The organism is Variovorax sp. Soil_C_17 (assembly GCF_057657265.1).
The window spans coordinates 445,467-498,381 of the sequence record NZ_JBDGIT010000003.1; the positions used below are offsets into that span (position 1 = coordinate 445,467).

A 52,915-nucleotide genomic window follows, 5' to 3' on the forward strand; every position below is an offset into this window, starting at 1 on the left:
GGAAGCGACCGCCGGCGCCATCGAGCGCGTGGCCGCGGCAATCCGGCAGCCCGGCGGCGAGCAGGCCGTGCAGCTCAAGGTGGCGGAGCGCGCGGTCGACGCCTACGGCAAGGTCGCGGCGGACGCCACCACCACCCTGATCGTGCCGAGCAACATGAACGAAACCGCGGCGCTCATCGCCTCGGCGATGCGCATGGTGCAGGCCGGAAAGACATCGGGCACCGCCTGAGAACGCCCCATGCCCGCTGCTACAATCGCGGGCTTCGGAGCGGTGGATGAGTGGTTTAAGTCGCACGCCTGGAAAGCGTGTGAGGGTTAATAGCCCTCCGCGGGTTCGAATCCCGCCTGCTCCGCCACTCAAGTTCAAAAGCCCGCGCAAGCGGGCTTTTTTGCTGGTCGGGGGTCCGATCCCCTTCAATCGCCGCGGCCGCCGCTTACGCGTGCGTTTTTTCCTACGTCACGGCGGGCGGCTTCGGCGCGACCGCGCATGCTGCATCGCAGTAGGCTTTGCTCTTCACAGGCACGAAGCCGTATGGCGCTTTTCACCTTCCTTGTCGAAGACAACAAGACGATCCGCGACAACCTGATCCCCGCCCTCGAGGACCTGGTCGGCGCCCAGGTCGTCGGTTGTGCCGAGAGCGAGAACGAGGCCGCGACCTGGCTGGCCTCTCACGCCGACGACTGGCAGCTCATGGTGGTGGACATTTTCCTCAAGCAGGGCTCGGGGCTCGGCGTGCTGAGAACCTGCAGGCAGCGCAGCGCGAGCCAGCGCGCGGTGGTTCTCAGCAATTACGTCAATGCCGACATCCGGGCGCGCTGCACGGCGCTGGGCGCCGATGCCGTGTTCGACAAGTCGAGGGAGCTCGAGGCCTTTTTCGACTACTGCAACGACGCCAGCAGCAGCGCCGCGATGAAGGAATAAAAAAAGGGCCCCTCAGGGCCCTTTCTTCGGTTGAAGCGGCTTGCTTCAGCTCGCGCCGCGCACCACGGCAATCTGCGTACGGGCACCACCCTTGTAGGTGTAGATGGTCAGCGCGCCGTTCTTGATGTCGCCCTTCTCGTCGAAGGCGATCGGGCCGGTCACGCCCTTGTACTGGATCTTGCCCAGCTCGGGCAGGTACTTCGCGGGATCGGACGAGCCGGCCTTCACCATGGCCTCGGCCAGCACGTTGACCGCGTCGTACACGTAGGGCGCATAGATCTGCACGTCCACGCCGTTCTTGGTCTTGAACTTGGTCTTGAAGTCTTCCAGCGGCTGCTTGAAGTCGCCTTCGACGCCGCCGGCCTCCGCGCACACGACCATCTCTTCGCCGATCGCATCGCCGGCCAGCTTGGCCAGCTCGCCGGTGCACAGGCCGTCGCCGCCCATGAACTTGACGTTCATGCCGAGCTGCTTGACCTGCTTGAGCATCGGGCCGCCCACGGCGTCCATGCCGCCGAAGAACAGCACGTCGGGCTTGGCGCCCTTGAGCTTGGTCAGGATGGCGTTGAAGTCGGTGGACTTGTCGGTGGTGAACTCGTGGCCGACGATCGTGCCCCCGGCGGCCTTGACGGCCTTCTCGAACTCTTCGGCGACGCCCTGGCCATAGGCGGTGCGGTCGTCGATCACGGCGATGTTCTTGCCCTTGAGCGTGTCGACCGCGTACTTGCCCAGCGTACCGCCGAGCTGCGTGTCGTCAGCCACCACGCGGAAGGTGGTCTTGAAGCCCTGGCGGGTGTACTTGGGGTTGGTCGCCGAAGGCGAGACCTGCGGAATGCCGGCGTCGCTGTAGAGCTTGGAGGCGGGGATGGTGGTGCCCGAGTTCAGGTGACCGACGATGCCGTTGACCTTGCTGTCGACCAGCTTCTGGGCGACCGCGGTGCCTTGCTTGGGATCGGCGGCGTCGTCCTCCGCGAGCAGCTCGAACTTGGCAACCTTGTCGCCGATCTTGAGGCCCTTGGCATTCAGGTCCTCGACGGCCATGCGCGCGCCGAGTTCGTTGTCCTTGCCGAGGTGGGCGATGGCCCCGCTGGTGGGACCCACGTGGCCGATCTTGACCACCAATGCATCGGCCGGAGGAGCCGCGGGTGCAGGTGCTGCTGCGGTGGGTGCCGGCGCGGGCGCCGGAGCCGCTGCTTCTTCCTTCTTGCCACAAGCCACGAGCGTGAGCGCCGCCAGCGTGACTGCAGTCCATTTCAATTGCATGAGGAACCTCCAGGTATTGGTGGATAAGTACAGAAATACGGCCTTTTGATCCGTGTGCGAACCCTCAGCAAGTTCCGCGCCGCAGACCCGCAGCGCCTTCGCGCTTTCGACCTGGCGCGCAGTGTAGCCCAAGGATCAAGGGCCAAAAGCTGGCATTGACCCTGTGTTGTCGGACAGTTCCTGGGCCAGCGCTTCGCTCACCAGCTCGCGCAGCACCGTCTCGATTTCACCGCGCAAGCGCGGGATCAGGTTGTCGAGCTGCTGCTGAACGGCGGCGGAGACGGTGTCGCTCAAACGCTCCTCCAGCGAGAGGTCGATGCGCTGCAGCACGCGGTGAACCAGTTGCTCCTCGAGCTGGAAGGCGTCGGCCTCGGAGAGCATCGCCTGCGGGGTGAGCGCGACGGCCTGCGTCGGGTCCGCCACGGCGGCTTGGGGAGCCGCAGCGGCAGGTTCGCGTGCCTGCCCGGGGGTGGACTCGCTCGACGGCACCGGCTCGCCCGGCAGCTCGAGCACGGTCGTGAGGGTGGGCACGAAACGAGGCGGCGTACGCGCGGACATCAGGCAGCACTCCCGGCAAAGTCGTGGCGCTGGATCGCGTAGCCGCGGTCGGCGTAGTGCCGCCAGCGCGAGCGGCCCGCCTGCCGGTCGGCATCGTCGGCGCTCACGATGTCGATCAGCCGATCGAAGCGCTCGAAGCCGCCGGGCACCGCGTGGCCGAGGTTCACCAGCACCTGGCGGTGTGGCAGCGGCGCGTCGCCGCTCTCGGCCAGCACCACCGGCGAGCGCGCGACCGTGTGCGGCTCGCCGTCGCTGCGGCAGTGCGCGATGAACTCCGCGGGCGCGAAGGTCCAGAGCGCGAGGTCGATGGCTTCCAGCATCTGTGGATCGGCCACCACGACCACGCGGGCGCCACGCGCACCGACGGCCTTGCGCAGCAGTCGGCAGGCGTAGTTCAGCTTGTCCGGCGTGTTGAAGTGGAAGTCGATCTCGGTCATGGAAAAAACCTCAGCGCGCCTTGGCCGCCTTCCGCGGCTTGCGCGGCTTGTGCGGGGCCGGGCCGGCAGCATCCTGGCGGGCCCGGGTCAACAGATAAGACAGCAGCAGCCCGACGGGCCGTCCGGTCGCGCCCTTGGCCGTCCCGCCCTTCCACGCGGTGCCGGCGATGTCCAGGTGCGCCCAAGGGAAATCGCCCGTGAAGCGCTGCAAGAACTTGGCCGCCGTGACCGCGCCGCCGGCCCGGCCCGCGACGTTGGCCACGTCGGCGAAGTTGGTTTTGAGACCCTCGGCGTAATCGTCGTCGAGCGGCATGCGCCAGCAGCGGTCCTGCGATTCCTCGCCGGCCGCCAGCAGCGCGTCGGCCAGTGCGTCGTCGCTGGCAAACAGGCCGCTGCGCACGCCGCCCAGCGCCACCACGCAGGCGCCGGTCAGCGTGGCGATGTCGACCACCACCGCCGGATCGAAACGCTTGGCATAGCTCAGCGCATCGCAGAGGATCAGGCGGCCCTCGGCGTCGGTGTTGAGGATCTCGATGGTCTGCCCGCTCATGCTGGTGATGACGTCGCCGGGCTTGATCGCACGGCCGTCGTTCATGTTCTCGCAGGTGGGGATCAGGCCCACGACGTTGAGCGCGGGACGGATGTCGCCGAGCGCGCGAAACACGCCCAGCACGCTCGCGGCGCCGCACATGTCGAACTTCATTTCGTCCATCTCGGCCGCCGGCTTGAGCGAGACGCCGCCGGTGTCGAAGGTGATGCCCTTGCCCACCAGCACCACCGGCGCCTGCTCCTTGGGGGCGCCGTGGTAGCGCAGCACGATGAAGCGCAGCGGCTCGGCCGAGCCCTGCGCGACGGCGCCGAAGGCGCCCATGCCGAGCTTCTGGACCTCCTTGGGACCGAGCACCTCGCACTTCACCTGCGGCAGCGCGGCGAGCTTCTGCGCGGCCTCGGCGAGCATCGTGGGAGTGCAGTGGTTGCCGGGCCGGTTGGCCCATTCCTTGGCGAGCTCGATGCCCGCGACCGTGGCGGCGGCCTCGTCGAAGGCCTCGCGCAGGTCGGCCGAATCGGCCACGCCGAACACCAGCTGGTGGATCGAACGCGGTTCGGGCTTGGACTTGGTGGCGGTGTAGACATAGCTCGCATCGGCCGCCGCGATCACCGCGCTGCGCAGGCCCTCGGCGTCGGCGGGCTGGGCAAAGACGATCGCCACCCGCTTCGGGTCCGTCGTCTTGGCCGCCGCGACCGCGGCCAGCACGGCAGCACGCAGCGACGAAGGCTTGCCGTCGCCCACCGAAGCCAGCAGCACACGCGGCGCCGCCACGCGCGGCGGCCGGTACAGGGCCAGCAGCTTGCCGGCCTTGTCGGCCAGGTCGCCGGCCTTGCGGGCTTCGGCGACAAGCGTCGCGATCGGGTCCTTGGAGGGAGAGTTGCCGGCTGCGGCGAGCACGATCAGCGCGTCGCATTTTTCGGTGGCAGCCTGGGCGGTGGAGAGGGTCTTGAGTTGAAAGTCCATAATCCTTTTTTTCCCTCGACGATGTTATTCCATTCCTCCATACGCAAGGAGCTGTCGCGCAGCTTCGGGGCCACGCTGGTGGTGCTGATCACCATCGTGATGACCATGATGCTGATCCGCACCCTCGGGCTGGCCTCCCGTGGCGCCGTGAATCCCTCCGAGGTCTTCCTGGTGATGACCTACACGGTGCTCGGCTACATGCCGACGATCCTGAGCCTCAGCCTGTTCGTGTCGATCGTGGGCACCCTGTCGCGCATGTACCGCGACAGCGAGATGGTGATCTGGTTTTCAAGCGGCCGCGGCCTCGCCAACTTCGCGCCGCCGCTGTTCCGCTTCGCCTGGCCGATCCTGCTGCTGATCGCGGTCTTCGCCCTGGTCGGCTGGCCCTGGGCCAACTCGCAGACCCAGGGCATGCGCGACCAGTACCAGCGGCGCAGCGACATCGAGCGCGTGTCGCCCGGCGAGTTCCGCGAGTCGGCCGGGCGCCTGCGGGTGTTCTTCATCGACAAGGACGCGCCCGACAGTGCCACGGCCAGCAACGTGTTCATCTCCTCCATCGAGCGCAACCTGCAGATCATCACCTCGGCGCAGAGCGGCCGCATCGAGGATATCGGCGAAGCGCGCTACCTGATGCTCAGCAACGGCCAGCGGCTCGAACGCCCGCTGACACCCGGGGAGCTCAAGATCAGCGAGTTCCGCAGCTATGGCGCCAAGGTCGGCAGTGACATCGACACCTCCAACGGGGCCGCGCCGGTGCGCGCCAAGACCACCCTGACGCTGCTGCGCGAGCCCAGCGCGACCAATCGCGGCGAGCTGGCCTGGCGCATCGGCATGGTGCTCGCCGCCATCAACTTCGTGGTGCTGGCGCTGACCGTGTCGAGCGCGAACCCGCGCGTGGGCCGCAGCGGCAACCTGCTGTTCGCGCTGTGCGCCTTCGTCCTCTACTACAACCTGCTCAACCTCGGCCAGAACTGGGTCGGCATGGGCCGCTACGGCATGGCCGGGTTCATGGTGGCGCTGCATGGCGGCGCCATGGTGCTCGGCCTGGTCTGGCTGGCCAAGCGCCACTTCAACTGGAGCTGGCGCCTGCTGCCCGCCCGCCGCCGGTCGCCGGAAAGCTCCCCGACGTGAAAACCATTCGACGACTGATCTATGTCGAGGTGCTGAAGGCCGTGGCCTTCGTGACCCTGGGCTTCCTGAGCCTGTTCTTCTTCTTCGACTTCGTCGACGAGCTGCAGTCCATCGGCCAGCCCGGCACGCTGGGCTATGGCGCCGCGCAGGCCTTGATGTACGTCGCCCTGCTGATTCCGAGCCACCTTTACGAGCTGCTGCCGATCGCGGTGCTGATCGGCACCATCTTCGTGATGGCGCGGCTGGCGCAGAGCTCCGAGTACACGATCCTGCGCACCAGCGGACTCGGGCCCTGGCGCGCGCTGCGCACCCTGCTCGTGCTGGGCGTGGGCTTCGTCATCCTGACCTTCGCGGTGGGCGACTATGTCTCGCCGGCTTCCGGCCGCGTCGCCCAGCTGCTGAAGTCGCGCTACCAGGGCACCTACTCGATGGTGGGCTACACCGGCGCCTGGCTGCGCGAAAAGCAGGGAGACAAGTCCTACGCGGTGAACGTGGCGTCGATCTCGCGCAATGCCATGCTGAAGGACCTGCGCATCTTCGAGTTCGGCGCCAAGGGCCTGCTGGTCTCGCATACGTCCGCCGCACAGGCGCACATCGCGAACGGCGTGTGGACGCTGATCGGCGTCGAGCAGCAGCACTACGACACGGGCAATGCCGACAAGGTCCGCGTCACCACCACGCACATTCCGGTGGTGAACTGGCCGAGCTCGCTCACCAACGAGATGGTGTCGGTCGCGCTGCTGCGGCCGGACCGCATGCGCACCATCGACCTGTTCGAATACATCCAGCACCTCGATGCCAACGGCCAGACCGCCCAGCGCTACGAGATCGAGTTCTGGCGCAAGGTGTTCTACCCGTTGTCCTGCCTGGTGATGGTGGTGCTCGCCCTGCCCTTCGCGTACCTGCATTTCCGCCAGGCGGGGATCACGGCCTACGTGTTCGGCGGCGTGATGATCGGCATCAGCTTCTTCCTGCTGAACAACGTCTTCGGCTACCTGGGCAACCTGAGCAACTGGCTGCCCTGGATCACGGCCGCGGCCCCCGGCCTCATCTATTCGGTGATGTCGCTGGCGGCCTTCACGTGGCTGGTGCTGCGGCGCTAGCGGTCCGCATGCAGGAACGCGCTCCCGGCATCGTCCTGCTCGCGCATGGGTCGCGCGATGCGCGCTGGCGCGAGCCCGTGGAAGCCGTGGCGCGGCGGGTGGCCGAACGCGCCCCGGCCGCGCTGGTGCGCTGCGCCTACCTGGAGCTGTCGCAGCCCGACCTGCGCAGCGCCATGGCGGAGCTGGTGGCAGGCGGAGTGGGCAGTGTCCGCGTGGTCCCGCTCTTTCTCGGCATGGGCAAGCATCTGCGCGAGGACCTGCCCGGGTTGCTCGATGAACTTCGCGCCCTGCATCCGCAGGTGCCGGTGGAACTGGCACGAGCCGTCGGCGAGGAACCCGAGGTGCTCGATCTGCTGGCCCGGATCGCACTGAAGACCTGAACCTTCGGTGTTTTCGATAGACATCGAAGGCATAATGAAATCCGAAATAAGACGGAATTTGTTATGAATCTTCACCAGTTCAAGTTCGTGCAGGAGGCGGTGCGTCGCAACCTCAACCTGACCGAGGCAGCCAAGGCTTTGCACACCTCGCAGCCCGGCGTGTCGAAGGCGATCATCGAGCTCGAGGAAGAACTGGGGGTGGAAATCTTCGCACGGCACGGCAAGCGCCTCAAGCGCGTCACCGAGCCGGGCCAGCATGTGCTGGCGAGCATCGAGCTCATCATGCGCGAGGTGGGCAACCTCAAGCGCATCGGCGAGCAGTTCAGCGCCCAGGACAGCGGCACGCTCTCGATCGCCACCACCCACACGCAGGCCCGCTACGTGCTGCCCGTGCCCGTCGCCAAGCTGCGCGAAGCCTACCCCAAGGTCAACGTCAGCCTGCACCAGGGCTCGCCCGACCAGGTGGCCCGGATGGTGATGGACGAGATCGCCGAGATCGGCATCGCCACCGAGTCGCTGTCGGACTACACCGAGCTCGTGACCCTGCCCTGCTACGAGTGGCAGCACGTGCTGGTGCTGCCCAACACGCACCCGCTGGCCCAGAAGGAACGCATCCATCTCGAGGACATCGCGGCCGAGCCGATCATCACCTACCACCCCTCCTTCACCGGCCGCACGCGCATCGACCACGCCTTCGCGCAGAAGAAGCTCACGCCCCGCATCGCGCTGGAGGCGATCGACTCCGACGTGATCAAGACCTACGTGCGCCTGGGCCTGGGCGTCGGCATCGTGGCCGAGATGGCGGTACGCGACGACTCCAACGCCGACCTGGTGGTGCGGCCGATGGGCCACGTGTTCGGCACCAACATCGCCCGCGTCGCCTTCAAGCGCAGCGCCTACCTGCGCAACTTCGTCTTCAAATTCGCCGAGCTGCTGTCCGACCGGCTCGACCGCAACCTGATCGCCAAGGCCTTGGCCGGGCACCACGAGGACTACGAACTATGAGCCCCTCCACGGCTGCTCCGAAGGGAGCTCTTACCGCAGCCGAAGGCGAAGGTACTTCGATCAGCGCCCCCGTCGCGCGCACGCCCGACGTGCAGACCAAGCTGCCGAGCGTCGGCACCACCATCTTCACCGTGATGTCGGCGCTGGCCGTCGAGAAGAACGCGGTGAACCTCGGCCAGGGCTTCCCGGATTTCGGCTGTGACCCGAAGCTGCTCGACGCCGTGACGGCCGCCATGGCAGCGGGCCACAACCAGTACCCGCCGATGCCCGGCATCCTGCCGCTGCGCGAGGCGATCGCCGCGAAGGTCGAGACGCTGTACGGCCACCGCTACGACCCGGCGAGCGAGATCACCATCACCGCCGGCGCCACCCAGGCCATCATCACCGCGATTCTTGCCGTGGTGCACGCCGGCGACGAGGTGATCGTGCTCGAGCCTTGCTACGACAGCTACGCACCCAACATCGAGCTGGCCGGCGGCACCGTGGTGCGGGTGCCGCTCACGCCCGGAAGCTTCAGGCCCGACTTCGACAAGATCGCGGCCGCGATCACGCCGCGCACGCGCGCCATCGTCGTCAACACGCCGCACAACCCCAGCGCCACCGTCTGGACGGAGGCCGAGATGCGGCGCCTCGAGGCGCTGCTGGCACCCACCGACGTGCTGGTGATCAGCGACGAGGTCTACGAGCACATGGTCTACGACGGAGCGCGCCATGAGAGCGCGGCGCGCTTCCCGGGACTGGCCGCGCGCAGCTTCATCGTCAGCAGCTTCGGCAAGACCTATCACGTGACGGGCTGGAAAGTCGGCTACGTCGCGGCGCCGGCGCCGCTCACGGCCGAGTTCCGCAAGGTGCACCAGTTCAACGTGTTCACCGTCAATACGCCGATGCAGCACGCGCTCGCCAGCTACATGGCCGATCCGGCGCCCTACCTCGAACTGCCCGCCTTCTACCAGCACAAGCGCGATCTGTTCGCCGAGGGCCTGGCGAAGACGCGGCTGAAGCTGCTGCCGAGTGCCGGCACCTACTTCCAGTGCGTGGACATCCGCGAGGTCAGCGACCTCGGCGAGGCGGATTTCTGCCAGTGGCTCACCCGCGAGATCGGCGTCGCCGCCATTCCGCTGTCGGCCTTCTACGCCGGGGGCTTCGACCAGCGGGTCGTGCGCTTCTGCTTCGCCAAGAAAGACGAGACGCTGCGCACGGCGCTGCAGCGGCTGGCCCGGCTCTGAGCCCGATTCATCTGCACCTTCTGACACAAACGGTAGGAGAGTCCTGACTGCCGGAGGGCGCGCCTTCCGGCGGTGGGCAAGCCGGCCAGCCTCGACCATGAAGGCCTAGGTTTACAACACCAAGGAGTCTTCCATGTCGCTCTCGCTGATCCTGCTGATCGTCCTGATCCTGCTGCTGATAGGCGCACTGCCGAGCTGGGGCTACAGCCGCAGTTGGGGCTACGGGCCGAGCGGCGGCCTGGGCCTGGTGGTGCTGGTCGTCATCGTGCTGCTCCTCATGGGGCGCATATAGGCCCGGCGGCGCCACGGCGCCACGAAGGCAAAGCCCACCGCCGGTGGGCTTTTTTTCGTCCGCGCTTCAGCCTTGCAGCTGCGCCCAGAGCTTGTCCAGCCGCTTGACGCTGACCGGCTGAGGCGTGCGCAACTCCTGCGCGAAGAAGCTCACGCGCAGTTCCTCGAGCAGCCAACGGAACTCGTCCATGCGCTCGTCCACCGCGCCCTTGCGCTCGGCCACCAGGCGCCAGTAGCGCTGTTCCTGCGGCCGCAGCTCCGCCAATCGTTGGGCGTCGCGGACCGGATCGGCGCGCAGCTTGTCCAGCCGCAGGCTGATGGCCTTGAGGTAGCGCGCAAAGTGCGCCAGCCGCGGCCAGGGAGTCTGCGCGACAAAGCGCTTGCCCACCAGGCGCTGCAGCTGCTGCGCGGCATCGGCGGTCGCCTCGGGCTGGACTTTGGTGTCCTTGATCTTGCGCGCGGCGAGGGCGTACTCCCCGAGGATGGCGCCCGCGAGACGGGCGATCTCGTTGGCGATCAGCGTGAGCCGCCCGCGCCCCTCCTCCACGCGGCGCTCGAAGGCCGCCTGGTCGGCCGGCAGCGGCTCCTGCAGGAAGGCACGCTCGAGCGCCACCTCGACGATCTGTTCGCGCAGTTCCTCGGCCGTGCCCAGCGGCATGTAGGCCACCGCCATCTTCTGCAGGTCGGGAATGTTCTTCTCGAGGTACTTGAGTGCGTCCTTGAGCTGCAGCGCGAACAGCCGGCGCAGGCCGGCGCGATGCTTGGCGGCGGCCACCGCCGGTTCGTCGAAGACTTCGATCGTGACTGCATCGCCCGCATCGATCAGGGCCGGGAAGCCGATCAGCGACTGCGCACCGCGGCGCACCTCCATCAGCTCCGGCAGCTCGCCGAAGCTCCAACGGGTGTAGCGCTGCCCGGCGGGCAATGCCGGTGTAGCACCGGCTTTCTCCGCCGCGCGAGCCGCCGGCTGCGCGGCCGGGCCGGCGTCCGCAGCCGGCGCATCGGGCGCGGCCCGGACCTGCAGCCCGGCCAGCGCCTGGAAGGCGCCACGCGCCTTCGCGCCCAGCTCCGCCTTGAGCGCGCCGAGGTTGCGGCCCATGCCGAGCTGGCGCCCGTGCTCGTCGATCACGCGCAGGTTCATGAACAGGTGCGGCGGCAGCATGTCGAGCTTGAAGTCGGTGCGCTTCACGTCCAGGCTGGTCTCGTCGCGCACGCGCTTCAGCAGCGCATCGGTCAGCGAGCCATGGCCGAAGACCTCCGGCGCGCTCAGCACCTGCGCCAGCCGCGTTGCGGATTCCGGCAGCGGAACCAGCCGCGCGCGCGGCTTCTGCGGCAGGCTCTTGAGCAGCGCCTGCACCTTGTCCTTGAGCATGCCGCCGACCAGCCACTCGCAGCGCTCCTCGCTCACCTGGTTCAGCACGAAGAGCGGCACGCTCACGGTCAGCCCGTCGCGGGGGTCGCCGGGCTCGTGCAGGTAGCTGGCCGCGCAGTCGACGCCGCCCAGGCGCAGCGTGGGGGGGAAGGACTGCGTCGTGATGCCGGCCGCCTGGTGGCGCATCAGCTCCTCGCGCGTCAGGTAGAGCAGCTTCGGCGCCTCTTTCGAGGCCTGGCGATACCAGTTCTCGAAGCCGAATCCGCTGGCTGCGTCGGGCGGCAGCTGGGCGTCGTAGAAGGCGTAGATCAGCTCGTCGTCGACCAGCACGTCCTGCCGGCGTGCCTTGTGCTCCAGGCCCTCGATCTCGCGCACCAGCTTGCGGTTGGCCGCCAGGAAGGGCAGCTTGCTTTCCCATTGCCCGCCGACCAGCGCCTCGCGGATGAAGATCTCGCGGGCCGCGACCGGATCGACACGCCCGAACTCCACGCGCCGCCCGCTGTAGACCACCAGGCCATAGAGCGTGGCGCGCTCCAGCGCCACGACCTGCGCGCTTTTCTTCTCCCAATGCGGATCGAGCAGTTGTTTCTTGAGCAGGTGGCCCGCCACTTGTTCCAGCCATTGCGGCTCGATGTTGGCGATGCCGCGGCCGAAGAGGCGCGTGGTCTCCACCAGTTCGGCGCAGACGATCCAGCGGCCCGGCTTCTTCTTGAGGTGCGCGCCCGGATGGCGGTGGAACTTGATGCCCCGCGCGCCGAGGTATTCCGAACCCTGTCCCGAGCCTGTCGAAGGGTCCTCTTCCATCTTCCAGCCGACGTTGCCGAGCAGGCCGGAGAGCATCGACACATGCAGCGCTTCATAGCTCGCAGGCGTGGCGTTGATGCGCCACTTGTGCTCGGTGACCACCGTGAGCAGCTGCGAATGGATGTCGCGCCACTCGCGCACGCGGCGGACATTGACGAAGTTCTGGCGCAGCAGCTGTTCGTACTGGCGGTTGCTGAGCTTGTGGGTGGGCGTACCCACCCCGCCGCGCGCATCATGAATCCATTGCCACAAGCGCAGATATCCGCTGAACTCGCTCTTCTCGTCGTCGAACTTGGCATGCGCCTGGTCGGCCTGCTGCTGCGCATCGAGCGGCCGGTCCCGCACGTCCTGCACCGACAGCGCGCTGGCGATCACCAGCACCTCCTCGAGCGCGCCGCGGCTGCGCGCCTCCAGGATCATCCGCCCGACCCGCGGGTCCAGCGGCAGCTTCGCCAGCTCCGCGCCCATCGGCGTGAGCTCGTTCGCATCGTCGACCGCGCCGAGCTCGTTGAGCAGCTGGTAGCCGTCGGCGATCGCGCGCCGCTGCGGCGCCTCGAGGAACGGAAAGCGCTCCACGTCGCCCAGGTGCAGCGACTTCATCCGCAAGATCACGCCGGCCAGCGAGGAACGCAGGATTTCGGGGTCGGTGAAGCGCGGCCGCGACTCGAAGTCCTTCTCGTCGTAGAGCCGGATGCAGATGCCGTTCGCGACCCGCCCGCAGCGCCCGGCGCGCTGGTTGGCCGCGGCCTGGCTGATGGGCTCGACCAGCAGCTGCTCCACCTTGCTGCGGAAGCTGTAGCGCTTGACGCGCGCCGTGCCGGCGTCGATCACGTAGCGGATGCCCGGCACCGTCAGCGAGGTCTCGGCCACGTTGGTGGCCAGCACGATGCGCCGGCCGCTGTGGCTGTCGAAGATGCGGTCCTGCTCGGCCTGCGACAGCCGCGCGAACAGCGGCAGCACCTCGGCGTTGCGCAACAGCGGCTGGTGGCTCAGGTGCTTGCGCAGGTGGTCGGCCGCCTCGCGGATCTCGCGTTCGCCGGGCAGGAAGACCAGGATGTCGCCCGCATCGCGCGGGTCGCGCCAGAGCTCGTCGACGCCGTCGGCGATGGCATCGTTGAGGTCGTAGTCGCGCGACTCCTCGAAGGGTCGGTAGCGCTGCTCGACCGGGTACATGCGGCCCGACACCATGATGGTCGGCGCCGGCGTCATCGGCCCCGTCGCTCCGCGCTGCGCGTCGTCGCTGCCCCCCGAGGCGGCCGCGCCCGGCCTGGGGCGGCCCGACGCCGGGCTCGCCGACGCGAAATGCCGCGCAAAGCGTTCGGCATCGATGGTCGCCGAAGTCACGATCACCTTGAGATCCGGCCGCCGCGGCAGGATCTCGCGCAGATAGCCCAGCAGGAAGTCGATGTTGAGCGAGCGTTCGTGCGCCTCGTCGATGATCAGCGTGTCGTAGGCCTTGAGCAGCGGGTCGGTCTGCGTCTCGGCCAGCAGGATGCCGTCGGTCATCAGCTTCACGGAGGCGTCGCGCGACAGCCGGTCCTGGAAGCGCACCTTGTAGCCCACCACCTCGCCCAGCGGCGTCTTGAGCTCTTCGGCAATGCGCTTGGCCACGGACGAAGCCGCGATGCGCCGCGGCTGCGTATGGCCGATCAGCCGCCCCCGGCCGGGCGGCGCGTTGAGCTTGCCGCGGCCCATCGCCAGCGCGATCTTGGGCAACTGGGTGGTCTTGCCGGAGCCGGTCTCGCCGCAGACGATCACCACCTGGTGCGCGGCGATGGCGGCCATGATTTCGTCGCGCCGGGCCGACACCGGCAGGGACTCTGGAAATTCGATTCGAAGCGCAGTCGAGGACAAGGGCGGCAGTTCGGGGAAAATCGTCGATTATCTTGCGACCTGCCTTCCTGCCTGTCCGATCCCGCCCATGTCCACCGTTTTCAACTTCACCTTCGTCCCCTGGTTCCGCTCGGTGGCGCCCTACATCCACATGCACCGCGGCAAGACCTTCGTGGTCGCCATGGCGGGCGAGGCCATCGCAGCCGGCAAGCTGCCCAACATCGCGCAGGACCTGGCGCTGATCCAGAGCATGGGCGTCAAGGTGGTGCTGGTGCACGGCTTCCGGCCGCAGGTCAACGAACAGCTGCGCGCCAAGGGCCACGAGGCGAAGTACTCGCACGGCATCCGCATCACCGACGAGGTGGCGCTCGACTGCGCGCAAGAGGCCGCCGGCCAGTTGCGCTACGAGATCGAAGCCGCCTTCAGCCAGGGCCTGCCGAACACGCCCATGGCCGGCTCGACGGTGCGCATGATTTCCGGCAACTTCATCACGGCCCGGCCGGTCGGCGTAGTCGACGGCGTCGACTTCCAGCATTCGGGCCTGGTGCGCAAGGTCGATGCCGCGGGCATCCGCCGCGGGCTGGACTTCGGGGCCATGGTGCTGATGTCGCCCTTCGGCTTCTCGCCCACCGGCGAGGCCTTCAACCTGACGATGGAGGAGGTCGCGACCAGCGTGGCCATCTCGATCCAGGCCGACAAGCTGATCTTCCTGACCGAAGTGCCCGGCATTGCGCAGGACCCCACCCAGCCGATCAGCGAGGACAACCCCATCGACACCGAGCTGCCCCTGGACAGCGCGAAGAAGCTGCTGGCCTCGCTCTCGTCCCCGCAGAAGCCGACCGACACGGCCTTCTACCTGCAGCACTGCGTCAAGGCCTGCGAAGCGGGCGTGGAGCGCAACCATATCATTCCGTTCGCGGTCGACGGCTCGCTGCTGCTCGAGGTCTACGTGCACGACGGCATCGGCACCATGGTGATCGACGAAAAGCTCGAATCGCTGCGCGAGGCGACGGCGGACGACATCGGCGGCATCCTGCAACTGATCGAGCCCTTCGAGCGCGACGGCACCCTGGTCAAGCGCAGCCGCACCGAGATCGAGCGCGACATCGGCCAGTACACGGTGATCGAGCACGACGGCGTGATCTTCGGCTGCGCCGCCCTCTACCCCTATCCGGAAGCCAAGACCGCCGAGATGGCGGCGCTCACCGTGTCGCCCCAATCGCAGTCGCAGGGCGACGGCGAACGCATCCTCAAGCGCGTCGAGCAGCGCGCCAAGGCCAGCGGGCTCGAAAGCATCTTCGTGCTCACCACCCGCACCATGCACTGGTTCCTGAAGCGCGGCTTCCAGCAGGTCAACCCCGACTGGCTGCCCGAGGCGCGCAAGCGCAAGTACAACTGGGACCGCAAGAGCCAGGTGCTGGTCAAGAAGCTCTGAACGGCAACGACATGAATCCCCTGCTCTCCAAGCTGCAACCCTATCCCTTCGAGCGGCTGCGCCGGCTCTTCGCCGATGTCACGCCCAATCCGGATTTCGCGCCCATCAGCCTGGGCATCGGCGAGCCCAAGCATCCGACGCCGGAATTCATCAAGCAGGCACTGTCGGCCGGCCTGGGCGCGCTGGCGGTCTATCCGGCGACCGCCGGCGACCTGAAGCTGCGCCAGTCCTTCACCGCCTGGCTGCAGCGCCGCTACGCGCTCGAACTGGACCCGGCGACACAGGTGTTGCCGGTCAACGGATCGCGCGAGGCGCTGTTCGCGCTCGCGCAGACGGTGGTCGATGCGTCGAAGAAGCCGGGCCCGGTGGTGCTCTCGCCCAATCCCTTCTATCAGATCTACGAAGGCGCTGCCCTGCTGGCCGGCGCCGAGCCGTACTACGTGCCGAGCGTGCCGGCGCGCAACTTCGCGGTCGACTGGGACAGCGTGCCGGCCGCGGTGTGGGAACGCACCCAACTGGTCTTCGTGTGCTCGCCCGGCAACCCCACGGGCGCAGTGATGCCGATGGAGGAGTGGCAGAAGCTCTTCGCCCTGTCCGACCGCCACGGCTTCGTGATCGCGTCCGACGAGTGCTACAGCGAGATCTACTTCCGCGACGAGCCGCCGCTCGGCGGCCTGGAGGCCGCGGCCAAGCTGGGCCGCAGCGACTTCCGCAACCTCGTCGCCCTCACCTCGCTGTCCAAGCGCAGCAACGTGCCGGGCCTGCGCAGCGGCTTCGTGGCGGGCGATGCCGCGATCATCAAGTCCTTCCTGCTCTACCGCACCTACCACGGCAGCGCCATGAGCGGGGCCGTGGCAGCGGCCAGCATGGCGGCCTGGGGCGACGAGGCGCACGTGGTGGACAACCGCGCCCAGTACCGCGCCAAGTTCGCCGCCGTGACGCCTCTGCTCGAGAAAGTCCTGGACGTCCGGCTGCCTGACGCGAGCTTCTATTTGTGGGCCGGCATCCCCGCCGCGTGGCAGGGCGACGACGCCGCCTTCGCCCGGGCGCTCCACGCTCAATACAATGTCACGGTGCTGCCAGGCAGCTACCTCGCGCGCGAGGCCAACGGTGCCAACCCGGGCCGCGGCCGCATCCGCATGGCACTGGTGGCCGACACCGCCGAATGCACCGAGGCCGCGCAGCGCATCGTGAACTTCATCCAGAACCGAGCCCATCCATGACCCAGCAACTCCAGCAGACCATCGACGCCGCGTGGGAAGACCGCGCCAATCTCTCCGCCACCAGCGCTCCGAAGGAAGTTCGCGATGCGGTCGAGCACGTGATCGCCGAGCTCAACAACGGCCAGCTGCGCGTCGCGACGCGCGAGGCCGTGGGCCAGTGGACCGTGCACCAGTGGATCAAGAAGGCCGTGCTGCTGTCCTTCCGCCTCAAGGACAACGAGCAGATGCAGGCCGGCTCGCTCGGCTTCTACGACAAGGTGCCGACCAAGTTCTCGCACCTCTCGGCCAACGAGCTCAAGGAAGCCGGCGTGCGCATCGTGCCGCCGGCCGTCGCACGCCGCGGCAGCTACATCGCCAAGGGCGCGATCCTCATGCCCTCCTACGTGAACATCGGCGCCTACGTGGGCGAAGGCACCATGGTCGACACCTGGGCCACCGTCGGCTCCTGCGCCCAGATCGGCGCCAACGTGCACCTCTCGGGCGGCGTGGGCATCGGCGGCGTACTGGAGCCGCTGCAGGCCGGCCCGACCATCATCGAGGACAACTGCTTCATCGGCGCGCGCTCCGAAGTGGTCGAAGGCGTGGTCATCGAAGAGAACTCCGTGCTCTCGATGGGCGTGTACATCGGCCAGAGCACCCCCATCTACGATCGCGCCACCGGCGAAGTCTCCTACGGCCGCGTGCCCGCGGGCTCGGTGGTGATCAGCGGCACGCTGCCCAAGGACAACGGCAAGTACAGCCTCTATGCCGCGATCATCGTCAAGCGCGTGGACGCGCAGACGCGCGCCAAGACCTCGCTGAACGACCTGCTGCGCGACTGAGCCGGCGAGCCGCCACTTTTTTTTCACAACACGCTGGAGGAGAGAGCCGATGAAGACGATGGAGCGAATTCTTCGCCTGATGGCCGAGCGCAAGGCATCCGACATCTACCTGTCGGCGCAATCCCCGGCGCTGATCCGCATCAACGGCAACTGCGTGCCCATCAACGCGCAAGTGCTGCCGCCCGAGGCGCCACTGGCCCTGCTGGCCGAGGTGGTGCCCGAGCAGCGCATCGCCGAACTCGAACTTACCGGCGAGCTCAACATGGCGATCGCCCTCGAAGGCGCGGGCAACTTCCGCATCAGCGGCATGCGCCAGCGGGGCAGCTATGCGGTGGTGGTGCGGCATATCGCCTCGGTGATCCCCTCCTTCGACGAGTTGAATCTGCCCGAGATCCTCAAGACGCTCGTGATGGAGAAGCGCGGCCTGATCCTGATGGTGGGCTCCACCGGCGCCGGCAAGAGCACCACCCTGGCCTCCATGCTGGACTACCGCAACGAGCACGCCAGCGGCCACATCCTGACGGTCGAAGAGCCGATCGAGTTCACCTTCACCAACAAGAAATCGATGGTGAACCAGCGCGACGTCGGCAGCGACACGCAGTCGCTGCAGATCGCCCTGAAGAACGCACTGCGCCAGGCGCCCGACGTGATCCAGATCGGCGAGATCCGCGACCGCGAGACCATGACGGCCGCGATCGCCTACGCCCAGTCGGGCCACCTGTGCGTGGCCACGCTGCATGCCAACAACAGCTACCGCGCGCTCAACCGCATCCTGAGCTTCTACCCGGTGGAGGTGCGCCCCACCCTGCTGAACGACTTGAGCGGCGCGCTGCGCGCGATCGTCGCGCAGCGCCTGCTGCGCACGCCCAACGGCAGCCGCGTGCCGGCGCTGGAGGTGATGCTCAACACCGCGCTGGTGGCCGAGCTGATCGGCAAGGGCGACTTCTCCGGCGTCAAGGAGGCCATGGAGCAGTCCATGGCCGAAGGCTCGCAGACCTTCGAGGAAGACATCGCCCGACTCATCACCGAGAACCGCATCACCCGCGAAGAAGGCCTGTCGCAGGCCGACTCCCCGACCAACCTGATGTGGCGCCTGCAGAACCGCAAGGCCGCGCCGGCGCGCAAGGAAGAGCAGGCCTTGCTCGACCAGGTCGACGAACCCTCCTTCACGGACATCACGCTCGACGTCCGCCACTAGCTTTTTTATGTCCCGCACGCTGCAACTCGCCGAACAACTGATCTCGCGCCCTTCGGTCACTCCCGACGATGCGGGCTGCCAGCAGATCCTCGGCGAGCGGTTGGCGCGGCTGGGCTTCAGGCTCGAGACCCTCGAAAGCGGCCCCGCCGACTTCCGCGTGACCAACCTGTGGGCCGTGCGCCCCGGCAGCGCGGGCGCCGAGGCCGCGCGCACGCTGGTCTTCGCCGGCCATACCGACGTCGTGCCCACCGGTCCGCTGGAACAGTGGAACAGCCATCCCTTCACGCCCACCCACCGCGATGGCCGGCTCTACGGCCGCGGCGCCTGCGACATGAAGACCTCGCTGGCCGCCTTCGTGGTCGCCATCGAGGACTTCCTGGCCTTGCGGCCCGACCCGCGGCTCACGCTGGCCTTGCTGCTCACCAGCGACGAGGAAGGTCCCGCCGTCGACGGCACGGTGGTGGTCTGCAAGGCGCTGGCCGCGCGCGGAGAACGCCTCGACTACTGCATCGTCGGCGAGCCGACCTCGGTCGAGCGCTGCGGGGACATGATCAAGAACGGCCGCCGCGGCACCATGAGCGGCCGGCTCACCATTCAGGGCGTGCAGGGCCATATCGCCTACCCGCACCTGGCGAAGAACCCGGTCCATGCCTTTGCGCCCGCGCTCGCCGAACTGGTCGCGATCAACGACGCGGGCGGCTGGGACGCGGCGCCCAACGCCCACTTCCAGCCGACCAGCTGGCAGATCAGCAACATCCACGCAGGCACCGGCGCCAGCAATGTGATCCCCGGCAGCGCGGTGGTCGATTTCAACTTCCGCTTCTCGACCGAGGCGACGCCCGAGTCGCTGCAGGCGCGGGTCAGGACGGTGCTCGATGCGCACGGGCTCGACTACACCCTGTCGTGGACCGTGGGCGGCCTGCCCTTCCTCACTCCGCCCGGCGAGCTGGTGGCCGCGGTGCAGCAGGCCATCCGCGACGAGACAGGCATCGAGACCGCGCTGTCGACCAGCGGCGGCACCAGCGACGCGCGCTTCATCGCGAAGATCTGCAAACAGGTGGTGGAGCTGGGCCCGGTCAACGCCAGCATCCACAAGATCGACGAGCACATCGCCGTCGCCGAGATCGAGCAGCTCAAGAACATCTACCAACGCACGATCGATCGGCTCGACGCGCTGTTTTCGGCATGAGCGCCACGCAGAACCGCTTCAAGCGAGCTCGCGTCCCCTCGGGCGGCAGCGAGAACACGCAGTGCCGAGCGCGGGGGCTGTAGTGACCACGGTGATCGAACTGATCGAGGCCGGCGAAAGGCAGCTGGCCGCGGCTGGCGTCGCCTTCGGCCACGGCACCGGCAATGCCTTCGATGAAGCCGCCTGGCTGGTGCTGTGGCGCCTCGGCCTGCCGCTCGATGGCCTGGACGAAGCGGCCGAGCGCCCGGTCTCGCCGGCGGACGCCGCCCGCGTGGCCGAGTTGCTGGCGGCCCGCATCGCGACGCGCAAGCCCGCGGCCTACCTCACCCGGGAGGCCTGGCTGCAGGGCGTGCCCTTCTACGTGGACGAGCGCGCCATCGTGCCGCGCAGCTTCATCGCCGAATTGCTGGCCGACGGAACCATCGACCCCTGGCTCGGCGAACACACGCAACGGGTGCTGGACCTGTGCACCGGCAACGGCAGCCTGGCCGTGCTGGCGGCGCTGAGCTATCCGGACATCCGCGTGGATGCGGCCGATCTTTCGACCGAGGCCCTCGAGGTCGCGGCCATCAACCTCGCGCGCCACCAGCTGGACGATCGCATCACGCTCGTCGAATCCGACGGGCTCGCCGCCCTGCGCGGCCCCTACAACCTGATCCTCTGCAACCCGCCTTACGTCAATGCGCAGAGCATGGCCGCCCTGCCCGCCGAATACCGCGCCGAGCCCGAGCTGGCGCTGGCCGGCGGCGCCGACGGCATGGACTTCGTGCGCCGGCTGTTCGCCGACGCCCCGTCCCGCATGAGCGAGCACGCCGTGCTGGTGCTGGAGATCGGCAACGAGCGCGAGCATTTCGAGGCGGCGTTCCCGAACCTCGAGGTGGTGTGGCTCGCCACCAGCGCCGGCGACGACCAGGTGCTTCTGGTCACCCGCGATTCCCTGAAATGAAAATACCCCCACGCTCATTGCTTCGTGTATCGCTGCCCCCTCAGGGTGCGCTCAGCGCCCTTCGGGCGGCCGGGCGGACGCTGACATGATCACCTTAAGAAACGTCATCCTGCGCCGCAGCGCCAAGGTCCTGCTGAACGGCGCCAGCGTCACCATCAACCCCGGCGAAAAGGTCGGGCTGGTGGGGCGCAACGGTGCCGGCAAGTCCACCCTGTTCGCCCTCTTCAACGGCACGCTGCACGAGGACGGCGGCGATTTCTCCATGCCGTCGTCCTGGCGCCTGGCCCAGGTTGCCCAGAACATGCCCGAGACGGCGGAGTCGGCCACCGACTTCGTGGTCGGCGGCGACACCCGGCTGGTGGAGCTGCGCGAGGCGCTCGCGCTCGCCGAGGCCGGCCACGCCGCCGATCCCGACGATGCCGACATCGGCATGGCCCTGGCCCACGCCTACACCGACCTGCACGACGCCGGCGAGCACGACGCCGTGCCGCGCGCGCAGGCGCTGATCCTCGGCCTGGGTTTCAAGGTCCATGAGCTGGACCAGCCGGTCAACAGCTTCTCCGGCGGCTGGCGCATGCGCCTGCAGCTGGCGCGCGCCCTGATGTGCCCGAGCGACCTGCTGCTGCTCGACGAACCGACCAACCACCTGGACCTGGACGCCCTGGTCTGGCTCGAGGCCTGGCTGCAGAAGTACCCGGGCACCATGATCGTCATCAGCCACGACCGCGAGTTCCTCGACGCCGTGACCGACGTCACCCTGCACATCGCGCACGAGCAGCTCACCCGCTACGGCGGCAACTACAGCGCCTTCGAGACGCTGCGCGCACAGCAGCTCGAACTGCAGCAGTCGGCCTTTGCCAAGCAGCAGGACAAGATCGCCCACCTGCAGAAGTTCATCGATCGCTTCAAGGCGAAAGCGAGCAAGGCCAAGCAGGCCCAGAGCCGCGTCAAGGCGCTGGAGCGCATGGAGAAGGTGGCGCCGCTGCTGGCCGAGGCCGAGTTCAGCTTCGAGTTCAAGGAGCCGGGCAACATCCCGAACCCGATGCTCACCATCAGCGCGGCGAGCTTCGGCTATCTGCAGGACGGCGAGCCGCCCAAGATCATCCTGACGGGCGTCAACCGTTCGGTGCTGGCCGGACAGCGCATCGGCATCCTCGGCGCCAATGGCCAGGGCAAGTCCACGCTGGTGAAAACCATCGCCCGCGAGATGGGCACGCTCGCCGGCACCGTGACCGAGGGCAAGGGCCTCAACATCGGCTACTTCGCGCAGCAGGAGCTCGACGTGCTGCGCCCCCAGGACACCCCGCTGGAGCACATGGTGCGCATGGCACGAGAGCTCGGCCCCAACGCGCGCGAGCGCACCGGCGAGCAGGACCTGCGCGGCTTCCTCGGCAGCTTCAACTTCAGCGGCGACATGGTGAAGCAACCCGTCGGCACCATGAGCGGCGGCGAGAAAGCCCGCCTGGTGCTGGCCATGATGGTCTGGCAGCGCCCCAACCTGCTGCTGCTGGACGAGCCTACCAACCACCTGGACCTGGCCACGCGGGAGGCCCTGGCCGTGGCGCTCAACGAGTTCGAGGGCACGCTGATGCTGGTGAGCCACGATCGCGCCCTTCTGCGCTCGGTCTGCGACGAGTTCTGGCTGGTCGGCCGCGGCCGGGTCGGCGACTTCGACGGTGACCTCGACGACTACCAGCGCTACCTGCTGGACGAGGCGAAGCGCCTGCGGGAAGAAGCCAGGCTGGCCACGCGCGAGGCGGCCGAGACCGCGGCGGCCCCTCCGGCCACCGCGCCTTCGCCGCAGGCCGCGGCGCAGGAGCGCCAGCAGCGCAGCAACCAGGCCAGGCCGCTGAAGCGCGAGCTGGCGCAGATCGACGAGCAACTGGCCGCTGCCCATGCCGAAAAGACCTCGCTCGAAGCGCAGCTATCGACCCCGCTGCCCGCCCTCGAGATCGCCGAGACAGGTCGACGGCTCAAGGCCCTGAACGACGAGATCGGCCGCCTCGAGGAGCGCTGGCTGTCGCTGTCGGACGAGATCGAAACACTGGCCGCCACCTGACGGGACGTGGTAGCCTGCGCCGAACCATGCCTTCGGCCCTCGAACTCGCCCGCGGCGATCCGCAGCTGATCGCGGCCATCCAGCGCAGCCGTCGCATGCTCGGCCGCAAGGCGCTGATCGCGGCCGCCGCCAGCGCCGTGCCCATTCCCGGGCTCGACTGGGCCGCCGACGCCGCCCTGCTGTCGCGGCTGATCCCGCGCATCAGTGCGGAATTCGGCCTCTCCGTGACCCAGATCGAAGGGCTGGCCCCCCACCAGCGCGAACGCATCCAGCATGCAGCCGCCGCGGCCGGCGCCCTGCTGGTGGGCAAACTGGTGACGCGCGAGCTGCTGATCAAGCTGGCACGCCATGCCGGCATCCGCATGACGGCGAAGCAGGCCACCAAGTACGTGCCCGTTGCAGGCCAGGTCGTCTCGGCCGCGATCGGCTATGCGGCCCTGCGGGCGCTGGGCGAGCTCCATATCCGCGATTGCGTCAAGGTCGCGCAATCGGTCCGCCACTTGCTCCCGTTGTCGGAGGCCGAAGGGAAAGCGCCCCCCATTGGCGCACCGAGTACCCCCCGTCGCCGCTTTGGATGGCCACGCCTGCGCCCCCATTGAGCCGGCGCCGCCCGTCCGCCGTCGGTTTGCCCCCACGCGCTGATGGCATACCATCTTACGAAATCTGGCCTGGCCGACTGTCAAGCTCATAATGCCGGCCAAGAGACCGGGAAAAACGGCGGCCCAGTGTCAAGTCAGGGATCGAGGTGAGGAGTTAACAGATGAATGAGACAGATCTCGCAGCATCGTTGGAACGGCTCATGGCTCGGGTCGACTACTACCTGCATTGCGAGTTGGACGAAGAGTACGACCACGATCGGCCTGACACCGCGCGCCGTCAGCTGGAAGCGGCCCTTCGACAGGAACTGCTCCGCGCAAGTGCCGTTGGCCTCGTCTCGGCGATTGCAGGTGGCCAGCCGGTGACGGGCGGCAACGACCCCGACTGAGTTCTCACCGAATTCATCCCGTAGCCCGGCCGCCCTGTACGGCCGCCGGAAATTTCGCGTTCCGGATGATCCACTACGCGCGAAATGGAAGTCTTTTTCCCATTCCTGCGTCACTCACAGAGTGCTGATCAGACGGAACAGGATCGGAATGGAGACACAGAGAACACCGAGCATCACGTTGCGGCGCCAGGCCATGGCGTTCTCGGTGCGTTGGGCGGAGCGGTAGGACGCCAGGAAGGCGCGCTGCTCGTCAGAATTCGCCTGGTCCTTCCACCATTCATGGGTTGTTGCTGCTTGGGTGTCAGTCTTCATGTAGGTCATTGTGCTTACTTAATGCATTTCAATCTAGGTAGAAATGCACGCTTTAGTTTAATGATTCGACCTACATCAGCGAGAGGAGGGCTGTGTTATCCCGTTGCACTTGCGCAGGACCAATCGCGCTAGAGTTTTTTCCGTGGACGCTTGGCAACCCAATTTCAACTGGATCACCGAACTGCTGGCCGTCGGCGGCAGCTACCCCTCCGAATGCGCGGAGCTGCTCGCGCGCGAGCATCGCATCCAGGCCGTGATCGACCTGCGCGGCGAGGCCGTGCCCGACGTGCAGCTGTTCCGCCGGCACGGCATTGCCCTCCTGCACCTGCCCACCTCGGACATGCACCCGGTGGAGACGCCGGACCTGGAGCACGGCATTCGCTTCGCCAACGAGTTCCTGGATCAGGGACAGCGTGTGCTGATCCACTGCGAGTACGGCATCGGCCGCTCTGCGACGCTGGCGCTGTGCGTGCTCGTGCACCGCGGCCACGCTCCGCTCGACGCACTCGCCCTGATGAAGAAGCAGCGGCCCGTGATCGCGCCTTCGCCGCCGCAGTTTGCCTGCTGGTCGGCCTGGCTGGACAGCCACCGCTTCTCGAGCGATGTGGAGTGGGAGCTCCCGAGTTTCGAGGACTTCAAGGCGATGGCCTACGTCCGGCCCAAGCGTTGAGCTCCCGCGGGCTGGAGACCTGAAGCCTGCCTCGGAAGGATCGTTCGGAACGCCGGAGCCCGCCTTCCCGCCACCTCGCCTCGCCTTCATTCTTCGGCTGTTCGCCTACAGACGAGGCTTGACGCTTCCTTGATGCTGGAATTAAAACTTAAGCACTCAATTCAAGGCGAGGTCATGGACGCATGCGACCAGGCAGAGTTGGAACGGTTGCGCTCGAAGATGGTGAGCAGCAGGGCCGCCACTGTGGCTTGGCGCGAACTGCTGATTGAATCCGTGGGGGACCGTCTATGCGGGAGCGGCGAGGGCCCGACGCCCGACCAGCTCCGGACCTTGGCGTCTCTGGAGCGAGCGGAGCAACAGGCCGTGGAGCGCTACCTGTTGTGCCTCGTCTCCACCTCGATGAAGCGAGACCGGCAGCCGCGTTGACCCTCCTCGTCCATTTCACCGAGGAGCAGATCCGGAAGCTTCGCAGGCCGTCCTACCGCTGGGCCGTGACGCACTCCGGCGCTGCGCGATCGAGCGCCTTCACCAACTGCTCGGCGAGGCGTCTGCTGTAGGCCTGGGTGGGGTGCAGTCCGTCCTGCAGATCGGCAGGCGTCATGCCGACGGCACCCCAGTCCGCGAAGACCACGCCCTCTTCGGCCGCGATCCGCCGCGCCATGGCGTCGTAGGCGTCGCGGGCGCCGACCTGCGCGCGCGACAGCCCCGTGACGATGGGCGTCTTGCCGAGCGTCTTGATGCGCCGGATCATCTTGCGCAGCGGCTCCGCATAGTCGAAGCGCTGGCTGGCGTCGTTCATGCCGTGCTCGATCACCACGAGGCGGGTCATGATGCGATCGCGCAGGAACTCGCTGGAGCGGTAAACGATGAAGTCCCCCGGCACCGTCTTGTCGACCACGAAGTAGGCGGGGCGCAGGCGCTCGATCACCTCGGCCGGGTGCTCCTCCAGTCGCATCTTGCCGGCCGGATCCGCGACCCCATGCAAGATGCTGTCTCCGTAGAGGGTGACGCTGCAGTCGTGGCGCGGCTTCCGAGCGGCCGCTGGCTGCGGCAGGTCGACGATGGGAGGGAGTGGCTTGGAAGCGCTGCAGCCTGAAAGAAGGACTGCAGCGGCCAGCGCGAAAACGCGCTCGAGGTGTGTAAGTTTCATCCAGGCGGCACGATACATCAGATGCCGGGGATCGCAACGCAGTGCTGCTTGGCGATGTAGGTCGCTTTCGAATTCTCATAGGCAGCGCCAACGTGCCGCTGACGCTCGCCTCTGGGCGGCCATGCCTTCGGCTAGACTTCGCCAATGCGCCGCCGGCTCGCCTTGCTACTCCTGCTGATCTCTGCCTTCTGGCAGACCTTGGCCATTGGAGGCTATGCGCAGGCGTTGGGCGACGTCGAGGAGGCTGCGCATGCGGTCCTTCATTGGCAAGAACAGCCGCATCATCATCACGATGACGGTTCGGTCTCGCAAGACGACTCGGACGAGTCCGTTCAACACGTCGTGGCAGACGGGTGTCTGGGCGGTGCCGCCGTCATGCTGGCGAGCGCTTCGCTGTTCACCCCTTCGGCCATGGATCGGCCCTTCTTGGCAAACGAGCCCGCACCTCCCTGGCCGTATCTCGACGGCCTTCGACGACCTCCTCGACTGACGACTTGAAAACGCCTCTGCTCAGTGCCGCATCCCGCGTGCGCTGAGCCGTTTTCACGCAATCCATCATCGTTCGGATATTCCGCCACGCGCGCGCGTGAGCATGGCAGTCGGACCCCCCTTCAGGTCCACTGCCGCAGAGAGATGGCATTGCTGGATGTCGCTCAACGCCGTTTCACGGTGGTCCGTGTCGCCCGGCATGCGGAACGCGTTGCCCTGTAACAGACGCCGAGGCGCTTCGGGTCGGCGACAGGGTCTATGTCAACACCAAGGAATGCAAGGCACCTATGAAGGTGCCGGGCAGTCCCCCATCCCAGGAATCTTGTGAACCCAGTTCCATGGTCTGTTTCCTGCGCCCTTGCAGGAATTGTTATTGCCATGGCGGCCCCGGCGCTGGCTCAACAGCCGGGGCCGTCCGCGCCGCTCAGCAGCGCATCGGTCACCGTCACGCTTTCCCAGGCCAGCGAAGCCGCTTGGCAACGCGCCGTCCAGTCCCGCGAGAGCGACTCGCAGGCCCGCCGCGCGCGCGCCGAGCAGACGGCGGCCTCCAGCCTCTGGGCGGCGCCACCGTCGGTCGAAATGAATCACCTCAACGATCGCTTCCATTCCAGCGCCGGCCGTCGGGAAACCGAGGTGGGCTTGGTTTGGCCGCTTTGGATGCCCGGCCAGCGTGATGCGCGCGCGGCAGTGGCCGACGCAGAACTCAGGCTCGCCCAGTCGACGATGGACGCCACGCGCTTGCGCATCGCTGGGCAGGTTCGCGAATCGGCCTGGCGACTTGCGGCGGCGCTGGCCGAAGCGGCAACTGTCGCTGCCCAGGCGCGCTACCTGAACGGAATTGCCGACGACGTGCAGCGCCGCGTGAGCGCCGGCGATCTGGCACGCGCGGATGCCCTGGCAGCGCGCGGAGAACTGCTGGAAGCGGAAGCCGCGCGCAGCGAGGCCGACCAACGTGTGAACGCGGCGCGTGCCCAATGGCGAACGCTGACCGGGCTCGATGCGATGCCGGCGCTGACCCCGCCCTCGGTCACGGCCGATTTGAACGGCACTCAGCCCGCCGGCGATCACCCGGAACTGCTCGCAGCCACGCAGGCGGTGGAGCGGGCGCGCAAACGGGTCGATGCGGTCAACGCGTCGCGGCGAGATCCGCCGGAGCTCTCGCTGCGCTACCGGGAGGAAGCGCCCGGCCTGGGTGACGCGACCCAACGCGGCATCGGCATCGGACTGAAGATTCCCCTGGGCACAGAGGGCAGGAATGCGCCGCTGCAGGCGGCTGCCTTCGGTGAACTCGATGTCGCCGAGACCACCGAGCTGCGCCTGCGCGAGCGCCATGCCGCCGATGTGGCCATCGCCCGCGACGGCTTGCAAAGCGCAGCGCGGCAACTCGACAGCACGCGCACCCGAGCACAACTGCTGCGTGAGCGCGCGCAGCTCATCTACCGCTCCTTCAAGGCCGGAGAGAGCTCCCTGCCGGAGCTTCTGCGCGCCGCGAATGCCGCGGCCCAGGCGGAAGCCGCGCTTGCGCGGCAGCACGCCGCGCTCGGCCTGGCGCACGCCCAACTTCAACAAGTACTCGGACTCTTCCCATGACATCGCCCTCTTTCATCACCAGAGGCCAGCTGAGCCGACTGGTGCTGGCAGCCACGCTTCCTTTCATGCTACTGCTGGGCGCGGGGGCCGCGGCCGCGCCCGGAGCGCACGGTCCCAACGGCGAACATCTCGACGCCCCGGCCCAGGCAACCGCCGGCGGCAGCGGTCCACCTCGCATCGAGGCCAAGTCAGAAACGTTCGAGCTGGTCGGGTACCTGCGCTCCGATGAGTTCTCGATGCTCATCAATCACTTCGAGACCAGCGAACCGGTTCTCGAAGCAAAGGTCGAAGTCGAAACTGGCGGACTGAAGGCTGCCGCCAAGTTCCATTCGGACATGGGGGACTACGCTGTCGACGATGCCGCCTTCTTGAAGGCGCTGAGAGCGCCCGGCGAGCACGCGCTCGTGGTCACCGTGATCGCCGGCACGGACTCGGACCTTCTCGACGGAACTCTCAAGAGCGACGGCGCCGCCGCCGGCGCTGGCGGTCATTCACACGACGATGAGCACGGCCGCGGCCTTCCTGCAACAGCGTGGATCCTGTTGACTCTTCCGGTCCTGGGCGTGGCCATCTATTTCCTCAACCGCCGGTCCAAGGCGACGGCCGGAGCAGCGCAATGAACTCACGATTCCCTGTCTTTCTGCGCCACCCGACACTGCGTTCGTCGGCGCTGATCGCGCTTGCTCTTGCTCTTGTGCTGAGTTGCGCAGCGCTCGGATCGGCATTCGCATCCCCGGGCGCTCATGGACCCAATGGAGAGCACCTGGATGCGGCTGGAAGCGCCAGCGGCACCTCGGGCCTCGCCCGCCTGCCCGATGGCAGCGTGCAAGTGCCGATGCTGGCTCAACGTCGCCTTGGCGTGAGGACCATCCTGGCCATGCAGACCGAGGCAGCCGCCACGATCGAATTGCCGGGCCGAATCGTCGTCGATCCGAACGCCGGCGGCCGCGTCCAGGCCGTGCATGGCGGGCGCATCGAGCCCGGTCCGCGCGGCTTGCCCGTGGCCGGCCAGGCGGTGCGGCAAGGCGACGTGCTGGCCTATGTGAAGCACCATGCCGAACCCTATGCGCAGGCGAACCAGCAAGCGCAGCTGGCGGAGCTGCGCAGCAGCCGGCAGTTGGCGGCCCAGCGTGTCGAGCGCCTGCATTCGCTCGAAGGCACGGTGCCGCGCAAGGAGATCGAAGCCGCTCGCGCCGAGCTGCAGAGCCTGTCCGCGCGCGAGAAGAGCATCGGTGCAAGCCTGGGCGTGCGCGAAGCGCTCGCTGCCCCCGTCACCGGCGTGATCGCGCGGGCCGACGCGATGGCCGGCCAGGTCGTGGAGGCGCGCGATGTCCTGTACGAAGTGGTCGATCCGTCGCGTGTGCTGGTCGAGGCAACGACCGCTGACGCATCCCTGCCCGCACGCCTCGGGGACGCCTCCCTGCAGGGCATACTGGGCGTGAAGCTCAAGCTGCTCGGTGCCGCGCGCTCACTGCGTGACGGCGTGCTGCCGATCACCTTTCAGGCGCAGGCCGACAAGCCCGGCGCCGCGATGCCCCTGGCGGTGGGCCAGCCGGTCACGGTCCTCGCGTCGCTCGACGAGCGCATCAAGGGCTTTGTCCTGCCCGCTCAGTCCATCGTGCGCAACAACTCCAACGAGCCAATCGTGTGGATCAAATCCGGCGCCGAGCGCTACATCCCGCAGCCGGTGCAGTACCGGGCGCTCGACGCCAGCACCGTGATCGTCATCCAGGGCCTCGGCGCCGACAACCGCGTGGTGGTGCAAGGCGCGTCGCTGATCGCGCAAATCCGCTGAACGGAGCCGCCGAATGTTCAACTGGATCGTTCGAAGCAGCCTGCACAACCGACTCTTCGTGCTGGCCCTGGCTGCGCTGCTGCTGGTCTACGGCGCCGTGACGGCGTGGGGCACGCCGGTGGACGTGTTCCCCGACCTCAACAAGCCGCTGGTCACCGTGCTCACCGAGGCCGGCGGCATGGCGCCCGAGGAGGTGGAGCAGCTCGTCACCTTTCCCATCGAAACGGCGCTCAACGGCATGCCGGGCGTGACGCGGGTGCGTTCGACCTCGGGCGTGGGCCTGTCCATTCTCTATGCGGAGTTCGACTGGGGCACCGATGTGTACCGCAACCGCCAGCTGGTCGCCGAGCGCCTGGCGCTGGTTCGCGAGCAGTTGCCCGGCGGCATCACGCCCATCATGGGCCCGGTCTCCTCAATCATGGGCGAGGTGATGCTGATCGCGCTGCCGCTGGCCGAAGGCAAATCCGCGGCCGACCCGATGCGGGCGCGGGAATATGCCGACTTCGTGCTGCGGCCGCGCCTGTTGTCCATCGCCGGCGTCTCCCAGGTCATTCCGATCGGAGGCGATGTCAGGCAGTTGCGCGTGGAGCCCGACACGGCCCGCATGGCGCAGTTCGGCGTGTCGCTCAGTCAGGTCGAGCAGGCCTTGCGCGGCTTCGCAGGCAATGCCGGCGGCGGGTTCATCGATCTCAACAGCCGGGAGTTCCTGATACGGCATCTCGGCCGCACCAATCGAGTCGAGGACCTGCAGGGCATCGCCGTGGCGTGGAAAGACGGGCGCCCGGTGCTGCTGGACCAGGTGGCGACCGTGAGGTTTGCCGCCGGCATCAAGCGCGGCGATGCCGGCTACAACGGTGCGCCGGCAGTCATTGTGAGCGTGCAGAAGCAGCCCGCCGCGGATACGGTGCAGCTTACCAAGTCCATCGAAGCCGCCCTCGACGAACTCAAGCAGGGCTTGCCGCCCGGCCTGACCGCACCCAAGGTTCTGTTTCGCCAGGCCGACTTCATCGAAGCATCGATCCGCAACGTGAGCGAGGCGCTGCGCGACGGCGCCATCATGGTGGCCATCGTGCTGTTCGCGTTCCTGTTGTCGGCGCGCACCACGCTCATTTCGCTGGTGGCCATCCCGCTGTCGCTGGCGGTCACGGCACTGGTGTTCAAGCTGCTCGGGCAGTCGATCAATGTGATGACCCTGGGCGGCCTCGCGATCGCAATCGGCGAACTGGTCGACGATGCGGTGGTCGACGTGGAGAACATCCTTCGCCGGCTCAAGCAGAACCGGACCACCGGCGATCCACTTCCGACGCTGGAGGTGGTGCGCCGCGCCAGCGTCGAGGTGCGATCGGGCATCGTCTATGCGACCGTGATCGTAGTGCTGGTGTTCGTGCCGCTGTTCGCGCTGCCGGGCATCGAGGGGCGGCTCTTCTCTCCGCTGGGCATCGCCTATATCGTGTCGATCCTGGCTTCCATGCTGGTGTCGATGACCGTCACGCCGGTCCTCTGCCACTACCTGTTGCCCAAGATGGAGCGCCTCGGCCACGGCGACAGCCCGTTGGTCGCGCGGCTCAAGCGATGGGACGAAAAGGTCCTTGCGTGGTCTTTCGCTCGCGCCAGGCTTCTGATCACGATCGCCGCGGTCGCGGTTGCTGCCGCCGCGGCAAGCGTGCCCTTCTTCCCTCGGGCCTTCCTTCCCGCCTTTAACGAAGGATCGCTGGTGCTGGGCTTGGTCTTCAATCCCGGAACTGCCCTGGCCGAGGCGAACCGCATGGGTGCCCTCGCGGAGACGCTGATCGCCGACGTGCCCGAGGTGGTCCAGGTCGGGCGGCGCACCGGGCGCGCCGAGCTCGACGAACATGCCGAGGGCGTGCACTCCGCCGAGATCGATGTCGACCTGAAGCGTTCCGACCGCGGCCGTGAAACCGTGATGGCGGACATCCGGGCCCGGCTCTCGGTGCTCCCGGCGCAGGTCGCCATCGGACAGCCGATTTCTCACCGGCTGGATCACCTGCTGTCCGGCGTTCGCGCGCAAATCGCGCTGAAGATCTTCGGCGACGACACCGACACCCTGCGCGGCCTGGGTGAGCAGATGCGCCAAGGGCTGTCGGGCGTTCCGGGCCTGGTGGACCTGACCGTGGAAAAACAGGTCCTGATCCCGCAGATCACCGTGAAGCTCGACCAACGCAAGCTGGCGCAGACAGGGCTTTCGCCGGGCGAAGCGATCCGGATCCTCCAGGCCCTGACCGACGGTGCGCATGGCGCCCAGATCGTCGACGGCCAGCGCCGCTACGACCTGGTGCTGCGCCTGCCGGACGGACGCCGCAGTCCGCAGGATCTCGCGGCCACGCTGATCGATACGCCGGCCGGCCGCTTGCCCGTGTCCACGATCGCGACTGTCGAAGAAACCGACGGCCCCAACCAGATCGGGCGGGAGAACGGGCGCAGGCGCATCGTCGTCTATGCCAACACCGATGGATCCGACATGGGCAAGGTCATCGAGAACATCCGGGGCGTGATGGCCAGGACCTCGCTGCCACCGGGGACCTTCGTGAGCCTCGAAGGGCAGTTCCAGGCCCGGGAGCAGGCGATGAACCTGATCGTCGGCCTGTCGCTGGTCTCGCTCGCGATGATCTTCCTGGTGCTGTACGCGCGCTACAAGTCCGCCGTGCTGGCAGGCATCGTGATGGTCAACATTCCGCTCGCGCTCATCGGCAGCGTGGTGGCGATGTGGCTGGGCGGCGTGAGCCTGTCGGTGGCGTCCATGGTCGGCTTCATCACGCTGGCAGGCATCTCCGCGCGCAACGGCATCCTGAAGATCAGCCACTACATCAACCTTTGCAAGTTCGAGGGCGAGACCTTCAGCCAGGCGATGGTGGTGCGCGGCTCGCTGGAACGCCTGACGCCCGTGCTCATGACGGCGCTGGTGGCGGCGTTCGCGCTGACGCCGCTGCTGCTGGCCGCCGACGCGCCGGGCAAGGAGATCCTGCACCCGGTGGCGGTGGTGATCTTCGGCGGGCTGGTCAGCTCGACCCTGCTCGACACCTTGCTCACGCCGGTGCTCTTTTGGATGTTCGGCCGGCGCGGAATGGAGCGGCTGGTCGAGGACGACAAGGAGACCGAAGCCGGGCCGCGCCCGATCCCGCAGGAAACCTATTGAGCCAGCAAAGATTCCATAGGCTGTCGGCGCCGCCTGTCCAAGCGCGTCACAAACGAAATGAAGGAACTGACTCCATGAACATCAAGAGAAAATCCGTGGGCTATCTGGTCGCGGCGGTGGTGATGAGTACCTCGGCCCTGGCCGCCACGCAGGCGTTCGCGCACGGCGCGGCCAAGCCGAAGCATGGCGGCGTGGTGCAAAGCGCCAGCGACCTGTCCTTCGAGCTGGTGCCCACAGGCGAGGGCGCCACCCTCTACGTGATCGACCACGACGACGAGTTCGACACTGCCGAAACCAGCGGCAAGCTCACTGCACTGAACGGCGCTGAGAAGTCCGAGGCCGAGCTCAAGCCGGCCGGCGGAAACAAGCTCGAAGCCAAGGGCGTGAAGCTGGGCAAGGGCTCGAAAGTGGTCGCCGTGCTGACGACCCCAGCCAAGAAGGCGATCACCGTGCGCTTCACGATGAAGTGATGCATCCATGGGCGGCCATGCTGCTGCTCCTGGCCGGCGGCGTGACGCTGGTGCTCGACACGGGCTTCAGAGACGCATCGTTCGTTCAGTCGAGCGTCACGACCGCGACGTAGAGCTCCACCACCAGCCAGCCGACCAACGCCGCAGCGCCGATGGCCAAGAGCACCGAAGCGGTTGCGCGCCCGGTACGAAGAGACGCCTTGCTCGCCATCGAGCGACCAGTCCCCCAATAACTTGAAAGTCGCTTCATGAAGCGATTGTTGATCGCTGCGCAACGCAAAGGCACGCTGCGCGCAGGGTCTCGCCGGCGCGCCCGGGGCGCGTAGAGGACCGCCCTACTCCTTCGCCAGGAGCGGAACGCCAGCGCTCCTGCAAGCTTCGATGCCGCCTGCGACAAATCGCGCGTCGAAGCCTCGTGCGCGCAATGCGAGTGCGGTGGACCGCCCGATGTCCAGACCGTGCGCACAGTAAACGAGGGCCGGCTTGCTGCGATCGAGCTCGCTGCTCCAGGACGCCACGCGGGCGGGATCGCGCCAGGCAGCGCCAACCACTTTGTCGCCCGCCGCGAAGAAGGTGGCTGCCCGCCGCACATCGATCAGCTGGTCTGCGGCAGCCGCGGCAGCCGGGTCCGCAGCCCAAGCCGCGGCGTCTGCAGCGACCGCTGCGCCGTATCGTTCGTGGACGGCCTCCCACCGGATGTTCTTGAAGAACGCATCGACATAGGCGCCAGCTTTCGAGCCGAAGTCCATGTGGTATGCATGCTCGTACATGTCAAGCACCAGGACCGGCGTGGCCCCGGCCATCAAGTGCGTGTGGTCGGCAGCCCAGTGGTTCACCAGACGACCCTCGCGCGTGGACCACGACAGCAGCGCCCAGCCGGAGCCGCCGCCCATCGCGTTGGCCAGCGCCATGAACTCGGCGCGCCAGCGGTCCACCGAGTCGAAGTCGCGCTCCAGCGCGATCGACAGGCCGCCGTCCGGCAGCACGCCGTCGCCGCCCAGGTTGTCGAAGTACAACTCATGCAGCCAGGCGGAATTGAAGGCGATCAGTTCCTCTCGCTTGAGCCCGTTGACGACGAACACCGGCGTGTGGGCCCAGTCAAGCTGAGACAGTTGCTGGCGGATCGCGTTCAGCCGTTTCACCGCGCCGGCGTAGTTGTTCTCATGGTGGCTCGCCACCAGCCGCTCGGACAGCCCGCCGAGGCGAGAAAAGTCGACGGTCAAGGGACGCGGTTGCAGATCCATGGGACCTCCTTCAGACGCGGGTGACGATGGCGCTGCCGGCGTCCGCAGCTTCGGTGGTGACGATGTCGGTCATTGGACGTGTGCTTCAGGCTTAGGTGCGCGCGGCTTCGCGCCCGAAATGCGCGTACAGCGAATCCAGCACGCCGCCCATCTCGGCGAGCAAGGTGTCGTCGTCCGGCAGGCGTTCGCGCGCGCCGGCGAGCACGGCTTCGAAGCCCGCCCCCTCGGGCGCCGAGCCGCCTCCCGTGTCGAGCGAGCGCACCATCGCACCCAGGCGCATGAGCGCCGGGTCGTCCTCCAGCCCGAAGCTCGCCACCAGGGTTTCGAAAGTCACTCTCTCGCCGACATGGGTGAAGCTGGCGTCATCGAAGTCGAAGCCGAGCGCCTTGCGCGGGCAGTCGGCCGGTCTGGCGAGCCACTGGAAGCGCGCGGCGGGGTCGATGAAGCGGCGGATCAGCCATGCGCTCGCCACGCGGTCGACCCAGAGGCGGCGGCGTGTGGCCCACAAGCGGCCTTGGTAGTCGGCGATGTTCAGACGCGGGATACGGCCCTCGATTTCGTGTGGCTCGTCGGGCGACAGCAGGGCCTCGATTCGCCGGCTGATGTCGGTCCACGCGGCTTCGGCTTCAAGGCTCGCTTCGCCGGGGAAGAAGTCCGTGGCCAGGAGTGCTTCATAGTCGCGGCGCAACTTTTTTTGCAGGCGCGTCAGATCGTTGACGCCCATGGAGGCAAGCGTCGCACCTGCTTCCTTCCACGCCTTCAGGAGCGCCGCGTAGTCCTCGCTGCGATCGAAAAGCTGCGGGTAGGCGGCGGTGTCCGAGGCGTTCGCCGGCGCCGTCAGCATGAGCCAGGCGCTGCCGCCTTCGCGAGTGCATTCGTCGGCCAGTTCCTGCAAGGCATCCCGATGCATGGCATTGAACGGCAGCAGGTAGGCGCCGTCGCGCAGCGCAGCGCAGCCAAGCGTCTTGAGTGCGCGCCAGATACGCATGCGGGCCGTCGCGCCCTGGGTCGGCAACGAAACGATCAGCAACAGCCACCGCCCGGTATCGCTGGAGACATCATGAGATTCCATGTAGAGAATAATACATGCATGTCGCGATCGCTACAAAACAGTATGATCCCAAGCTTGGAGTCGCAGTGAATACGAAGTCCTTGCCTCGCCTGCCATTCGGATTCGGTTGGCTCCTGCCGGTGGATGTCGACCCCGTAGCGCTGCCTTTGCTCGTCGCCAGGGCGCTACGCGCTTTCGGTGACGGCTACATGGCGGTGCTGCTGCCGGCCTATCTGCTGGCCATCGGGCTTGGCACGCTGGAGGTCGGCATCGTGAGCACGGCGACGATGCTGGGCTCGGCGTTGGCCACGCTGGCGGTCGGCGCGTGGGGGCACCGCTTCCCCGGCGGGCGCTTGTTGCGCTGCGCGGCCCTGCTGATGGCGGCGACCGGGTTGGGATTCGCCGGCTTGTCCTCGTTCTGGCCTTTGTTGATAGTGGCCCTGGTTGGCACGCTCAACCCGAGCTCGGGCGACGTGAGCGTTTTTCTTCCGCTCGAACACGCGCGCCTCGCCTCGGCGGCGGAAGGCCACGCACGGACCGCGCTGTTCGCACGCTACAGCCTCGCGGGCGCGTTGTGTGCAGCGCTGGGTGCCTTGGCGGCTGCGGTGCCGGACTGGCTGATTCGACATACAGAGTGGGGGCGTCTTGACGCACTGCGCGGCATGTTCCTGGCGTATGCGGCCATCGGCCTGGCAGTTCTATGGCTGTATCGCGCGCTACCGTTACCCGATAGCCACGCTGGTGGGAACAACCTGCCTGCTGCTCCGGCGCCGCTGGGGCCCTCGCGTGGAGTCGTGATGCGCCTGGCGGCGCTCTTCAGCGTCGACGCTTTCGCGGGCGGCCTGATGGTCAATGCCTTGATGTCGCTCTGGCTGCTGGAGCGCTTCGGACTGTCGCTCGCGCAGGCCGGCGTGTTCTTCTTCTGGACCGGCCTGCTGAGTGCCGCATCCCAGCTCGCGGCGCCGCGGGTCGCTCAGCGCATCGGGCTGTTGAACACCATGGTTTTCACCCACTTGCCAGCCAACATCTGCCTGGTGCTGGCTGCGCTGGCGCCGAGCCTTCCGATCGCCTTGGGGCTACTGTTCGTTCGCAGCGCCTTGTCATCGATGGATGTGCCCACGCGTACCGCCTACGTCATGGCTGTCGTGACGCCGGGGGAACGCGGTGCCGCCGCGAGCTTCACGGCGGTGCCGAGGAGCCTGGCAGCGGCGCTCAGCCCGACGCTGAGCGGCGCACTTTTCGCGGCAGGCTGGATCTCGATGCCGCTTATCGCATGCGGCGTGCTGAAAATCGGCTATGACTTGGCGCTCTGGCGAGCGATGCGGCGCCGTCCAATCGACAGGCGGTGAGGGCGAGGCTCTACGACCAACGCCCGCTCCGCTTCATTGCGGACATTCACGATGACATCTCGGAAGATTGGAGTGGGCCCATAGCGAACCTTGGAGGTGCCACGATGAGGGGCCCTCTCAAGCCATTGATTCGCTTGAGGAATTTGGTAGGACGTACAAGATTCGAACTTGTGACCAACGGATTAAAAGTCCGCTGCTCTACCAACTGAGCTAACGTCCCACGCTTCTTTTTTGCTCCGCCGGCGTCAAATCCGGCAAAGCCCGAGATTATAGCGTCCCGCCGCGCGCAATCCGATCGAGAACCCATCCCGCCGCGCATTGCCCGAAGGTCGCCGTCACGCTGACCACCGAGCCGTAGCCATGGCAGTTGAGCGAGCCGTCGCCCGCGTCAATCGCGCAAGATGCATCGGGCGGTGCGACGCTTTCGCGGCTGAAGACGCAGGTCACGCCGATCTTGCGGCCCTCGCGCGGCGCGCCGTGTTCCTTGCGCAGCCGCTGGCGCAGCTGCGCCAGCAGCGGGTCGTGCGTGACCGCGGCGAGGTCGTCGATGTCGACCTTGTGCGCGAGCCGCTTGCCGCCCGCCGCGCCCACGGTGATGAAGCCGGCGCCGGTCTCGCGCCCCCAGGCGGCCATGGTCAGCTTGGCCCGTACCTGGTCGCAGGCGTCGACGACGGCTGCAACCGGACCGTTCGCAGCCTCGGCGCTCGCGAGCTGCGCCAACCAGTTGCCGGGCTCGACGAAATCGTCGATGGCCAGCACCCGGCAGGCCGGATGAATATGCGCGATGCGCTCGCGCATGGCCTCGACCTTGGCCTGGCCCACCGTGCTGTCGAGCGCATGGATCTGGCGGTTGATGTTCGATTCTGCGATGTGATCGAGATCGATCAACGTCAGCCGACCCACGCCGCTGCGCGCCAGTGCTTCCACGGCCCATGAGCCGACGCCGCCGATACCGGCGACAAGCACATGGGCGTCGCGGATGCGGGCAGCGCCCGGCACGCCATACAGCCGCTCCAGACCGCCGAAACGGCGGGCCAGGTCGGCGTCGTCCAGTTCGACGACGGGCGTGGCCGCGCTCACGTTCGCAAGCCCCTGCTTCAGCGCAGGCGCGAGAGGCGCTCGCGCCCGGCCTGTGCGGCCTCGGACTGCGGATAGGCCTTGGTCAGGTCTTCCAGCGTACGGCGCGCCGCGCGCGTGTCCTTCAGCTCGATCTGGCAATTCGCGATCGACAGCACGGCCTCGGGTGCCTTCGCATGGTCAGGCGCCAGCGACAGCATCGAGCGGAAGTTCGCGATGGCCTCGTTGTAGTTTCGCGTGGCGTACTGCGCATTGCCGAGCCAGAACAGCGCCGAGGCGTTGTAGCCGCTCTGCGGGTAGCGCTTCACGAATTCGGCGAAGGCCGTCTGCGCCTGCGCGAACTGGCCGCTGCGGAAGATGCCCAGGGCTGCGTCGAAGTCGGCCTTCTCGCGCGGATCGGCCGAGAACTCGCGTCCGTCGACTGTGACCTTGGTCGGCTCGCTCTTCTTCAGGCGGTCGTCGATCTCGCCCTGGCGCTGCTGCATCTCGGTGACCGTGCGCGTGAGCTGCTCGTTCTGGCCGGTCATGCGCTGCAGCTCGCTGCGCATCTGCTCGATCTGCGTCTGCAGCTCGAGCAGGCTGCGCCGCAGCTGCGCGTTCTCTTCGTTCTGACGCTGCTCGGCCTGCTGGCGCATTGCCTCGACCCGCTGGCGCAGATCGAGGATGGCCCGCCGTGCCTCGTCGTCCTCGAACAGCGCGGCCTGCGCGCCGAGAGAGGCGCACAGCAAGGCGACGGCAAGGGCCGCGCCACGCAGCGGGGCGGCGACTCGCATCATCGACGGTAGGTGATCTCGGCGCGGCGGTTCTGCGCCCATGCGTCTTCTCCGCTGCCCTGCGCGGCCGGCTTTTCCTTGCCGAAGCTCACCGCTTCGATCTGGTTGTCCGACACGCCGAGCAGGCCCAGCGCACGGCGCACGGCCTCGGAGCGCTTCTGGCCCAGCGCCAGGTTGTACTCGCGGCCGCCGCGCTCGTCGGTGTGGCCTTCGATCGAGATGCGGCGTTGCGTGTTCGCCTTCAGGAAGCGCGCATGGCCGTCGATCAGCGACTGGAACTCGGGCTTGATGGTGTAGCTGTCGAAGTCGAAATAGACGATGCGCGCCACGCCCACCGGTCCCTGCGCGGTCTGCGCGTTCGGGTCGATGGTGACCGGCGCCACCCCGCTGGCTGCACCGCCGGAGCCTCCCGTGCCGCCTGAGCGATCCACCACCGGCGCATCGTTGAGCTTGGTGCCGGACGAGCACCCGGCGATGAGCGCCACGATGGCCAGCGAATAAATCGTACGTCTTAACATTTCGAACTCCTCAGGTTGATCATTCATTCATTGCTTTTGAAACGGACCCCAGTCCGGTTCGCGGATGTCTCCTGCCTGCCCGGCCAGTCGTGCTTTTATTTTTCCGTCGAGCGTGGTCGTCATCAGCGCCTCGCGGCCTCCCAGCCGGGTGGCGTAGACGATCAGCTTGCTGTTGGGGGCGAAACTGGGATTCTCGTCGGCCGTGGTGTCGGTGAGCGCAGCCACGTTGCCGGTCGCCAGTTCCATCACATGGAGTTTGAAGGCGCCGCCCACCCGCGAGATGTAGGCCAACCACCGGCCATCGGCGCTGATGGACGGAGAAATGTTGTAGGTGCCGCTGAAGGTCACGCGCGTGGGATTGCCGCCGCCGGCACTCATCTTGTAGATCTGCGGCGCGCCGCCGCGGTCGCTCACGAAATAGATGGTGCTGCCGTCGGCAGAGTACACCGGCTCGGTGTCGATGCTGTTGCTCTGCGTGAGCCGGCGCGGCTCGCCGCCGCCCGAGGGAATGGTGAAGAGTTGCGAACCGCCATCGCGGCTCAGCGTGACGGCCAGGGTGTTTCCGTCGGGAGCCCACGCAGGCGCGCTGTTGGAGCCCTTGAAATTGGCCACCAGCCGGCGCTGCCCGCTGGCCACCGTGTGCACGTAGACCACCGGCTTGCGGGACTCGAAGGACACGTACGCCAGTTGCCCGCCGTTGGCGGACCAGACCGGCGAGATGATCGGCTCCGGGCTCGCGAGCGCGGCCTGCGCGTTCTCGCCGTCGGCATCGGCCACCCACAGGCTGTAGCGAGTGCCGCCCTTGGTCACGTAGGCGATGCGGGTCGAGAAAATGCCTTTCTCGCCGGTGAGTTTTTCGTAGACGTAGTCGGCGATGCGGTGCGCCGCGAGGCGCAGGTCGCCTTGCGGCACCGTGTAGCTCTGGCCGCCCAGGTCCTGCCCGCGCACCACGTCCCAGAGGCGGAACTTCACGTCGAAGCGGCCATCGGCCAGCCGGGTCACGCTGCCCGCCACCAGCGAGTCGGCCGTGCGCTGGCGCCACAGGCTCAGGTCGGGCCGCGAGCCTTCGTCGAGCGATTGCCCGCTGGCATCGACGCCGCGAAACTGGCCGCTGCGTTCGAGGTCGGCCTGCACGATGGCCGAGATCTTCTGCGGCGAGGCGTCCTCACCCTTGAACGGGACGAGCGCAATCGGCAGCTGCGTCAGACCCACACCCGAGACTTCGACCCGGAACTGGGCAAAAGCGGGAGCGAGGGGAGAGGCAGCCAGGGCCGCGATCAAGGTGCGGCGAACGGAGAACGATGAAGAAGGGGTTGGGGAGATTTCTTGCAACTGCTTTTTCATGCGGTTCGGAGAGCTTTCCGGGCATTTAGTTTCCTGCCCGGATGAAACGAGGCCACATGGTACACACTGCGATGCGCCAGCCGTCACAAAACGTGTATGTGCCGGCGCGGTCCTACAGCAAGGCGCCATCTTAGAATGCGCCGCCATGCAGCCTTCCCCCGCCGCCGAGACCGCGCGCCCCCCTCTCACGCGCCGGCTCGCGCGACTCATGACCTGGTTCGGAGGCTCTCGCCACTGGTGGGCGCTGGGCCTCGTCTGCGCCCTCATCGCCGCGGTGACCGAGCCCCTGATGGCTGCCATGCTGAAGCCCTTGCTCGATCGCGGCTTCACGCGCGGCCAACTCCCGCTGTGGGCCATTCCGGCCGCCGTCATCCTGCTGTTCACGGTGCGCGGCCTGGCGCAATTCATCTCGCAATACGCGCTCGCGCGCATCGCGAACGAAGGCATGCAACGCCTGCGGCGCGTGCTGTTCGAGCGCCTGCTGGCGGCCGAGCTCGCCCTCTTCTCGCGCCAGTCGGCCAGTTCGCTGTCGAATACCGTCGTCTACGAGGTGCAGACCGGCGCGATGCTGCTGGTGCAGGCGCTGCTGGGCTTGTCGCGTGACGGCTTCACGCTGATCGCGCTGCTGCTCTACCTGGTCTACCTCAACTGGAAGCTGACGCTGATCGTCGGCGTGCTGGTGCCGTGCGTGGGCTGGATCATCAAGGCCTTCTCCAAGCGTCTCTACCGCCTGACCCAACTCGGCCAGCAGGCGACCGACGAGCTGGCCTACGTGGTCGAGGAGAACGTGCTCGCCCACCGCATGGTCCGGTTGCACAACGCCGAGGCCAGCCAGACCCGGCGCTTCGACCGGCTGAGCCACGACCTCAACCGCCTGGCCGTGAAGTCCACCATCGCCTCGGCCGCGACCACGCCGCTGACGCAGATCGTCGCGGCGGTCGCGCTCTCCGCGGTGGTCATGATCGCGCTCTGGCAAAGCGGCAAGCAGGGCTTCACGGTGGGCGGCTTCGTGGCCTACATCACGGCCATGCTGATGCTGATCGCGCCGATCCGCCGCCTGGCCGACATGACCAGCCCCATCACGCGCGGCCTGGCGGCGCTCGAGCGCGGCCTCTCGCTGATCGACGAGGTGGCGCCGGAATCGCAGGGCAGCTTCGAGTCGCCGCGCGTGGCCGGCCGCATCGAGCTGCGCGCGGTGCGCGTGAACTACCGCGGCGTGGAGGAGGCACGCGCGCTCGACGGCGTCAACCTGACGATCGCGCCCGGCGAAGTGGTGGCCTTCGTCGGGCCCTCCGGCTCCGGCAAGACCACGCTGGTCAACCTGTTGCCGCGCTTCGTGCTGCCGAGCGCAGGCCAGGTCCTGCTGGACGGGCATGACGTCGGCGACTGGCAGCTCAAGAACCTGCGATCGCAATTCGCGATGGTCAGCCAGGATGTGGTCATGCTCAACGACACGCTGGCCGCCAACGTGGCGCTCGGTGCCGAGCTCGACCGCGAGCGCGTGCTCGCCTGCATAGAAGCCGCGAACCTGGCGGCACACGTCGACGGTCTGCCGCAAGGGATCGACACGGTGCTGGGCCACAACGCGACCCAGCTGTCGGGGGGCCAGCGCCAGCGCCTCGCCATCGCGCGCGCGCTCTACAAGGACGCACCGGTGCTGCTGCTCGACGAAGCGACCTCCGCGCTCGACACGGAATCGGAGCGCCTGGTGCAGGAGGCGCTGCAGCGCCTGATGCGCAACCGCACCACCCTGATCGTCGCGCACCGCCTCTCGACCATCCAGCACGCCGACCGCATCGTGGTGATGGAGCACGGCCGCATTGCCGAGCAAGGCAGCCATGCGCAGCTCATGGCGCTGGAGGGGCTCTACGCGCGGCTGCAGGCCCATGCGGTGCGCACGGCGCCGGAGGGCGGCGAGCCCAGTCTCTGACAAGCCTTCGGCATATTGCGCCCGCCGCATCGGGCGAGCAGAATTTTTCCTTCGACCCGGCTTTGAAACACGTCGGGCGGCACGCGCCCCGCGCCGCCTGCCCGACCTCGGAGAAGGAAACGCCATGTCGTATGCAGCCCCCTTCCGGCGCCGCTTGCCCGCACTGGCCGCCTGCGCTCTCGCTTCGTGTGGTCTGCTCGTTGCCGACGACGTCGGTGCCGGCCGCGACCGAACGTCGAGTTTCGACCCCCTGCTTTCCGAACCGGGCCGCGCCTGCGGGCCGGTGGTGGCCGGTCCGCCCGCCCTGCTCAAGGCGCTGGTGCGCGTCAAGACCGAAACCGCACCCTTCCAGCCGCAGCCGATGAAGGCCGCGGCCGGGGAGGTGCCGCTCTACAAGGACCTCGGCTCGCTCGCGTTCAGGATCAGCACGCGCTCGCCCAAGGCCCAGGCGTACTTCAACCAGGGCTTGCGCCTGTCCTTCGGCTTCAACCATGCCGAAGCCCAGCGTGCCTTCCAGGCCGCGCAGAAGCTCGACCCGGCTTGTGCCATGTGCTTCTGGGGCGAGGCGCTCGTGCTCGGCCCCAACATCAACGTGCCGATGATGCCGGAGGCCAATGCGCCGGCGTTTGCCGCCCTGGCCAAGGCGGTCGAGCGCAAGGCCGGTGCGACGGAGCGTGAGCAGGCGCTGATCGCCGCGCTCGAAAAGCGCTACGCCGCGCAGCCGCCGGCCGACCGCTCCGGGCTGGACGCCGCCTATGCCGACGCGATGAAGGCGGTGGCCGAGCGCTACCCGGCCGAGGACACGATCCAGACGCTGTTCGCCGAAGCCGCCATGGACACGCAGCCCTGGGATTACTGGGAGGCCGGCGGCGCCAGGCCGAAGGGACGCGGCGCGGACATCGTCGGCGCGCTGGAGACCGTGCTCGAGCGCAACCCCAGGCACCCCGGCGCGATCCACCTCTATATCCATGCGGTCGAAGCGTCCACGCAGCCCGAGAAGGCACTGCCCTATGCCAACCGTCTGGCGGCGCAGATGCCCGGCGCCGGGCACATCGTGCACATGCCGGCGCATATCTACTTCCGCGTGGGCATGTACCGCGAGTCGCTGGAGGCCAATCGCAAGGCGATCCAGGCCGACGAGAAGTACTTCAAGACCTCGCCCTCCGACCCGCTGTACAAGACCGCCTACTACCCCCACAACATCCATTTCGTGATGGTGTCGGCGCAGATGGGCGGCGATGCGAAGACGGCCATCGACGCGGCCGCGAAGCTCGACGCCTCGATGCCGGCCGAGCTGGTCAAGGCCTTCCCGATCCTCCAGCCCATCAAGGCTTCGCACTTCACCACGCATGCGCAGTTCAGCGATGCCGACACCATCCTCAAGCTTGCCGCGCCGCCCGGTGACGCGGTGATCGTGACCACCATGTACCACTACGCGCGCGCGGTCGCCTTCGCAGCGCGCAAGGACAAGGCCGGCGCACAGCAGGAGATCGATGCCATCGCGAAGATCGAGCAAGGCGCCGACTTCAAGCCCTTCGAAGCCTGGCAACTGCCCGCCAAAGAAATCGTTCGCACCGCCGGCCTGGTGGCCACCGGGCGGCTCGCCGATGCAAGCGGCGATCTCGACGCCGCCGCCAAGGCCTACGAGGAAGCCATCGCGATGCAGGACGGCCTCAGCTACACCGAGCCGCCCTACTGGTACTACCCGGTGCGCCAGTCGCTCGGCTCGGTGCGGCTGCGCCAGGGCCGGCTCGACGAGGCGCAACAGGCCTTCCGCGATTCGCTGGTTCGCGTGCGCAACAACGGCTGGGCGCTCGCGGGACTGGCCGAGGTCGAGCGCAAGCGGGGCGATGCGAAGGCCGAGCGGGCGGCGCGGCAAGCCTACCAGCGAGCCTGGTTCGGCCCTCGCGGCGGGCCGGAGCTCGCACGGCTTTGATCAGAGCAGGACGATGTCGTACTGCCCCTGCCCCATCGCCGGCTCCGCCTGCAGCGAGATCGGCTTGCCGATGAAGTCGCTGAGGCCTGCCAGGTGCTGGCTTTCCTCGTCCAGGAACAGTTCGATCACCTGCGGCGAGGACACGATGCGGAACTCGCGCGGCGTGAACTGGCGCGCCTCGCGCAGGATCTCGCGCAGCACGTCGTAGGCCACGCTGCGCGCGGTCTTCACGATGCCCTGCCCCCCGCAGGCCAGGCAGGGCTCGCACAGCATGTGCGCCAGCGACTCGCGGGTGCGCTTGCGCGTCATCTCGACCAGGCCCAGCTGCGAAAACCCGCCGGCAGTGGTCTTGACACGGTCGCGCGCCAGCTGCTTGCGGAACTCGGCCAGCACCTGCTCGCGGTGGTCGTCCCGCACCATGTCGATGAAGTCGACGATGATGATCCCGCCCAGGTTGCGCAGGCGCAGCTGCCGCGCAATGGCCTGCGCCGCCTCCAGGTTGGTCTTGAAGATGGTGTCGTCGAAGTTGCGCGCGCCCACATAGCCGCCGGTGTTGACGTCGATGGTCGTGAGGGCCTCGGTCTGGTCCACCACCAGGTAGCCGCCGGACTTCAGGTCCACGCGCCGGCCCAGGGCCTTGGCGATCTCCTCGTCGATCGAATAGAGGTCGAAGATCGGCCGCTCGCCCTTGTAGAGCTGCAGCTTGCCCGCCGCCTGCGGCATGAACTCGAGGCCGAACTTGAGCAGTGCATCGAACTGCTCGCGCGAGTCGATGCGGATGGTCTGCGTGTCCTCGATGGTCATGTCGCGCAGTACGCGTTGCAGCAGGCTCAGGTCCTGGTGCAGCAGCGACATCGGCGGCATGCGCGACGACAGCTCGCGGATGCGCGACCAGGTCTTGCGCAGGTAGGCAATGTCTTCCGCCAGCTCGGCATCGCTCGAATCCTCGCCGTTGGTGCGCAGGATGAAGCCGCCCGTGGCCTCGGGCACCACGCCGCCGCTGCCGGCAGCGGCGGCCGCATCGATCAGCACCTGCATGCGGGCGCGCAGCGCATCGCGCAGGTCGGAAGGGATCTTCTGCGACACGCCCACATGGTTGTCCTGCGGCAGGAAGACCAGCAGCCGGCCCGCGATGCTGATCTGCGTCGACAGGCGCGCGCCCTTGGTGCCGATCGGGTCCTTGATCACCTGCACCAGCAGCGACTGGCCCTCGAACACCTGCCTCTCGATCGGCACCACGCCGCCGCCGTTGCGCGGATCGCGATCGGCCGCCGCGGCGCTCGGCCGCGAGCCGGGGGTGAAAGGCGCCACGATGTCGGCCACGTGCAGGAAGGCCGTGCGGTCCAGGCCGATGTCGATAAAGGCCGACTGCATGCCGGGCAGCACGCGCGAGACCTTGCCCAGGTAGATGTTGCCGACCAGCCCGCGCTCCAGCGTGCGCTCCACGTGGAGCTCCTGCACGGCGCCGTGCTCGACCACCGCAACGCGGGTCTCCTGGGGAGACCAGTTGATCAGGATGTCTTGCATGTTTTTTCTACAGCGCGAAGCCGGCCTGGCGCAGCAGCTTGGCAGTCTCGAACATCGGGAGCCCCATGATGCCCGAATGCGAGCCGCTGATGTGCTCGACGAAGGCCGCCGCCCGCCCCTGGATCGCATAGGCCCCCGCCTTGCCCTCGGGCTCGCCGCTGGCGACGTAGGCGGCGATGCGGCGCTTCTCGACGGCGGCGAAGCGCACGCGCGACACGCTGAGCGCCGCCTGCCGGCGCTTGCCGTGCTGCAGCGCCACGGCCGTCAGCACCCGGTGCGTGCGGCCGGAGAGCATGGCCAGCATGCGCTGCGCGTCCTGCGCATCCGCAGGCTTGCCCAGGATGGCGCGGCCGAAGGCGACCGTGGTGTCGGCGCACAGCACCGGTGCCGGCGGCAGGCCCAGGCGGCGATGGCGCGCCACGGCCGCATCCAGCTTGAGCGCGGTGACGCGCTGCACGTAGGCGGTGGGCGATTCGCCCGGCTGCACGTGCTCCAGCGCCTCGGCGTCCTCCTCGGGGCCGGCCAGCAGCAGCTCGTGGCGAACGCCGAGCTGCCCCAGCAGCTGCGCGCGGCGCGGGCTCTGCGATGCGAGGTAGATGAACGGGTCCTTCATTCGCGGTGGTAGGGATGGCCTGCGTTGACCGACCAGGCGCGGTAGAGCTGCTCGACCAGCAGCACGCGGGCCATCGCGTGGGGCAAGGTGAGGTCCGAGAGCCGGATGCGCTCGTGTGCGGCGGCCTTGAAGGCAGGGTCGAGCCCGTCGGGGCCGCCGATCACCAGAGCGACGTCGTCGCCCTCGCCCTGCCAGGCCGAAAGCCGGGCGGCGAGCGCCTTGGTGGTAAGCGCCGTGCCGCGCTCGTCCAGCGCCACGATGCGCATGCCCTTGGCAATGGCCGCCTCGATGCGCTCGCGCTCGGCAGCGTGGAGCGTCTCCAGGGTCTTGGAGCCGCGCGGCTCGGTCTTGACGGTGCGCAGCTCGAGCTTGAGCTCGGGCGGGAAGCGCTTGGCGTAGTCGTCCCAGGCGGTCTGTGCCCAGTCGGGCACACGCTGCCCGACCGCGACCACCAGCAGCTTCATGCGCGCGCCGTGGCGGTCTTGCGCGGCGCCTTCTTCGCCGGGGCCGCCTTCTTCGCCGGAGCCGCCTTCTTGACAGCGGCCTTCTTGGCAGTTGCCTTGTTCACGACCACGGTCTTGACCGGCGCCTTCTTCGCAGGCGTTTTTCCGGCCGCCGTCTTCCTGGCCGCCGGCTTCGGCTTGGCGGCCGCATCGGCCGCGCGCTGCGCGGTCTTCGCAGCGCTGGAGCGCCTCAGCGAGGGGCTGGGGCTCTTCGCGGCCGGTGCCTTTTCCTCGGCCGGACGGGCCGAGACCGGCTTGGGAGCGCCCAGCTTGGCGCGCACCGGCTTGTCGCCCCAGATCTCCTCCAGGTGGTAGTACTGGCGGATGGCCGGCTGCATGATGTGCGCGACCGCGGCGCCGCAGTCGACGATGATCCACTCGCCGTTCTCCTCGCCCTCCACGCGCGGCTTGTTGAAGCCGGCATCGCGCACCGCGTCGCGCACGCTGGCGGCGAGCGCCTTGGTCTGGCGGTTGGAGGTGCCCGAGGCGACGATCACGCGCTCGAACAGCGGCGAGAGGTGCTCGGTGTCGAAGACCTGGATGTTCTGCGCCTTGACGTCCTCGAGGCCATCGATGATGGCTCTCTGGAGTTTCTGGGTGTCTTTCTTGGCGGCGGCTTCAGTACTCATCAGGTGGAACGGTAGAGGTTGTGTTGGTCAATATAGCGTGCAACCGCCGGCGGAACCAGTTGAAAGAGGTCCTGTGCCTGCGCGGCGCGCCTGCGGACCTCCGTCGCGCTGGTGTCCATGGGCGCGAGCGCGAGCGTCTCGAAGCGCGCACCGGGCGGAAGGCCCGGCAGCGCCTGGGGATCGAAGGGTCCGGCGCCGGTGGCACCCGGACGCTGCGCGACCGCGATGACGGCAAGGCCGAGGATCTCGCGCCAGCCGTGCCACCGGGGCAGCGAGGCGGCCTGGTCGGCGCCCATGATCAGCACCCGTTCAGCCTCCGGCCGCTCCTGCTGCAGCTCGCGCAGCGTGTCCAGAGTGTAGGTGGGTCCGGCGCGCCGAAGCTCCCGGGCATCGACGACGACGCCCGGCAGGCCCCCGAAGGCCAGCTGCGCCATCGCGAGGCGATGCTCGCCGCCGCTCAGCGCGCGCTGCTTGTGCCAGGCGTCGCCCGTCGGAAAGATGCGCAGCTCGGCCAGTCCCAGTTGCGCCAGTGCGGCCTGCACCAGGGCGACATGCGCGTTGTGCGGCGGGTCGAAGGCTCCGCCGAATACCCCGATCCGAGCGTTGTTCAGAGCCATTCGCGGCGCACGATGAAATCGCTGTAGAGCGCCGCTTCGGGCGAGCCCGGCTCCGGTTCGCGGCGGTAGGCCCAGCTGGCCTGCGGCGGCATCGACAGCAGGATGGATTCGGTGCGCCCGCCCGACTGCAGGCCGAAATGCGTGCCGCGGTCCCAGACCAGGTTGAACTCCACGTAGCGCCCGCGCCGATAGAGCTGGAAGGCGCGCTCGCGCTCGCCCCAGGGCATGGCGCGGCGGCGCTCGACGATGGGCAGGTAGGCCGGCAGGAAGGCGTCGCCGACCGACCGCAGCATCTCGAAGCTGCGCTCGAAGCCCAGCTCCGCGAAGTCGTCGAAGAAGATGCCGCCGATGCCGCGCTGCTCGTTGCGGTGCTTGAGGAAGAAATACTCGTCGCACCAGGTCTTGAAGCGCGGGTACTTGTCGTCGCCGAAGGTCGCCAGCGCATCGCGGCAGGCGCGGTGGAAATGCACCGCGTCTTCTTCGAAGCCGTAGTACGGCGTCAGGTCCATGCCGCCGCCAAACCAGCACACCGGCTCGCCCTGCGCCGGCAGCGCCGCCAGCATGCGCACGTTCATGTGGACCGTGGGCACGTAGGGATTGCGCGGGTGAAACACCAGCGAAACGCCCATCGCCTCGAAGGGCGCACCGGCCAGCTCGGGCCGGTGCTGGGTGGCCGAGGGCGGCAGCTGCGGGCCGCGCACCTGCGAGAAGCCGCAGCCCGCACGCTCGAACAGAGCGCCGTCTTCCAGAATGCAGGTCAGGCCGCTGCCCTGCAGCGGCTCCCCGGGCGCCTTTTGCCAGGCGTCGCGCACGCAGGCCCGGCCTTCGGCCGCCTCGACCGCCGCGACGATGCGCTGCTGCAGCCCGCGCAGGTAATCGCCGACGGCTTGGGGATCGCCGGGCATCAGCCGTGGGGCGTGCGCGCCTGGACGGCGCGATACCCGATGTCCTTGCGGTACTGCGCCCCATCGAAATGGATGCGCGCCGCCACCGCGTAGGCGCGCTGCTGCGCCTGCTTGACGCTGTCGGCCAGCACGGTGACGCACAGCACGCGCCCCCCGCTGGTCTTCAGCTCGCCGTTCTCGAGCGTGGTGCCGGCGTGGAAGACGACGGCATCGGGCGTCTCGGGAGAGATCCCGTGGATGGCATCGCCCTTGCGCGGCGCCAAGGGGTAGCCGTGCGCCGCCATCACCACGCCGAGCGCGACGCGGCGGTCCCAGTCGAGCTCGATCTGGTCCAGCGTGCCGTCGGTGGCGTGCCAGAACACCTCGAACAGGTCGGACTTGAGCCGCATCATGATCGGCTGGGTCTCGGGATCGCCCATGCGGCAGTTGAATTCCAGCGTCTTCGGGTGGCCGGCGGCGTCGATCATCAGGCCGGCGTAGAGGAAGCCGGTGTAGGGGATGCCGTCCTTCTCCATGCCGCGGATGGTGGGCAGGATGATTTCGCGCATGGCCCGTGCGTGCACCTCGGCCGTGACCACCGGTGCCGGCGAGTAGGCGCCCATGCCACCCGTGTTGGGGCCCTGGTCGCCGTCCTGCAGGCGCTTGTGGTCCTGGCTGGTGGCGAGCGCGGTCACGTTCACGCCGTCGCACAGCACGATGAAGCTGGCTTCCTCGCCCTGCAGGAACTCCTCGATCACCACGCGCGCGCCGCCCTCGTTGTGCGAGATGCCCAGCTTGTTGTCCAACAGCATGAAGTCGATGGCCTCGTGCGCTTCCTGCAGCGTCGTTGCCACCACCACGCCCTTGCCCGCCGCCAGGCCGTCGGCCTTGATGACGATGGGCACGCCCTTGGCGTCCACGTAGGCATGGGCAGCCCCGGGGTGGGTGAAGGCCTCGTATTCGGCCGTGGGGATGTTGTGGCGCTTCATGAAGGCCTTGGAGAAGGCCTTGGAGCTCTCCAGCTGCGCTGCCGCCTTGGTCGGGCCGAAGATGCGCAGGCCGTGCGCGCGGAACTCGTCCACCACGCCGGCAGCCAGCGGCGCCTCGGGGCCGACCACGGTGAGCGCGATCTTTTCCTTCAGGGCCCAGGCCCGCAGCGCGGCGGGCTCGGCGATGTCGATGCATTCGTAGCGCGAATCCGCGCGCGTGCCGCCGTTGCCCGGCGCCACATAGACGCGGCTCACGCGCGCGGCCTGGGCCAGGCGCCACGCCAGCGCGTGCTCGCGGCCCCCTCCCCCGATCACCAGTACCTTCATTCGCAGGCTTTCATGGGCGCCTTCATTCGGAGAGCGCGGCGTTGTGATAGACATCCTGCACGTCGTCCAGGTCCTCGAGCGCATCGAGCAGCTTCTGCATCCTGGCGGCGTCCTCGCCCGCCAGCTCGATGGTGTTCTCGGCCCGCATCGTGACCTCGGCCACCTCGGGCTTGAGGCCGGCGGCTTCCAGTGCATCGCGCACCGCCTCGAAGTCGCCGGGCGCGGTCAGCACCTCGATCGCGCCGTCCTCGTCGGTCACCACGTCCTCGGCGCCGGCCTCGAGCGCGGCCTCCATCACCTTGTCCTCGCTGGTGCCGGGCGCAAAGACCAACTGCCCGCAATGCTTGAACTGGAAGGCGACCGAGCCTTCGGTGCCCATGTTGCCGCCGTGCTTGCCGAAAGCGTGGCGCACCTCGGCCACGGTGCGCACGCGGTTGTCCGTCATGGTGTCGACGATGATGGCGGCACCGCCGATGCCGTAGCCCTCGTAGCGGATTTCCTCGTAGCTGACGCCTTCGAGATTGCCGGTGGCCTTGTCGATGTTGCGCTTGATGGTGTCGGCGGGCAGGTTGACCGCCTTGGCCTTGTCGACCGCCAGCCGCAACCGCGGGTTGGCGCTCAGGTCGCCGCCGCCTGCTTTGGCCGCGACCATGATTTCACGTATCGCACGGGTCCAGAGCTTGCCGCGCTTCTCGTCCTGCCGGCCCTTCCTGTGCTGAATATTTGCCCATTTGCTGTGTCCGGCCATGGCAGTCGTTCTCGCTCTCTCGTGTTTTCGAAGCAGGTGGGGAGTTTACTGTCCGTCGCGTACAACGGCCCCGCGTCCTACAGCGGGAGCGCAGATCCTTTTTGGGATAATCCGCCGCTGATGCGCCAGGCCAGCTCGGGCATCTCCGGTTTCCATCCCCCACAGCGCATGAATATTCCTCCAACAACGAATGCCGAAGCCGCAGTGCCTGCACCGGAGCACTGCGACGTGCTCGTGATCGGCGGCGGCCCGGCCGGCTCGACCGCCGCAGCGCTGCTGGCCCAGCAGGGCCGCAAGGTGGTGCTGCTCGAGAAGGCGCACCATCCGCGCTTCCACATCGGCGAGTCGCTGCTGCCCGCCAACGTGCAGCTGTTCGACCGCCTGGGCCTGCGCGAGGACATCGAGCGCATCGGCATGCCCAAGTTCGGCGTGGAATTCGTATCCCCCGACCACGACCACGTCGCCATGGTCGAATTCGCCGACGCCTGGGACAAGACCATGCCCTATGCCTGGCAGGTCCGGCGCTCCGAGATGGACGAGATCCTGTTCCGCAACGCCGCCGCGCGCGGCGCGCAGACCCTCGAAGGCTGCCGCGTGCGCGATGTCCGGTTCGACGCCGAGGGCGCCACGGTCAGCGCCCGCCTCGACGACGGCGCGGCACGCAGCTGGCGCGCCCGCTTCGTGCTCGACGCCTCCGGCCGCGACACCTTCCTGTCGAACAAGCTCAAGGCCAAGAAGAAAAACCCGAAGCACAACAGCTCCGCCCTCTTCGGCCATTTCCGCAATGCCGACCGGCTGCCGGGCAAGCTCGAGGGCAACATCACGATCTTCTGGTTCGCGCACGGCTGGTTCTGGTACATCCCGCTGGCCGACGGCACCACCAGCATCGGCGCCGTCTGCTGGCCCTACTACCTCAAGTCGCGCAGCAAGCCCCTGAAGGATTTCTTTGCCGACACCATCGCGCTGTGCCCGCAACTGGCCGCGCGCCTGTCGCAGGCCACGCTGGTGGACGATGCGGTCTACGCCACCGGCAATTATTCGTACACCAGCACGCACTGCAGCGGCGAGCGCTACCTGATGCTGGGCGATGCCTACACTTTCATCGACCCGGTGTTCTCCTCGGGCGTCTACCTCGCCATGTACAGCGCCTTCGAAGGCGCCGAGGTGGTGGCCGCCGCCCTCGACCGGCCGGCCGCCGCCGCAGCAGCAGCGCGGCAGCGCTTCGAGCGCGACATGCGCAGGGGCCCGCGCGAGTTCTCCTGGTTCATCTTCCGCGTGACCAATCCCACCATCCGCGAATTCTTCATGTACCCGCAAAACCCGTTCCGCGTGAAGGAAGCGCTGCTCTCGCTCCTGGCCGGCGACATCTACGGCAAGACGCCGATCTGGCGCTCGCTGCGCGTGCTCAAGGCCCTGTACTACCTGGTGTCGGCCGGCCATCCGCGCCGCACCTGGCAGTCCTGGCAGCGGCGGCGCCGGAACATCCGCGACCTCGGGCCGCTCGCCGGCGAAAACATCGTCGAGGCCCGGTG

At 67.8% G+C, this 52,915-nt stretch carries 50 protein-coding genes and 2 tRNA genes (1 of these 52 running past the window's edge); 29 read left to right on the top strand and 23 right to left on the bottom strand.

What is annotated here, in order from left to right; genetic code table 11:
• The 3 genes from AC3A6Y_RS17215 to AC3A6Y_RS17225 form a co-directional block, all read left to right on the top strand.
• A protein-coding gene (locus tag AC3A6Y_RS17215) for an SPFH domain-containing protein (RefSeq protein WP_106556659.1) crosses the window boundary here: on the top strand, nt 1-229 show its 3' portion. 701 nt of this gene lie to the left of the window's left edge; 229 of the gene's 930 nt are visible here — the last part of the coding sequence; its start codon lies off the left edge, out of view; it ends in the stop codon at nt 227-229.
• Between the two features lie 36 nt (nt 230-265).
• Nucleotides 266-356, top strand: a tRNA-Ser gene (locus AC3A6Y_RS17220).
• A gap of 176 nt (nt 357-532) precedes the next feature.
• On the top strand, nt 533-922 hold the full coding sequence (locus AC3A6Y_RS17225) for a response regulator (RefSeq protein WP_487869444.1): 390 nt from the start codon (nt 533-535) through the stop codon (nt 920-922).
• A gap of 45 nt (nt 923-967) precedes the next feature.
• Here AC3A6Y_RS17225 and AC3A6Y_RS17230 read toward each other — a convergent pair whose 3' ends face one another.
• The 4 genes from AC3A6Y_RS17230 to AC3A6Y_RS17245 form a co-directional block, all read right to left on the bottom strand.
• The gene (locus AC3A6Y_RS17230; RefSeq protein WP_106556657.1) at nt 968-2,185 is read right to left on the bottom strand and encodes a branched-chain amino acid ABC transporter substrate-binding protein; all 1,218 of its coding nucleotides are present in this window, start codon (nt 2,183-2,185) and stop codon (nt 968-970) included.
• Nucleotides 2,186-2,320: 135 nt separating this feature from the next.
• Nucleotides 2,321-2,743, bottom strand: a complete 423-nt coding sequence (locus AC3A6Y_RS17235; protein WP_487869445.1) for a hypothetical protein — start codon at nt 2,741-2,743, stop codon at nt 2,321-2,323.
• Entirely contained in the window at nt 2,743-3,180 is a 438-nt protein-coding gene (locus tag AC3A6Y_RS17240; protein WP_487869446.1) for a DNA polymerase III subunit chi, read from the bottom strand. Before AC3A6Y_RS17240 ends, AC3A6Y_RS17235 begins: the two co-directional genes overlap by 1 nt.
• A 10-nt stretch (nt 3,181-3,190) precedes the next feature.
• Nucleotides 3,191-4,693 carry a leucyl aminopeptidase gene (locus AC3A6Y_RS17245; protein ID WP_487869447.1) on the bottom strand — a complete coding sequence of 501 codons (1,503 nt, stop codon included), beginning with the start codon at nt 4,691-4,693 and terminating at the stop codon, nt 3,191-3,193.
• Between the two features lie 21 nt (nt 4,694-4,714).
• Between AC3A6Y_RS17245 and lptF the strand changes: the two genes are divergently transcribed.
• The 6 genes from lptF to AC3A6Y_RS17275 all read left to right on the top strand — a co-directional run bounded on the left by lptF (nt 4,715) and on the right by AC3A6Y_RS17275 (nt 9,830).
• Nucleotides 4,715-5,824 (top strand): LPS export ABC transporter permease LptF, encoded by a 1,110-nt coding sequence (lptF, locus tag AC3A6Y_RS17250; protein ID WP_487869448.1) that lies wholly within the window; start codon nt 4,715-4,717, stop codon nt 5,822-5,824.
• On the top strand, nt 5,821-6,927 hold the full coding sequence (lptG, locus tag AC3A6Y_RS17255; RefSeq protein WP_487869449.1) for an LPS export ABC transporter permease LptG: 1,107 nt from the start codon (nt 5,821-5,823) through the stop codon (nt 6,925-6,927). The genes lptF and lptG overlap by 4 nt, the downstream gene beginning before the upstream one ends.
• A gap of 8 nt (nt 6,928-6,935) precedes the next feature.
• Entirely contained in the window at nt 6,936-7,307 is a 372-nt protein-coding gene (locus AC3A6Y_RS17260; RefSeq protein ID WP_487869450.1) for a sirohydrochlorin chelatase, read from the top strand.
• A 63-nt stretch (nt 7,308-7,370) separates the two neighbouring features.
• On the top strand, nt 7,371-8,312 hold the full coding sequence (locus tag AC3A6Y_RS17265; protein ID WP_487869451.1) for a CysB family HTH-type transcriptional regulator: 942 nt from the start codon (nt 7,371-7,373) through the stop codon (nt 8,310-8,312).
• Nucleotides 8,309-9,538, top strand: a complete 1,230-nt coding sequence (locus AC3A6Y_RS17270; RefSeq protein WP_487869452.1) for a pyridoxal phosphate-dependent aminotransferase — start codon at nt 8,309-8,311, stop codon at nt 9,536-9,538. The genes AC3A6Y_RS17265 and AC3A6Y_RS17270 overlap by 4 nt, the downstream gene beginning before the upstream one ends.
• 133 nt (nt 9,539-9,671) lie before the next feature.
• Nucleotides 9,672-9,830 (top strand): DUF3309 family protein, encoded by a 159-nt coding sequence (locus tag AC3A6Y_RS17275; RefSeq protein ID WP_083944858.1) that lies wholly within the window; start codon nt 9,672-9,674, stop codon nt 9,828-9,830.
• Between the two features lie 66 nt (nt 9,831-9,896).
• Here the strand turns inward: AC3A6Y_RS17275 and hrpA are convergent, their stop codons facing one another.
• Nucleotides 9,897-13,790: an ATP-dependent RNA helicase HrpA gene (gene hrpA / locus AC3A6Y_RS17280; protein ID WP_487869453.1), complete on the bottom strand. Its 3,894-nt coding sequence runs from the start codon at nt 13,788-13,790 to the stop codon at nt 9,897-9,899.
• Between the two features lie 136 nt (nt 13,791-13,926).
• Here hrpA and argA point away from each other — a divergent pair, with 136 nt between their 5' ends.
• From argA to AC3A6Y_RS17325, 9 genes are all read left to right on the top strand, one after another.
• On the top strand, nt 13,927-15,273 hold the full coding sequence (gene argA / locus AC3A6Y_RS17285; RefSeq protein ID WP_487869454.1) for an amino-acid N-acetyltransferase: 1,347 nt from the start codon (nt 13,927-13,929) through the stop codon (nt 15,271-15,273).
• Between the two features lie 11 nt (nt 15,274-15,284).
• Nucleotides 15,285-16,496: a succinyldiaminopimelate transaminase gene (gene dapC, locus AC3A6Y_RS17290; RefSeq protein ID WP_487869455.1), complete on the top strand. Its 1,212-nt coding sequence runs from the start codon at nt 15,285-15,287 to the stop codon at nt 16,494-16,496.
• Nucleotides 16,493-17,317 carry a 2,3,4,5-tetrahydropyridine-2,6-dicarboxylate N-succinyltransferase gene (dapD, locus tag AC3A6Y_RS17295; RefSeq protein WP_487869456.1) on the top strand — a complete coding sequence of 275 codons (825 nt, stop codon included), beginning with the start codon at nt 16,493-16,495 and terminating at the stop codon, nt 17,315-17,317. Before dapC ends, dapD begins: the two co-directional genes overlap by 4 nt.
• A 49-nt stretch (nt 17,318-17,366) precedes the next feature.
• Entirely contained in the window at nt 17,367-18,515 is a 1,149-nt protein-coding gene (locus AC3A6Y_RS17300; protein WP_487869457.1) for a PilT/PilU family type 4a pilus ATPase, read from the top strand.
• Nucleotides 18,516-18,522: 7 nt separating this feature from the next.
• A complete protein-coding gene (gene dapE, locus AC3A6Y_RS17305) occupies nt 18,523-19,704 on the top strand; it encodes a succinyl-diaminopimelate desuccinylase (protein ID WP_487869458.1) in 1,182 nt (393 codons plus the stop codon).
• An 82-nt stretch (nt 19,705-19,786) separates the two neighbouring features.
• Nucleotides 19,787-20,650 carry a 50S ribosomal protein L3 N(5)-glutamine methyltransferase gene (gene prmB, locus AC3A6Y_RS17310; protein ID WP_487869459.1) on the top strand — a complete coding sequence of 288 codons (864 nt, stop codon included), beginning with the start codon at nt 19,787-19,789 and terminating at the stop codon, nt 20,648-20,650.
• 85 nt (nt 20,651-20,735) lie between these two features.
• Nucleotides 20,736-22,709 (top strand): ABC-F family ATP-binding cassette domain-containing protein, encoded by a 1,974-nt coding sequence (locus AC3A6Y_RS17315; RefSeq protein WP_487869460.1) that lies wholly within the window; start codon nt 20,736-20,738, stop codon nt 22,707-22,709.
• A 26-nt stretch (nt 22,710-22,735) separates the two neighbouring features.
• Nucleotides 22,736-23,308, top strand: coding sequence for a hypothetical protein (locus tag AC3A6Y_RS17320; protein ID WP_487869461.1), 573 nt, complete (start codon nt 22,736-22,738; stop codon nt 23,306-23,308).
• A gap of 161 nt (nt 23,309-23,469) precedes the next feature.
• The gene (locus tag AC3A6Y_RS17325) at nt 23,470-23,694 is read left to right on the top strand and encodes a hypothetical protein (protein WP_146163035.1); all 225 of its coding nucleotides are present in this window, start codon (nt 23,470-23,472) and stop codon (nt 23,692-23,694) included.
• A gap of 114 nt (nt 23,695-23,808) precedes the next feature.
• Here the strand turns inward: AC3A6Y_RS17325 and AC3A6Y_RS17330 are convergent, their stop codons facing one another.
• Nucleotides 23,809-24,006: a hypothetical protein gene (locus tag AC3A6Y_RS17330; RefSeq protein ID WP_487869462.1), complete on the bottom strand. Its 198-nt coding sequence runs from the start codon at nt 24,004-24,006 to the stop codon at nt 23,809-23,811.
• A gap of 142 nt (nt 24,007-24,148) precedes the next feature.
• Between AC3A6Y_RS17330 and AC3A6Y_RS17335 the strand changes: the two genes are divergently transcribed.
• Nucleotides 24,149-24,676, top strand: a complete 528-nt coding sequence (locus AC3A6Y_RS17335) for a protein-tyrosine phosphatase family protein (protein WP_487869463.1) — start codon at nt 24,149-24,151, stop codon at nt 24,674-24,676.
• Nucleotides 24,677-25,154: 478 nt separating this feature from the next.
• Here the strand turns inward: AC3A6Y_RS17335 and AC3A6Y_RS17340 are convergent, their stop codons facing one another.
• Nucleotides 25,155-25,844 (bottom strand): SGNH/GDSL hydrolase family protein, encoded by a 690-nt coding sequence (locus tag AC3A6Y_RS17340; protein ID WP_487869464.1) that lies wholly within the window; start codon nt 25,842-25,844, stop codon nt 25,155-25,157.
• Between the two features lie 126 nt (nt 25,845-25,970).
• Between AC3A6Y_RS17340 and AC3A6Y_RS17345 the strand changes: the two genes are divergently transcribed.
• The 6 genes from AC3A6Y_RS17345 (at nt 25,971) to AC3A6Y_RS17370 (ending at nt 33,324) form a co-directional block, all read left to right on the top strand.
• Nucleotides 25,971-26,324, top strand: coding sequence for a hypothetical protein (locus AC3A6Y_RS17345; protein ID WP_487869465.1), 354 nt, complete (start codon nt 25,971-25,973; stop codon nt 26,322-26,324).
• Nucleotides 26,325-26,693: 369 nt separating this feature from the next.
• On the top strand, nt 26,694-27,905 hold the full coding sequence (locus tag AC3A6Y_RS17350; protein WP_487869466.1) for a TolC family protein: 1,212 nt from the start codon (nt 26,694-26,696) through the stop codon (nt 27,903-27,905).
• A complete protein-coding gene (locus tag AC3A6Y_RS17355) occupies nt 27,902-28,525 on the top strand; it encodes a hypothetical protein (protein WP_487869467.1) in 624 nt (207 codons plus the stop codon). Before AC3A6Y_RS17350 ends, AC3A6Y_RS17355 begins: the two co-directional genes overlap by 4 nt.
• Entirely contained in the window at nt 28,522-29,700 is a 1,179-nt protein-coding gene (locus AC3A6Y_RS17360; RefSeq protein ID WP_487869468.1) for an efflux RND transporter periplasmic adaptor subunit, read from the top strand. Before AC3A6Y_RS17355 ends, AC3A6Y_RS17360 begins: the two co-directional genes overlap by 4 nt.
• Nucleotides 29,701-29,713: 13 nt before the next feature.
• Nucleotides 29,714-32,854, top strand: a complete 3,141-nt coding sequence (locus AC3A6Y_RS17365) for an efflux RND transporter permease subunit (protein ID WP_487869469.1) — start codon at nt 29,714-29,716, stop codon at nt 32,852-32,854.
• 74 nt (nt 32,855-32,928) lie between these two features.
• Nucleotides 32,929-33,324, top strand: a complete 396-nt coding sequence (locus tag AC3A6Y_RS17370; RefSeq protein ID WP_487869470.1) for a hypothetical protein — start codon at nt 32,929-32,931, stop codon at nt 33,322-33,324.
• A gap of 85 nt (nt 33,325-33,409) precedes the next feature.
• Here the strand turns inward: AC3A6Y_RS17370 and AC3A6Y_RS17375 are convergent, their stop codons facing one another.
• The 3 genes from AC3A6Y_RS17375 to AC3A6Y_RS17385 all read right to left on the bottom strand — a co-directional run bounded on the left by AC3A6Y_RS17375 (nt 33,410) and on the right by AC3A6Y_RS17385 (nt 35,640).
• A complete protein-coding gene (locus AC3A6Y_RS17375) occupies nt 33,410-33,574 on the bottom strand; it encodes a hypothetical protein (protein WP_487869471.1) in 165 nt (54 codons plus the stop codon).
• 85 nt (nt 33,575-33,659) lie between these two features.
• Complete coding sequence (locus tag AC3A6Y_RS17380; RefSeq protein WP_487869472.1) at nt 33,660-34,568, bottom strand: Fe-Mn family superoxide dismutase; 909 nt, start codon at nt 34,566-34,568, stop codon at nt 33,660-33,662.
• A 91-nt stretch (nt 34,569-34,659) separates the two neighbouring features.
• Nucleotides 34,660-35,640 carry a chromate resistance protein ChrB domain-containing protein gene (locus tag AC3A6Y_RS17385; protein WP_487869473.1) on the bottom strand — a complete coding sequence of 327 codons (981 nt, stop codon included), beginning with the start codon at nt 35,638-35,640 and terminating at the stop codon, nt 34,660-34,662.
• A 14-nt stretch (nt 35,641-35,654) separates the two neighbouring features.
• On the opposite strand from AC3A6Y_RS17385, the gene AC3A6Y_RS17390 reads away from it, so the two are divergent.
• Nucleotides 35,655-36,968, top strand: coding sequence for an MFS transporter (locus tag AC3A6Y_RS17390; protein WP_487869474.1), 1,314 nt, complete (start codon nt 35,655-35,657; stop codon nt 36,966-36,968).
• Between the two features lie 144 nt (nt 36,969-37,112).
• Here AC3A6Y_RS17390 and AC3A6Y_RS17395 read toward each other — a convergent pair.
• The 5 genes from AC3A6Y_RS17395 to tolB all read right to left on the bottom strand — a co-directional run bounded on the left by AC3A6Y_RS17395 (nt 37,113) and on the right by tolB (nt 40,680).
• A tRNA-Lys gene (locus AC3A6Y_RS17395) sits at nt 37,113-37,188 on the bottom strand.
• Nucleotides 37,189-37,235: 47 nt separating this feature from the next.
• Complete coding sequence (locus tag AC3A6Y_RS17400; protein ID WP_487869475.1) at nt 37,236-38,048, bottom strand: tRNA threonylcarbamoyladenosine dehydratase; 813 nt, start codon at nt 38,046-38,048, stop codon at nt 37,236-37,238.
• Nucleotides 38,049-38,065: 17 nt separating this feature from the next.
• On the bottom strand, nt 38,066-38,818 hold the full coding sequence (gene ybgF / locus AC3A6Y_RS17405) for a tol-pal system protein YbgF (protein ID WP_487869476.1): 753 nt from the start codon (nt 38,816-38,818) through the stop codon (nt 38,066-38,068).
• The gene (gene pal, locus AC3A6Y_RS17410) at nt 38,818-39,336 is read right to left on the bottom strand and encodes a peptidoglycan-associated lipoprotein Pal (protein WP_487869477.1); all 519 of its coding nucleotides are present in this window, start codon (nt 39,334-39,336) and stop codon (nt 38,818-38,820) included. Before pal ends, ybgF begins: the two co-directional genes overlap by 1 nt.
• Nucleotides 39,337-39,363: 27 nt before the next feature.
• Nucleotides 39,364-40,680: a Tol-Pal system beta propeller repeat protein TolB gene (gene tolB, locus AC3A6Y_RS17415; RefSeq protein ID WP_487869478.1), complete on the bottom strand. Its 1,317-nt coding sequence runs from the start codon at nt 40,678-40,680 to the stop codon at nt 39,364-39,366.
• 145 nt (nt 40,681-40,825) lie between these two features.
• Between tolB and msbA the strand changes: the two genes are divergently transcribed.
• Nucleotides 40,826-42,610 carry a lipid A export permease/ATP-binding protein MsbA gene (gene msbA, locus AC3A6Y_RS17420; protein WP_487869479.1) on the top strand — a complete coding sequence of 595 codons (1,785 nt, stop codon included), beginning with the start codon at nt 40,826-40,828 and terminating at the stop codon, nt 42,608-42,610.
• Nucleotides 42,611-42,734: 124 nt separating this feature from the next.
• Nucleotides 42,735-44,546, top strand: a complete 1,812-nt coding sequence (locus tag AC3A6Y_RS17425) for a tetratricopeptide repeat protein (protein ID WP_487869480.1) — start codon at nt 42,735-42,737, stop codon at nt 44,544-44,546.
• Here AC3A6Y_RS17425 and rng read toward each other — a convergent pair whose 3' ends face one another.
• The 8 genes from rng to AC3A6Y_RS17465 are packed head-to-tail and all read right to left on the bottom strand — an operon-like array spanning nt 44,547 to nt 51,383.
• Complete coding sequence (gene rng / locus AC3A6Y_RS17430) at nt 44,547-46,073, bottom strand: ribonuclease G (RefSeq protein ID WP_487869481.1); 1,527 nt, start codon at nt 46,071-46,073, stop codon at nt 44,547-44,549.
• A 7-nt stretch (nt 46,074-46,080) separates the two neighbouring features.
• Nucleotides 46,081-46,686 (bottom strand): Maf family protein, encoded by a 606-nt coding sequence (locus AC3A6Y_RS17435; RefSeq protein ID WP_487869482.1) that lies wholly within the window; start codon nt 46,684-46,686, stop codon nt 46,081-46,083.
• Nucleotides 46,683-47,150 (bottom strand): 23S rRNA (pseudouridine(1915)-N(3))-methyltransferase RlmH, encoded by a 468-nt coding sequence (gene rlmH, locus AC3A6Y_RS17440; protein WP_487869483.1) that lies wholly within the window; start codon nt 47,148-47,150, stop codon nt 46,683-46,685. Before rlmH ends, AC3A6Y_RS17435 begins: the two co-directional genes overlap by 4 nt.
• A complete protein-coding gene (gene rsfS / locus AC3A6Y_RS17445; RefSeq protein ID WP_487869484.1) occupies nt 47,147-47,818 on the bottom strand; it encodes a ribosome silencing factor in 672 nt (223 codons plus the stop codon). The genes rlmH and rsfS overlap by 4 nt, the downstream gene beginning before the upstream one ends.
• Nucleotides 47,818-48,435 carry a nicotinate (nicotinamide) nucleotide adenylyltransferase gene (nadD, locus tag AC3A6Y_RS17450; RefSeq protein WP_487869485.1) on the bottom strand — a complete coding sequence of 206 codons (618 nt, stop codon included), beginning with the start codon at nt 48,433-48,435 and terminating at the stop codon, nt 47,818-47,820. Before nadD ends, rsfS begins: the two co-directional genes overlap by 1 nt.
• Nucleotides 48,426-49,340, bottom strand: coding sequence for an oxygen-dependent coproporphyrinogen oxidase (hemF, locus tag AC3A6Y_RS17455; RefSeq protein ID WP_487869486.1), 915 nt, complete (start codon nt 49,338-49,340; stop codon nt 48,426-48,428). The genes nadD and hemF overlap by 10 nt, the downstream gene beginning before the upstream one ends.
• Nucleotides 49,340-50,635: a phosphoribosylamine--glycine ligase gene (purD, locus tag AC3A6Y_RS17460; RefSeq protein WP_487869487.1), complete on the bottom strand. Its 1,296-nt coding sequence runs from the start codon at nt 50,633-50,635 to the stop codon at nt 49,340-49,342. The genes hemF and purD overlap by 1 nt, the downstream gene beginning before the upstream one ends.
• Nucleotides 50,636-50,657: 22 nt before the next feature.
• Nucleotides 50,658-51,383: a YebC/PmpR family DNA-binding transcriptional regulator gene (locus tag AC3A6Y_RS17465; RefSeq protein ID WP_487869488.1), complete on the bottom strand. Its 726-nt coding sequence runs from the start codon at nt 51,381-51,383 to the stop codon at nt 50,658-50,660.
• 168 nt (nt 51,384-51,551) lie between these two features.
• On the opposite strand from AC3A6Y_RS17465, the gene AC3A6Y_RS17470 reads away from it, so the two are divergent.
• A partial coding sequence (locus AC3A6Y_RS17470; protein WP_487869489.1) for an NAD(P)/FAD-dependent oxidoreductase occupies nt 51,552-52,915 on the top strand: 1,364 nt, incomplete at its 3' end.

Bases quoted from the DNA above. Each gene is read 5' to 3' on its own strand.
- AC3A6Y_RS17225 (WP_487869444.1), top strand. From the start codon at position 533: ATGGCGCTTTTCACCTTCCTTGTCGAAGACAACAAGACGATCCGCGAC.
- AC3A6Y_RS17230 (WP_106556657.1), bottom strand. From the start codon at position 2,185: ATGCAATTGAAATGGACTGCAGTCACGCTGGCGGCGCTCACGCTCGTG.
- AC3A6Y_RS17235 (WP_487869445.1), bottom strand. From the start codon at position 2,743: ATGTCCGCGCGTACGCCGCCTCGTTTCGTGCCCACCCTCACGACCGTG.
- AC3A6Y_RS17240 (WP_487869446.1), bottom strand. From the start codon at position 3,180: ATGACCGAGATCGACTTCCACTTCAACACGCCGGACAAGCTGAACTAC.
- AC3A6Y_RS17245 (WP_487869447.1), bottom strand. From the start codon at position 4,693: ATGGACTTTCAACTCAAGACCCTCTCCACCGCCCAGGCTGCCACCGAA.
- lptF (WP_487869448.1), top strand. From the start codon at position 4,715: ATGTTATTCCATTCCTCCATACGCAAGGAGCTGTCGCGCAGCTTCGGG.
- AC3A6Y_RS17260 (WP_487869450.1), top strand. From the start codon at position 6,936: ATGCAGGAACGCGCTCCCGGCATCGTCCTGCTCGCGCATGGGTCGCGC.
- AC3A6Y_RS17265 (WP_487869451.1), top strand. From the start codon at position 7,371: ATGAATCTTCACCAGTTCAAGTTCGTGCAGGAGGCGGTGCGTCGCAAC.
- AC3A6Y_RS17270 (WP_487869452.1), top strand. From the start codon at position 8,309: ATGAGCCCCTCCACGGCTGCTCCGAAGGGAGCTCTTACCGCAGCCGAA.
- AC3A6Y_RS17275 (WP_083944858.1), top strand. From the start codon at position 9,672: ATGTCGCTCTCGCTGATCCTGCTGATCGTCCTGATCCTGCTGCTGATA.
- hrpA (WP_487869453.1), bottom strand. From the start codon at position 13,790: ATGGCCGCCATCGCCGCGCACCAGGTGGTGATCGTCTGCGGCGAGACC.
- argA (WP_487869454.1), top strand. From the start codon at position 13,927: ATGTCCACCGTTTTCAACTTCACCTTCGTCCCCTGGTTCCGCTCGGTG.
- dapC (WP_487869455.1), top strand. From the start codon at position 15,285: ATGAATCCCCTGCTCTCCAAGCTGCAACCCTATCCCTTCGAGCGGCTG.
- dapD (WP_487869456.1), top strand. From the start codon at position 16,493: ATGACCCAGCAACTCCAGCAGACCATCGACGCCGCGTGGGAAGACCGC.
- AC3A6Y_RS17300 (WP_487869457.1), top strand. From the start codon at position 17,367: ATGAAGACGATGGAGCGAATTCTTCGCCTGATGGCCGAGCGCAAGGCA.
- dapE (WP_487869458.1), top strand. From the start codon at position 18,523: ATGTCCCGCACGCTGCAACTCGCCGAACAACTGATCTCGCGCCCTTCG.
- AC3A6Y_RS17315 (WP_487869460.1), top strand. From the start codon at position 20,736: ATGATCACCTTAAGAAACGTCATCCTGCGCCGCAGCGCCAAGGTCCTG.
- AC3A6Y_RS17320 (WP_487869461.1), top strand. From the start codon at position 22,736: ATGCCTTCGGCCCTCGAACTCGCCCGCGGCGATCCGCAGCTGATCGCG.
- AC3A6Y_RS17325 (WP_146163035.1), top strand. From the start codon at position 23,470: ATGAATGAGACAGATCTCGCAGCATCGTTGGAACGGCTCATGGCTCGG.
- AC3A6Y_RS17330 (WP_487869462.1), bottom strand. From the start codon at position 24,006: ATGAAGACTGACACCCAAGCAGCAACAACCCATGAATGGTGGAAGGAC.
- AC3A6Y_RS17340 (WP_487869464.1), bottom strand. From the start codon at position 25,844: ATGTATCGTGCCGCCTGGATGAAACTTACACACCTCGAGCGCGTTTTC.
- AC3A6Y_RS17345 (WP_487869465.1), top strand. From the start codon at position 25,971: ATGCGCCGCCGGCTCGCCTTGCTACTCCTGCTGATCTCTGCCTTCTGG.
- AC3A6Y_RS17350 (WP_487869466.1), top strand. From the start codon at position 26,694: ATGGCGGCCCCGGCGCTGGCTCAACAGCCGGGGCCGTCCGCGCCGCTC.
- AC3A6Y_RS17355 (WP_487869467.1), top strand. From the start codon at position 27,902: ATGACATCGCCCTCTTTCATCACCAGAGGCCAGCTGAGCCGACTGGTG.
- AC3A6Y_RS17360 (WP_487869468.1), top strand. From the start codon at position 28,522: ATGAACTCACGATTCCCTGTCTTTCTGCGCCACCCGACACTGCGTTCG.
- AC3A6Y_RS17365 (WP_487869469.1), top strand. From the start codon at position 29,714: ATGTTCAACTGGATCGTTCGAAGCAGCCTGCACAACCGACTCTTCGTG.
- AC3A6Y_RS17370 (WP_487869470.1), top strand. From the start codon at position 32,929: ATGAACATCAAGAGAAAATCCGTGGGCTATCTGGTCGCGGCGGTGGTG.
- AC3A6Y_RS17375 (WP_487869471.1), bottom strand. From the start codon at position 33,574: ATGAAGCGACTTTCAAGTTATTGGGGGACTGGTCGCTCGATGGCGAGC.
- AC3A6Y_RS17380 (WP_487869472.1), bottom strand. From the start codon at position 34,568: ATGGATCTGCAACCGCGTCCCTTGACCGTCGACTTTTCTCGCCTCGGC.
- AC3A6Y_RS17385 (WP_487869473.1), bottom strand. From the start codon at position 35,640: ATGGAATCTCATGATGTCTCCAGCGATACCGGGCGGTGGCTGTTGCTG.
- AC3A6Y_RS17390 (WP_487869474.1), top strand. From the start codon at position 35,655: ATGCATGTCGCGATCGCTACAAAACAGTATGATCCCAAGCTTGGAGTC.
- ybgF (WP_487869476.1), bottom strand. From the start codon at position 38,818: ATGCGAGTCGCCGCCCCGCTGCGTGGCGCGGCCCTTGCCGTCGCCTTG.
- pal (WP_487869477.1), bottom strand. From the start codon at position 39,336: ATGTTAAGACGTACGATTTATTCGCTGGCCATCGTGGCGCTCATCGCC.
- tolB (WP_487869478.1), bottom strand. From the start codon at position 40,680: ATGAAAAAGCAGTTGCAAGAAATCTCCCCAACCCCTTCTTCATCGTTC.
- msbA (WP_487869479.1), top strand. From the start codon at position 40,826: ATGCAGCCTTCCCCCGCCGCCGAGACCGCGCGCCCCCCTCTCACGCGC.
- AC3A6Y_RS17425 (WP_487869480.1), top strand. From the start codon at position 42,735: ATGTCGTATGCAGCCCCCTTCCGGCGCCGCTTGCCCGCACTGGCCGCC.
- rng (WP_487869481.1), bottom strand. From the start codon at position 46,073: ATGCAAGACATCCTGATCAACTGGTCTCCCCAGGAGACCCGCGTTGCG.
- AC3A6Y_RS17435 (WP_487869482.1), bottom strand. From the start codon at position 46,686: ATGAAGGACCCGTTCATCTACCTCGCATCGCAGAGCCCGCGCCGCGCG.
- rlmH (WP_487869483.1), bottom strand. From the start codon at position 47,150: ATGAAGCTGCTGGTGGTCGCGGTCGGGCAGCGTGTGCCCGACTGGGCA.
- rsfS (WP_487869484.1), bottom strand. From the start codon at position 47,818: ATGAGTACTGAAGCCGCCGCCAAGAAAGACACCCAGAAACTCCAGAGA.
- nadD (WP_487869485.1), bottom strand. From the start codon at position 48,435: ATGGCTCTGAACAACGCTCGGATCGGGGTATTCGGCGGAGCCTTCGAC.
- hemF (WP_487869486.1), bottom strand. From the start codon at position 49,340: ATGCCCGGCGATCCCCAAGCCGTCGGCGATTACCTGCGCGGGCTGCAG.
- purD (WP_487869487.1), bottom strand. From the start codon at position 50,635: ATGAAGGTACTGGTGATCGGGGGAGGGGGCCGCGAGCACGCGCTGGCG.
- AC3A6Y_RS17465 (WP_487869488.1), bottom strand. From the start codon at position 51,383: ATGGCCGGACACAGCAAATGGGCAAATATTCAGCACAGGAAGGGCCGG.